The following is a 56,954-nucleotide window of genomic DNA, read 5'->3' on the forward strand; positions in this document are numbered from 1 at the left end:
GACTTACACAAATCCGGGATGAGCGGGTCCAAGGGAACTGGGTGGCAAGACACTTCCGAATCGCCGACACCTTCACCGACAGCCTCGCCCGCCTGACCGGCGACGAGCAAAAGGCCGTCAAGACGACGGCCTTCGATCTGCAGTTGAACCCTGCCAACCCTGGCATGAGCTTCCACAAGCTCGACAACGCGCGCGACAGCAACTTCTGGTCGGTGCGGGTGAGCGCGGACATACGGCTGATCGTGCACCGCTCGAACAGCAGCCTGCTGCTGTGCTACGTCGATCATCACGACCGCGCGTACCGCTGGGCGGAGCGTCGCAAGCTCGACGTGCACCCCAAGACGGGCGCGGCGCAGTTCGTCGAGATCCGCGAGCGTGTCGAAGAAGTGCGGGTGCCCCGATACGTCGATGCGCCGGTGGCGGTGGCGAAGCCGGCCCTGTTTGCGTCGACGCCGGAGCAACTGTTGCTCGGCTTTGGCGTACCCCCGGAGTGGATGGGGGATGTCAGGCAGGCCACCGAAGACTCGCTGCTTGATCTGGTTGACCATCTGCCGGCGGAAGCGGCGGAAGCCCTGCTGGAGCTGGCGACCGGCGGTGAACCCAAGGCCGCATCGCTCGCGGTGCCAAGCGCCAGCCCCTTCGAGCACCCGGACGCACAGCGCCGCTTCCGCGTGGTCTCCAGCGTCGAGGAACTGGAGCGTGCGCTGTCTTCGCCCTGGGACAAGTGGACGATCTTCCTGCACCCGGAGCAGCGGCAGCTGGTGGAGCGAGACTACGCCGGCCCTGCGCGGGTGTCGGGTTCGGCCGGTACGGGCAAGACCATCGTGGCCCTGCATCGTGCGGCGCATCTGGCCCGTAGCAACCCGGACGCACGCGTGCTGCTCACCACATTCTCGGTCAGCCTGGCCAATGCCCTGCGCGCCAAGCTGCGCCGCCTCATCAGCGCAGAGCCGCGCTTGGGCGAACGCATTGATGTGCTGGCCATGGATGCCGCCGGCATTCATCTGCACGAAACCCAGATCGGCCCCGTGCGGCTGCTCGCGCGAGAAGACCTGCGCGACCGACTGAGCAAGGCCGCTGCGCAGATTCCCGATCTGCGCTTCGGCCTGCCGTTTCTGTTCAACGAGTGGGAACAGGTGGTGGACGCCTGGCAGCTTTCCAGTTGGGAGGAATACCGCGACGTGAAGCGGTTGGGCCGCAAGACGCGGCTGTCGGACGCGCAGCGGCAAACGCTGTGGCAGGTGTTCGATACGACGCGCAGCGGTATCGCGGCGGATGGCATGACTTCGATGGCGGGCGTGTTCACTCGCTTGGCCGCGCTGTTCGCTACGCGACCGCACCCGCCGTTCGAGCATGTCGTGGTCGACGAAGCGCAGGACATTTCGATCGCGAAGCTGCGGTTTCTCGCGGCCATCGGCAAGGACCGACCGAACGCCCTGTTCCTCGCAGGCGATCTGGGCCAGCGCATCTTCCAGGTGCCCTTCTCATGGAAGGCCATGGGCGTGGACGTGCGCGGCCGTTCGCGCACGCTCTCGGTCAACTACCGCACCTCGCACCAGATCCGTGCCTGCGCTGACCGCCTGCTAGGCGAGTCGGTGTCGGATGTGGATGGGCTGGTCGAGGTGCGCAAGGGCACGGTGTCGGTGTTCAACGGGCCGGTGCCGCAGGTTCAAGAAGCAGCCTCGCCGGACGAAGAGATCGACATCGTCGCCAACTGGATTAAGACGCACATCGCCGGCGGCATGCAGCCGCATGAGATCGGTGTGATCGTGCGTTCAAGCGATGAGCTGGAGCGCGCGGGCAGGGCGCTGAGCCGCGCTGCAGTTCCGTTCGTGACGCTGGACGAGCGCATGCAGTCCACCGTCGGCAAAGCCTCGGCCTGCACCATGCATCTGGCCAAGGGCCTGGAGTTCCGCGCGGTCGCCGTGATGGCCTGCGACGACGAAGTCATCCCTTCGCAGGAGCGTATCGAACAGGTCACTGACGACAGCGATCTCGCCGAAGTCTATGCGACAGAGCGCCACCTGCTGTACGTGGCCTGCACCCGCGCCCGAGAGGAGCTGCTAGTGACTGGCGTCGCACCGATGTCAGAGTTTCTGGATGATCTCCGCGACGCATAGAGCGCGCTGCGAGCACGGCCTGCAGGAGGTGGCAAACGGGGCGCGCAGCCTTGCTTGAACTTGCGTCTGTGCCGGGATCAGTGCCATCCGATCACGACGCCCCATTCGAACCCCAGGTGCCACGCCTGCCCGCGCACGAAAAGATCAACTACGTCGAGTTCCCCTCTCAGGACCTGCCTGCGACCAAGCGCTTTTTCAGCGATGCCTTCGGCTGGACCTTCGAAGACTATGGCCCGGATTACTCGGCATTCACGGGCGAGTGCCTCGATGGCGGTTTCTTCCGCTCCAAGCTCGCGGGGCGTACGGAAAATGGCGGCGCGCTGCTCGTGTTCTACAGCGCCGACCTCGAAGACACCCTGGCCAAGGTGGTCGCTGCCGGCGCGGAGAATGCGAAACCCGTGTTCTCGTTTCCCGGCGGACGCAGGTTCCATTTCATCGAGCCCGGGGGCAACGCGTTCGCGGTCTGGTCGGATCCGGTCTGAAGTGTCGGTCGTAGGCCTGATCGCGCCGGGCCGGATGTGCAAATGCGGGTCGCATCCCAGTTCGCGACCGCCCTCTGCAACCGCTTTGCCAATGCCGCCGGGTCGAGAGGCGGCATTCGCATCTGCTCAGCAAAACGCCGCCGACAGCGCTGTCGGGTAAACATTTGCAACGGCGCCCGGCGTATCCTCGCCGCCAGTCCGATCCGTACCCGCCATGGCCACGCCCACGCCCACGCCGACCCCCGATCTGTCGCCCGACGAGCTCACCGAGCTGCTGACGGCCTACATGCCCGAAATTCCGGGCTACCGCGTGCTGCGGCGCCTGGGGCAGGGCGGCATGTCCTATGTCTACCTCGGCGTGCAGGAGTCGCTGGACCGGCAGGTCGCGATCAAGGTGATCGTGCCGACGGCCCTGAAGGACGAAGTCGGAAAGCTGCGCTTCGAGCGCGAGGCGCGCACCATCGCCAAGCTGCAGCACCCGGCCATCGTCAGCATCCACGACGTCGGCCGCACCGAGCTTGGCCTGCTCTACTTCGTCATGCCCTACCTGCCGCGCGGCCACCTGGGCCAGCGCGACCTGCGCGAGGACGAGCCGCGCCTGATCGCGATCCTGCGCGCGCTGCTGTGGGGGCTGGACTACGCCCACGAGCGCGGCATCGTGCATCGCGACATCAAGTCCGAGAACGTCCTGTTCGATACCGTCGACCGCCCGCTGCTGGCGGATTTCGGCATCGCCATGCACCGCGGCGACCGCAGTCGCGTCACCGACGGCGGCTTCGCGCTGGGTAGCGCCACCCACATGGCGCCCGAGCAGGCCCGCGGCGAACGCGTCGACGCGCGCGCCGATCTCTACAGCCTGGGTGTGGTCGCTTTCGAAAAGCTGACCGGAGAGCTGCCGTTCCAGGCCGAGGGTCCGCTGCAGCTGGCGGTGCGCCACTCGGTGGACCCGGTGCCGCGCCTGCCCGCGGCCAAGGCGCACTGGCAGGCCTTCATCGACCGCGCGCTGGCGAAGTCGCCGGACGAGCGCTACACCAGCGCGCAGCACATGATGGCCGCGCTCGACCAGATCGAGGCGGAGCGGCTCTCGCGTGCTGCGCCGGCTGTGGCGCCCCGCGCGGAGCCCGTCCCCGCGCCGGCCGCTGCGGCGCGGCGTCGCGGCGTCAATCCGCTGTTCGTCGCCGCTGCGGCCTGCATCGTCCTGGTGCTGGCGGTGGTGGTGGCGCTGCAGGCCTGGGGTCTGCGCCCGATGTCCGCGATCACGCCGGCGGTCACCGAGGCGGTTGCGCCCGTGGCGCAGCCGATGGCATCGCCGCGCGTTGCGGCGCAGCTGCCTGCGCCGCAGCTCGTCGCGCCGGCGGCGACTGCGATCTCCGCAGGCGACGCAATGCCGACGCCCGATGGCGCGATCGCGCTCACGGACGCGCCCTCAGACGCGGAGGCTGCCGCGGAGCAGGCCGAAGCCGAGGCGCTGGCTGCGGCGGAAGCCGCCCTGCCGCCCGAAGAGCGTGCCCTGCGCGCGGCGCAGCGCCAGATCCTGCGCCAGCGTCTGACCCAGCCGCCCGGCGACAACGCGCTGGAGTCACTGCAGCTCGCGCATGCGCTGGTGCCCGAAGCGCCGCGTCTGGCGCGTCTGGGCGAAGCCTGGCTGGCCGCAGCGCGACCGCATGTCGCCACCGCGTTCGAGCGCGGCGGTGATGCGCCGGAGCTGCGCCTGTATGCGGCGGCGGGCGAGCTGGCGAGTCTGCTCAGCTTGCGAGAGGGCGAGGCGTGGAAGGGCATCGAGGGCATCGCCCTCGACTGGCTGCGGGCGAAGCTGCGCAGCGCGCTGCAGGCGCGCGACGTGGAGGCCCTGCGCGCGGCCCGCGCCGCCGCGACGCCGCTGGGCCTGAGCCCCGCGCAGCTGGAACCCGAGTGGTCGCAGGGCATCGTGAGTGCCCGCGTCGGCGATCGCCTGCCGGGTGAAGCCGCATGGACCCTGCTGCGTCTGCCAGACGGCGCAAAGCCCGGCCTTGCGGCTGCGCTGTCGCCGGTCAGCCGCACCGAGTACGCCGCCTTCGCGCAGGCCTCGGGGCGGACGGCCGCCAGCTGTCGCGTGCGCTCGGCGGCGTTCAACCTGCGCAAGCGGCTGTGGAGCGCGCCGGGCTTCGAGCAGGCCGGCAGTGCGCCCGTGGTCTGCGTCAGCCTGGCCGACGCCCAGGCCTATGCGCAGTGGCTGGGAGCCCAGCAGGGGCGCAGCTATCGACTGCCGGCCGCTGCGGAATGGTCCGCCCTGCCAGCGGCAGCCGCTGCCGAAACCTGCCGCGCCCAGCCGACGGGCTGCGTGCGGCCCGAGCAGGTGCGCGAATGGAGCACGCCCTGCGTCGGCGGCTGCGAGCGCCAGCCGCTGCTGGGCTTTGGCCGCCGCGAAGCCGAGCAGCCTGATCGCGAGCGCGATGTGGCCGTCGATCCGGGCCATGGCTATGACGACGTCGGCTTCCGGCTGGTGCGTGAGGTTGCGCGAGCGGAGCTGGAGCAGCGCTGATCCTGTGCAGCGATCCTGGGCGGTGCGGACTCAGCCGACGCCAGTGAGCCAGAACTCCGGATCACTCCGGCTTGCGCTGGGCGCGTGCGGGTCTGATGCGCGCGCGGCCCCTCCTTGGCGCCCGGCAGGGAGGGTTGCCTGAGTCTCGCCCTAGGCGAGGGCCCAGGCCAGCGCGGCGTCGACATGCAGCGCTGCGGTATCGAACAGCGGTGCCGGAACATGCTCGGGCTGCAGCAGCAGGCCGATCTCGGTGCAGCCGAGAATGACGCCCTCGCAGCCGCGATCCAGCAGGCTGGCGCAGGCCTCGCGATACAGCGCGCGCGAGGCCTTCTCGATGCGGCCCCGGCACAGCTCGTCGAAGATCACCCGATCGATCTCCGCCTGCGTGGCCTCGTCCGGCACCTCGATCGTGAGCCCGAAGCGCTCGTGCAGGCGTGCCCGATAGAAGTCTTCGCGCATGGTGAAGCGGGTGCCCAGCAGCGCGACGCGCCTGAGGCCGGCGGCACGGATCGCAGCGCCGGTGGCATCGGCGATGTGCAGCAGGGGCAGGGCGCAGCGCGCTTCGATCATTGGCGCGACCTTGTGCATGGTGTTGGTACACAGCAGCAGGCCTTCGGCGCCGGCGCGCTGCAGGCCCAGTGCGGCGTCGGCCAGCACTTCGCCGGCGCGCGCCCAGTCGCCGGCCCGCTGCAGGGCCTCGATGTCGGCGAAGTCGACGCTGTGCAGCAGCAGTTCGGCCGAATGCAGGCCGCCCAGCCGCGCGCGTACGCCTTCGTTGAGCGCGCGGTAGTAGAGCGCGGTGGATTCCCAGCTCATGCCGCCGATCAGGCCGAGTCTGCGCATGCGGTGTGTCTCTGCGTGGCGTTGGCCGGGCAGTGTGCCGCAGTGATCCGGTCAGGGACGTGCCGCGCTTCGAACGGCCCCTCATCCGGCGCTGCGCGCCACCTTCTCCCGTGGGGAGAAGGGCTGCAATCGCCCGCACGGAGCAGCGGGGTGCTTTCGGCATCGCAAAGCCCAAAGCCCAAAGCCCAAGGCCCAATCCCGCAGTTCAGTTCGATTGCCGACACTTGGAGTGCCGACGCCATTTTCAACTCCCGCCTCGTCGCCCCCGCGCAGGCGGGGGCCCAGCCGCAAGGAGGCAGGGCCTTGGATCCAAGCGGGTGCGCATTGCCACCCACGTGCAAGCCAGAGTTGCCGGCGCCGCGCAGCGCCAGGTCGGCCAGTGCGGTGCTCCTCCTGCACCGCGCGTTAGCCTAGAGGCCCGCCTCACGCCGAGCCTTCCATGTGCGGTCGCTACACCAACGCCAGCACCTGGGCGGAAATCCATGCCGCGGCCTCACCGCTGCCGGTGCAGGCGCCTGGGGAGCCGCCCGGTATCGAGCTGAACATCGCGCCGACCGCGCTGGCCTGGGTGCTGCGACCCGATGAGGATGGCGTGCTGCGCGCCGCCCGCCTGCGCTGGGGCCTGCTGCCCGCCTGGTCGGAAATTCCCTCCACGAAGTTCTCGACCTTCAATGCGCGCGTCGAAAGCGTGGCGGAGAAGCCGGTGTTCCGCGGTGCTTTCCGCGCGCGTCGATGCCTGGTGCCGGCCTCGGGCTGGTACGAATGGCGCGACGAGGCCGGCCGCAAGATCCCGCATCTGTTCGAGCCCGCCGCCGGCGGTGCCCTGCTGTTTGCCGGCCTGTGGGAGCGCTGGCAGCGCGGCGACGAAGCCGTCGAGAGCTTCACGATTCTGACCACAGAAGCGCGCGGCCAGGTCGCCGAGGTGCACGACCGCATGCCCGTGCTGGTCGCACATGAAGACGCGCGGCAGTGGCTGGATCTGTCCCTGTTCGAAGCTGAAGCCTTTGCGGTGTCGCTGCAGCTGCCGGTGCTCAGGGTCGAGCGCGGTCGTGCACCACCGAAGCCCGCCAGGGGCCCGGCGCCCCTCCAGGACAGCCTGTTCTGAGGCATCTCAATCGGGCGTGCTGGCCTCGAATCCATCGACGAACAGATCGAGGCTGTCCAGCACGCCGAACACGTCGCCGGTGTCGCTGGCCTGGCCCGGCGTGAAGCCGCCGCCGGTAGCGTCTGTCGCGCTGTTGTCGATGAAGCGCACGCGCAGCGCGACGGCGTCCGCCGCGTCCATGATGAAGAGCGCGCCTGCCTTGCCCTGACCGGGGCCGCCGCTGCTGCCGTGGCTGCCACCGAGTCCGCGCTCGCTGCGGTTGCCGACGAATTCGACGTCTTCCATCAGCAGGCTGCCCGCGCGCATGAACACCGCGCCGCCCAGGCCTGCACCGCCGCCGCCGCCGCCCGCGACATTGCCGCCGGCGATGCTGGCCCCGCCACTGCCGCCGAACGCGCCGCCGAGGCCGCCGGGGCCATCGCTGGCGCTCAGGCGGCCGCCGCGTCCACCGCCGCCGCCGCCAAAGCCGCCATCGCCGCCGGTTGGCGAGACCCCGCCTGATACCAGGGCCCAGCCGCCGCCGCCGCCGCCGCCGCCGAACTGTGCGAAGCCTCCGAAGGCGGTCAGCGCCGAACAGGGGATTCCCGTCGTGCAGCCGCTGCCGCCACCCGCACCCGCGCCCTCGGACGAATTGCCGCCCGGCCGATTGGCGTCACCGCCGGCGCCCACGAAGCTGGCCAGCGGCGCACCGCTGCCGCCGCTGCCTCCGACCAGGCCTGAGCCGGTTTGCCCATCGCCGCCGATGCCGCCGCCGCCGCCCCCGCCTTCGTTTCCGGCCGGCAGGGTCTGGCTGCCGCCGTTGCCACCGCGCGCCGCAGAGTTACGTATGCGGCTGGACAGCAAGGCCAGAGCGCCGGACTCGACCAGGATCGCGCCGCCAACCCCCGCACCGCCCCCACCGCCGCCAGAGCGCTGCTGACCGCCGCCGCCGTGCCCGCCCTGGGCCAGGCCATTGCGAAGTTCCAGCCCTTCGATGGTCAATGTGCCCGGCTGGCGGACATGCAGCAGGCGTGTGCGCAGGCCGCCTTCGGCACCGCCGCTGATCGCCAGCACCTCGCGGCCGGGACCGAGCAGATGCATGGCGCGGTCGACACGCGGCAGCAGGCTCTGCAGCTCGATTTCGCCACTGAGCTCGCGCAGGTCGATGACGCTGGTGCCGACCGGGTTGTCGCCCAGATCGGTTGGCTGGCCGCTGCGGATGGCCTGCATGGCCTCGCGCAGGGTGACGATGCCATCGCCTGGCGGGCTGTTGTCCTCCAGGCTGTTGACGCGCAGCGCCAGGCCGGCGCTGGCGATCGGTGCGAGCAGGGCCAGCGCCATGCCGAACAGGGCCGCCTTCGGGGCGTTGCCGTGGATTGCGGATGTCATGTGCATGTCTGTCTATCCGGGAAGGCCGCGCGGCAGGCTGATCCCGCCGCGCTTCAACCCCTGAATCGGCGAAAGCGCGTCGATCTCGTCAGTCGATGATCCCACTGCCTGCGTGCTTGCCCCCGTGGGGCGCATGCCGGACCATGCGCGGCCGACACGATCCTGCGAGGCACCATGTTCCGCATCGGCACCGGCTATGACGTCCACGCCTTCGGCCCCGGCGATTTCGTGACTCTCGGCGGCGTACGCATCGCGCATGGCCGCGGCATCGTCGCCCACTCCGATGGCGACGTCCTGATCCACGCCTTGTGTGATGCCCTGCTCGGCGCCCTGGCGCTGGGCGATATCGGCAAGCATTTCCCGCCCTCGGACGACCGCTGGAAGGGCGCGGACAGCCGCGACCTGCTGCGCGCCGTGCTGGCGATGTTGAAAGCACGCGGCTGGGCGGTGGTGAATGTCGATACCGTCGTCGTCTGCGAGCGGCCCAAGCTGCTGCCGCACATCGAAGCCATGCGCGCGAATCTGGCGGCGGATCTTGAGATCGACAGCGACGCCGTCAGCGTCAAGGCCACCACCAGCGAGAAGCTGGGCTTCACCGGCCGTGAGGAAGGCATCGCCGCCCAGGCCGTGGCCCTGCTGCAGAAGCTGGGCGCATGAGCGCGGTGCCGGAGCGGCCGCGCGCGCTGGGTGAAGCGGTGCTGAGCGCGCGCATCCGCGAGCAGCCCGAGGATTTTCGCGTCGATGAAGTGCTGGGCTTCGCCCCGGGCGGCGGCGGCGAGCATCTGTTCGTCTGCATCGAGAAGCGCCAAGCCAACACCGCCTGGATCGCCAAGCAGCTCGCCAAGTGGGCGGGCATCGCGCCGATGGGCGTGGGCTATGCGGGGCTGAAGGATCGCCATGCGGTGACCCGCCAGTGGTTCAGCCTGCACCTGCCCAAGCGCATCGCGCCGGCGACCCCGTTTGAAGACGCGGAAGCCGTGCTGATCGAGCAGATCTGGCACAACCGCAAGCTGCCGCGCGGCGCACTCAAGGGCAACCGCTTCCATCTGCGCCTGCGCGGCGTGGACGGCGCGCGCGAGGCCATCGAGCAGCGCCTCGCCGAGATCGCCGCGCGCGGCGTGCCCAACTACTTCGGCGCCCAGCGTTTCGGCCGCGACGGCCGCAACCTGCAGGCCGCCGAAGCAATGTTCGCCGGCCGCCGCGTCGACCGCGAGGAGCGCTCGATCCTGCTCTCATCCGCACGTTCGGCGATCTTCAACGCGGTGCTGGGCGCACGCGTGCAGCGCGGTGACTGGGATCGGCTGGTCGAGGGCGAGGTCTGCATGCTCGACGGCAGCCACAGCGTGTTCGGGCCCGAGCCGATCACGCCTGAGCTCATCGAGCGCGCGCAGCGTATGGACATCCACCCGACCGGGCCGCTGTGGGGTGCCGGAGCGCTGCGCAGTGCGGACGGGCTCGCCGAGTTGGAGACGCGCGGCGCCGCGCTGTTCGAGGCTCTGCGCGCGGGGCTCGAGTCCGTCGATCTCAAGCAGGAGCGCCGCGCGTTGCGCCTGCCGGTGCGCGAGCTCAAGTGGCAGTTCGAGGATGCGCAGACCCTGCAGATCGAGTTCTTCCTGCCGGCCGGCGCGTTTGCGACCAGCGTGCTGGAAGCGCTGGGCGAGATCAGCGACGCTGCCGGGCGCGGCGGGGAGTAGATCCGTCAACACGGCGCGGTCGTAGGGTGCGCGTGTCGCGCACCTACAGTTGCGAAAGACGCCGTGCCCGCGCAGATCGCCGCGGACGTGGATCGCAATCGAGGCTACGGAACGCCGCTCAGGCCAAGGCACGCACCCGAGGTAGGGCGTCGCGTGACTCCGACGTGATGGGCCACAGGCGCACCCTAAGCGACCGAGCGCTACGGCTTCGTTCGAGCGATGGCGTCTCTGGAAATCGTAGGGTGCGCGTGTCGCGCACCTACAGCTGCGAATGACGCGATGCCCTCGCCGATCGCCGTGGACACGGATCGCAATCGAGGAAACGGAACGCCCGCCAGGCCACGACGCGTACCAGGGGCGGGAGCTGAGTGGCTCCGACGTGGTGCGCCACAGGCGCACCCTATGCGATCGAGTGCTGTGGCTTCATTCGAGCGAAGGCGTCTCTGGAAATCGTAGCGTGCGCGTGTCGCGCACCAACGACAATGAACGACGCCGTGCCTGTGAAGAACACCTCAGGCCCCGTTCGCCGCTTACAAGGGATCAGTACAAACCCGCTACCCACCCCAGGCCAGGAAGTTCATGAACTCGCGCCGCGTCTTCGGCCCGTAGGTGCGGAAAGCCGGGTCCGGCGCGTTGCGGTAGTTCTCGCGCGCAGCGGTGACTGCGTCGCCCTGGATGTGCTTGTCCAGCACGTCCTGCGGCACGCGGTAGATCTTCAGCGCATTGAGTCCGAACACCTGCGCGCGCATCTCCGGCGTGATTGCCGGGTAGCCGTAGCGTTGCTGGAACTCCTCGCTGATCTGGAAGCTGCGGAAAGCCTGGATCTGGTCCTGCGGGCTGCCGTACCAGATCGAATCCGTCCCCCACAGAACATTGCCTGCGCCGAGGTGCTTGAACAGCTTGCCCAGCGCATGCGCAGCCGAATCCGGATCGCGCATCAGGAAGCGCCAGGTCGAGCCCAGCTCCGCATACACATTGCTGCCCGGCCCCAGGCCCGCCTCCAGCACCGAGGTGATCAGCGCATCGATGCCGTCGGTGCGCTGCGGGTCGTAGGGGCCTTCGGCTTTGTCGGTGACGAAGCCCGAGTGGTAGATCAGGAAGTTGACGTCCGGATAGCGCTTGGCCACGCGGCCGATGTCGGCGCAGGTGCTGTGCTCGTAGCTGCGCGGGCCAAACGGCAGGCCCTTGTGGATGGCGATGGTGCGCACGTCCAGTCGACGCGCCTCCTCGATCATCGCGAGGCCCACTTCGTCGTCCATCCAGAAGCCGGCAGAGCCGTCCGGGCCCCACTGTGTATAGGTCTTCCAGGCGCTGATGCCGAACTCGCGCGCCAGCCGCTCCATGTCCTCGATGTCGTGCTTCTGGTTGGGGTTGACGCGGCCGTGCAGGAACAGTCGATGGGTGCCCTGCATCGTCTCGACGATGCGCGCGGTGGCAGCGGCTTCTTCGATCGTCAGCGGTTCGCCCTCGCGGGTGCTGGGCACAAAGCTCAGCACCATCAGGTCGGTGTCGGAGTCCATGAAGATGTCGCGCAGGAAGGCGTCCGGCCCGAAGCACTGCAGGCGGTCGAGATTGCCCGGCAGCGAGGCGGCGGCGCAGCTTTGCGCCTCGAAGCTCGCCAGCGGCCGCGCGCCCTCCGGCAGGCGCCGCGTCCAGGCCCCGGTCGGGTTCACGAAGTGCCCCTGCACATCGAAGATGAACTCTTTGCCGGCCAACACCGACTGCGCGGCGGCTTCGTCAAGCGCTGCCTCGGTCGGCAGCGCATAGTGGCCGCCGGTCTTGCCGGCGGCAGCGAAGGCCGAGTTCATCGCCAGCAGGGTGCTGGCCGCGCCGCAGGCCGAGATCATGAATTCGCGCCGCCGCAGACCCAGCCGCCGCGCATGCTGGGTGGCCTGCTCCAGCGCCAGGCGATTCGCGCGCAGGTGGTGCGGTGCCAGCGGCACCGGCACGAATTCGCCGTTGCTGGCGCTGTCCAGCTTGATCGGCAGGCGCAGGCCTTCCGGGTCCTGATTCGAGGGTGTGCGCTTCGACATGGCGATGACTCCGTCTGGCGTGGGCCCTATTGCCGCGCCGATCGCGCTGCAGCAGCCAGTGTCGATGGTCCCGGGTAGCGCGGTAGACGAGGCCAATAGGATGGGCCCTGGCCCACCGAACGCTAGACGCTTACCCCGGTGCATGCCACGCCTAGGTCCGTGTTGCCGCCGACAGCGATGTATCAGGCGCCCCCACTCTCTCGGTGGAAACAAGGCGATGCTCAAGTCGCGGTGGGCCAGGGCCCACCCTATTGCGCTGCGCGGGAATCACCTGTTCCGCTCGGCGTACGGCAGCGCTGAAGCACGAAGGCGCTTGCGCAGAGTCGCTGCCGGCTGGGTGAAGGCTGCTGGCGCTAGAACCGCACGCTCAACTCCGTCAACCAACTCGGCCCCACATCCAGCAACCAGGCCTCCAGCGCCTTGTCCAGGCCGCTCAGCACCAGCGCGCCCACCAACAGCAGGCTGGCGCCCATCACTGCCTTGCCGATGCCGCCCGCGCTGAGCGCGCGATCGCGCAGTCGGGTGAAGGCCTGGCGAGAGAGCAGGCCGGCGCCGATCAAGGGCAGCACCGCGCCGACGCTGAACATGGCCATCACCACGGCGGCCTGAGCGCTGCCTTCACCCGTGGCTGCGAGTGCGATCGCTGCGCCCAGAGTGGGGCCGACGCAGGGGCTCCAGGCCACGCCGAGCAGGGCACCGACGCCGAACTGTGCGGCCGGGTGTTCGCTGCGGATGCCGGCGGCGGCGTTACCGCCCAGCGAGCCGAGCTTCGACAGCAGCCCCGACAGTGCGGCCTGCAGGCGTGCGCTGAGCAGCACCACGCCCAGCACCAGCATCAGCAGGCCGGCGGCGGTGCGCAGGGTGCGCTCGTCGAGTCCGAGCAGATCGCCGCTGCGCGCCAGGGTAACGCCGATCAGGGTGAAGGCCAGCGCCAGCCCCGCCGCCAGCGCCGGCAGGCCCCAGCGGCTACGGCCAGTGGCCGACGCCGCCACCATCGGCAGGATCGGCAGTACGCAGGGCGACAGGGTGGTCAGCAGGCCGGCGATGCTGGCCAGGCCGAGTGTGGTCAGCGAGAGATCCATGTCGAATCCGGAGATTGAGAAGAGTCCGAACGCCCTGGCGAAGGCGGATCAAGCCGTTCGGACAAGGCGCGGCAGACGAACGCAAACACGTTCGGCGCGCCACCAGATCGCGCAGTTCGCAGGGGCGGCGCTGCTGCGGCCGCCCGAGCGCGTGCTCCCTTATTCGAGGCCCGTGCGGTACACCTCGCGCAGGCGGTCGAGATCGGTCTCGGCCACGCTCATCGCGCGCTGCTCGCTGCCCTTGAACACGAACACGGTGCTCTGTCGCGGTGCGCCGAGCTGCTTGGCGAGTTCGCGCTGATCGTCCCAATGCAGCTTCAGCCCCGCGAACTCCGCGAAGGCCGGCTCGGCCAACAGGGCCTCGAGCTTCGGCGCCTGGTTGCGGCAGGTCGGGCACCACGGCGCCCACACGTCGATGACGACGGTCCTGCCTTCGGCCTGCAGGACCTGGAAACGTTCAGCGGTGAACGCTTCGAAGCGGCTGTCGGCCTTGGCAAGGCCCGCGATCGAGATCAGCGCGAGCACGAGCAGCGCGCGGACGGCAGGCATGAGTGGGGACATGGCGGATCCTGATGAGTGGGGGGCATGCGTGCGACGCGGTAGCGCCGCACGGTGCAGGGAGGAGCGTGCCCCGGGGCGATCTGATTGCCTCGGGCGCGCGCGCTCAGGCAGCCTTTGAGTTCGGCAGGTCGAGGGCGACGACGGGGAAGTCGACGGCGGTGCCTGCGAGGTGGTTGACGTAGTTGGTCAGCGTGTTCTGTGCGACCAGGGCCACCACTTCGATGGCTTCGCCCGCGCCGAAGCCGGCGCCGATGAAGGCCTCGAACTCACGCTCGTCGACGTTGCCGCGGCTCTCGACCACCGTCCGGGCGAGGCGCGCCAGTGCGGCATCGCGCGGCTCCAGACCTCGGCCGGCCCGCGCTGCGGCGATGGCCTCGGCGTTCAGCCCGGCGCCGCGGCCGATCACGGTGTGCGCGGCCAGGCAGTAGCCGCAGCGGTTGGCCTGGCCCACGGCCAGCGCGACGATCTCGCGCTGGCGCGCGTCCAGCAGTCCCTGCGCCTGCGGGCTGCCGAAACCCAGATAGCCATGCAGGGCGGTCGGCGAATGCGCCAGGGTCAGAATGATGTTCGGAAGTCCGCCGAGCTTGGTCTTCACGCCGAACAGGGCTTCGGCAGTGGCGGGGCTGGCTTGGGTCGGGTCGAGCGGGGCGATGCGGGGCATTGCGGTCTCCTTGGAATTGGGTGCGTGACGCTGGGGCCACGGTGCACATCCTCCCGGGAACTTCGATACCCTTGGGATCGAAGCGTCTCGAATGCGATACTTGGAGTCTTGAATGGACCGTCTGGCCCATCTGCTGGAGCAGTTCGCCCTGCGCGCCCGCGTCTTCCATTCGGGCCTGATCTGCGGCAGCGAGCTGTTCGACAGCGCCGACGGCTCGGGGCATCTGCATGTGCTGCGAGCCGGCGTGATCGAGCTGCAGGACAGCCGTGGCGACTGCCTGCAGCGCTTGGATCGACCGAGCCTGGCTTTCTATCCGCGCCCGCTCGCGCATCGCCTGGCGACGCTGCCCGGCGAATCCGCCGAACTCGTCTGTGCGTCGGTGAGTTTCGGTCAGTCGGGGGCGGATCCACTGTCGGCGGCCCTGCCCAACCCGCTGGTGCTGGCGCTGGATGAAGCGCCGGCACTGGCGGGCCTGCTGCAGCTGCTGTTCGACGAAGCCTTCGCGCAGCGCTGCGGGCGATCGGCAGCGCTGGATCGCTTGAGCGAGCTGCTGGTGCTGCACCTGCTGCGCATCGCCATGAGCAGCGGCGGGCCACGCATGGGCGTCTTGGCGGGCTTGGCCGATCCGCGTCTGGCCAAGGCGCTGGTGGCGATGCACGCCCAGCCTGCGGAGGCCTGGACGCTGCAGCGGCTCGCCGAGCGCGCCGGCATGTCGCGCGCGCGATTTGCCCTGCATTTTCAGCAGGTCGTGGGCCAGACACCGATGGACTACCTCGCCGGCTGGCGAATGGGTTTGGCGATGGCCGAGCTTCGCCGCGGCCGCCCGGTGGGGCAGGTGGCGCAGCAGGTGGGCTATGGTTCGGCGTCCGCGCTGGCGCGGGTATTCAGTGCGCGGGTTGGGGTTTCGCCCTTGGCTTGGCTGCGAGCCGAGACGCTGGCGGCTGCGGATGCCTGAGTTGCTCCACTGCGCCGTCTGGCGATGTGTAGCCGGCACTCAGTGCCGAGGCTGCTGCCCTACCGCAGCACGTAGCTGGCCAGCACTGCCTGCACCTCGTAGATGCTGAGCTTCTTGTTGAAGCGCTTCTGGATCGGCGCGGCCGTCCCCGAGATCCAGATCTTGAGCTCCGCGTCCAGGTCGAAGGTACCGGCCGTCTCTATGCTGAAGTGGGTGATGCTGCGGTAGGGGATCGAGTGGTACTCGACCTTGCTGCCGGTCAGGCCCTGCTTGTCGACCAATACGAGGCGCTTGTCGGTGAAGACGAAGTAGTCGCGGATCAGCTGATAGGCGTGCTCGACGCGCTCGCCCGGCGCCAGAAGGCTGGCGAACTCCTGCTGGATCTTTGCCGCGTCAATTTTCGATGCATTGCCCAGCATGCTGTCGAGCAGTCCCATGGCGTCCTCCTGAGCTTGAGGCTCGCGAGTGTGCCGCGGTTGTCGAAGTCGGGCCAGCTGATAGCCCATCCGCTTGGCCGGGCACGTGTGATCAACGAGGCGCGACTGCGAGAGCATTCGGCAGCGGGTCCTGTCAGGGCCAGTTGCTGCGCTCCGTGGGCCGGGGCCCACCCTATACGCCTGTCGGTGTGCCAGAGGCCGCCCTGTCGACCTACTTCATGATTCTGCGCAGCGGCTTCGGCGGCTCAAGCGTGGCGACGAAGCCCTCGGGCTCGGCCTGTTCGTTCATCTGCAGCACCACCACCGGCAGCTTCTCGAAGCTCGCGCGCAGTTCCTGCGGCAGGGACAGCGGTGCGCCCAGTGCGGTGGCCACGATGTCGTCGGTGACGGGGTCGGTGGTGCGGCGGCGCTCGACGCCGGTGAAGCGCCAGCGGTTGAACTCTGCCCACAGCAGCAGCACGAGCACGCCGCTGCCGGCAAGGATGGGAAGCAACAGGCCGGGCATGCCCTCGCCGGTCAGCAGCGGCGCGGTCAGTTCAAGCCAGGCGTAGCGCAGGCCCAGCGCCCAGGCCACGGTGGTCAGCAGCGGTGCGATCAGCCAGAAGTACGCGGCCCAGGCCGCACCCGTGAGCAGGTGCGAGAGCGTGCGCTCGCGCCAGCCGACCTTCTCGGGCACCACGATCAAGGGGCCGCTGGGCTTGGCCTGGTGGGCCGAGGCCGCGATCTGCGCGGCGGGGTTCAGGGGCTGCATTTGCGAACTCATTGCACGCCTCGATCGGGGCTGACCCAGGTGGCGCGCTTGGGCTTGCCGCGAAACAGGGTCTTGGGCACCGCTACCACCGTCGTGAACAGGCTCAGCAGCCAGTAGGCGATCGGGTACCAGACCATCCAGAAGTAGTTGCGGCCGACGCCGGCCTCGTAGCGGCGGTCGATGATCATCGACACCGCGAACTGGCTCATGCAGATCAGCGCCAGCACCATGCCGTGCCAGCGCGGCAGGATGCTGTCGACGTACAGCGCCGGCGGCATCGGGAACACCAGGCCCAGCGCCCACAGGATCAGGATGCCGAGCATCACGTAGGCCCAGATCACGCTGAAGAAGTACTCGGCGAGCACGCCCCACATGCGCCGTTTCTTCCAGCTGAGCAGGTTGCCGGCGTGCTTCATCAGCACCTCGACGCCGCCCTGGGCCCAGCGCAGACGCTGCTTCCACAGCCCTTTGTAGGTTTCCGGCATCAGGATCCAGCACAGTGCGTTCGGCTCGTAACGGATGTCCCAGTGATCCAGCTGCAGGCGCCAGCTGATGTCGATGTCCTCGGTGATCATGGTTTCGTTCCAGAAACCGATGCGCTCCAGCGCCGTCTTGCGGAAACCGGCGATCACGCCCGAGAGGGTGAAGATGCGGCCGTAGACGCGCTGGGCGCGCTTGATCATGCCGATGATCGAGCTGAACTCGCCCACCTGCAGGCGCCCCAGCAGGGTGCTGCGGTTGCGGATGCGCGGGTTGCCGGTGACCGCGCCGACACGCGGACCCGAGGCCAGGTGCCAGACCATCCAGCGGGTCGCCCAGGGATCGAGCATGGCGTCGCCGTCGACGCAGATCAGGTACTCGCCGCGTGCGGCCAGCGTGCCCATGCGCAGGGCGTTGGCCTTGCCGAGGTTGCGGCTCAGATGGATCACGCGCAGACGCGGGAAGCGCGCGGTCAGGCGGTTCAGATGTTCCGCGGTGTCGTCGGTCGAGCCGTCGTTGATCGCGATGATCTCGAAGTCCGGATAGATCTGCGCGGCGAGCGCGGAGATCGTGTCCTCGCAGTTCGGGCCCTCGTTGTGGCAGGGCACCAGCAGGGTCGCGAAGGGGTACTCCTTCATCTCCGGCGGCTGGTGGCGCGGCGGCTCGTGGCGCTCGCGGCGCAGGAAGTAGTACAGCCCGCCGCACATCCAGACCACCGACATGGTGGCCGGATAGTAGAAAGCGAAGCCGAAGAACAGGCTCAGGAATTCGGGGTTCTGCAGCCAGCTCATGGCCTGCTCCCCTCGGCATCGCGCAGGTAGGGGAAGCGGCGCGCGCTCGCCGCCGCGCGGGCGGCGCGCAGGCTGGGCTGGCCGCCAATGAAGTCGTCCGGGTAGTAGGCGAGGTGGCGCACGCCGCGGGCGCGCAGCTGCCGCGCCTGGTCGATCAGCTCGGCCTCGCCGATCGCCTGATCCGCAGTCCAGTCGCGGGCCTGCAGCACGAACACGGTGCGCTCGAAGCCGGGGTCAGCGGCTTCGACGGCCGCTGCCAGATCGAGCAGCCAGGCGCGCGCGTCGGCGGCGCCTTCCATGCGCGGCATCGCCATCAGCGCAACGCGGTCGTAAGCGCCCAGCATCGAGGCGTGATCCTGGGCGAACCAGGCGCGGCTCGCGGGCTCAAGCAGCGGTCGCGCGTACAGGTTGCGGGCGGTTTCGAGACGCGGGCGCTCGGCCTCGGCGGCGGCTTCCAGGCCAAGGCTGAAGTCGATCAGCGCCCTCACCCGCTGGGTATCGTCGGGCAGCGCCTCGCGCAACTCGTCCTCGCGCAGGAAGGCGTCGTCGTGGAACAGCAGGCCGTCGATCGGCGCGCGCGCGGCGAGATCGGCGTAGAGCTCGCCGACGTACTGCAGCGCGCGCGGATCGGTCGGGTCGAGGCGCGGGATCTCGCCGGCATTCGAGGCCGCGATGCGGCGCGGCGCGTCGGCGCCTTCGGGCCAGCGCCAGCCCAGCACCGGCATCCACGCATGCACGGCCACGCCGGTCTTGCGACGCAGCAGCTCGGCGACGCGAGGAAACAGCTCGGCGCGCACCGGCAGATGACGGTTGCCGAAATACAGCGCATCGGCGGCGCCGTCGCCGTCGGGGTCGGCAAAGGCCTGCAGCCAGACGTGGCTGGGCGCGATCGCGTCGACGCGCGCGACCAGCGCGTCGAGATTGCGTTCGAGCTGGGCCGGGTCGGCGTCGTAGACGTAGTCCAGATCGACCTGCGCGGCGCGGAAGGCGCGCGGGCGGCGCGGCGCGAGCTCGGCGACGAAGTCGGCGAGGCTGGCCTCGCTGGCAACATCGAGGCGACCCAGCACCGGCAGGGCATCGACCTGTGCCCGCGGATGCGAGAGGTCGAAGCCGAGCGTCAGTCCCAAGGCTTCCGCCCGGCGCATGCCCTGCGGTGACCAGGCGCCCTGCGGCCAGGCGATGGCGCGCGGGGCGCTGCCCAGCTGCGCCTGCAGCGCGTCGATGCTGGCCTTGAGCTCGGCCTCGATACGCGCTGCGTACGCGTCCGTGGATTCCAGCGCACTGCCGTCGAAGCGGCGCCAGGCGCGCGCGGGCAGGGGCGCTGTGTCCTCAGCCTGCGGCCAGCGCGTGTCCAGTGCGTGACCGGCGCTGATGAATTCGATCGAGCCTTCCTCGGCGATGCGCGTCAGCGCGGCCCAGTCGAGACGATCGCTGTCGATGCCGATGCGGGACGTCGGCACCGCGGCCACGGCCGGCCAGCCGAAGGCGCGCAGCAGCGGCCAGACCTCGGTTTCCAGCGAGCGATGCGCGCCGTCGAAGCTGAGCAGCAGGGCGCGCTCAGGCAGGGGCGCACTGCCGCTGCGGGCGTCCAGCACCTGTTGCAGGCTGACCGGCCGATAGCCCTGATGGGCCAGCCAGTCCAGGCGCGCGGTCAGCTGCTCGCGCGACAGGCGCTCGTAGCCCGCATGGCGGGACTCGGCGACCACGTCGGCAAAGCGCAGCACCAGCAGCTCGGCGCCCGCCGGCGCCGACAGCATCAGCAGCAGAACGATCAGGAGCAGGCGGCTCATTCGCCACCCCCGATGCGCAGCACCAGCGCCCAGCGCTCCTCGCGGCGGCCGTCATAGACCGGTCGGCTCCAGCGCAGGCCCAGGCTGGCCTCGTGGCCGATGCGCCACTGCCAGCGCGGCATCACTTCGATGGCTGGTGTCCAGTGGCTGCCGTAGCCGTCCTGCCAGCCGCGGCTGACATCGACATCGATGCGCAGGCGCCAGGCCTCGCTGTACTCGCGGGTCAGCACGCGGTCGAGGGTGAGGCCGGCGTCGGCGCTGGCGTCGCGGCGCGGATTGAAGTACGGCGCGTCCTCGCGGCTGGCGCGGCCGGCACCGAGGCCCAGGCGCGTGTACCACTCGCCGCGCGGCTGCGCGCGCAGCTGCTGGCGGTGCGAGAGATACGCGCTGCTTCGCACATTGCCGTCCTCGTAGCGCAGCTGCTCCAGGCTCAAGCCGCTGCGGCTGCGCTCGTCGGGGCTACGGGACAGGCCGAGCTGGATGCCGTCGGCGCGGATGCCGGCGGCGCGCGCCTGCAGCGAGGCGAAGGGCGCGTGCCGCCACAGCGCGACCGAGCTGCGCCAGATATCGCTGTGGCGATAGCGCAGCCAGCCCCCCATGGTGGTCTCGCGTACGAAGTCGTCAAACGTGCGGCCGGCTTCCAGGCCGAATCCGAGCCGATCCTGCTGGCGGCTCAGGGTCAGTGCTGCGCGTTCGCGCTCGATGCGCTGTCCTTGGAAATCCGCCCAGTGCACCCCGGCCAGCGCGCCGATCCGCCAGGCGTCGTCCAGCAACGGGCCCTGCCAGTGCGCCAGCGCGCGGAACTCGGCGTTGCCGCCCGGGCCCAGCGGCCCGCCGCTGTTTTGGTCTACCAGGGTCGACCGCGCGCGCAGGGCCTCGATGTTCCACTGCGCGCCCTGTCGGCGCTGCCAGCGCTGCTGCACGCCCTGGGCCTGGCGATGTTCGCCGTGCGTGGCGATGAAGGCATCGAGCTTGGCGCGCGCCTCGCGTACGCGATGCAGATCCAGCAGGGCCTCGATTTCGGCGGCGCGCGGCAGCACCCAGTCGGGCGATTCGGTGATCGCCATGCGCGCGCTGAGCAGCGCCTGCTCGGCCCAGCCGCGACGGCGCTCGATGCCGGCGCGGGCTTCCAGCAGGCCGGCATCGAGTGGGGAGAGATCGCTGAGTTCGGCGATCCGCGCATGTGCGGCATGGATCTGTTCGCGGAAGTTCTCGATCAGCATGCTGTCGAGATCGACGCTGGCGTGCGCCCAGTTCGCTCGGCCTTCTCGATCGAAGGGCGGCTGCGCCTTGCGCCAGTCGGCGAGCAGGGTTCGCGCCTCGTCGTGCTTCTCCTGCTCCAGCAAGGCATAGGCCAGCAGCACATGGGCGGTGGGTTGGGCCGGCTCATCGGCCAGCACGGCTTCCAGCAGGGCCTGCGCGCGCGCGGGATCGCGCTGGGCCATCAGGGAATCGGCGACCGGCAGGCGCAGCCAGCCGGGCAGGGCGATGTCCTGCTCTTCGCGTCGCTCGAACTGGGCGATCACCTCGGCGTGGCGGCCGAGCAGCTGCAGCACCAGCAGGCGGTCATTGCGCAGGCGCTGCAGGGCGCCGGCATCCGCTGCAGCCAGCCCCGACTCCAGTGCGCCGTACTCTGCAAGCAGCGCCAGCAGCAGCGCCTCACGCCGCTGCGGGTCGGCCTCGAGCTGTGCCCAGTTCAGGCGGCGCGCGCGTGCGTCCAGCTCGAAGCCCAGGGCTTCGGCAGGGCTGAACAGCGCGGGATGCGCGCGGTACTGGCGCCAGGCTTCGAGCGCCGCGCCCTGCAGCTGCAGCGTGAGCGCGCGCTCGCGCAAGGCTTCCGCGTGCTCCGGCTGCGCGCGCAGGACCTCGGCGTACGCGACCAGCGCTCGCGGCAAGGCGCCGCGTCTGCGCGCTTCAGTCGCATTTTCCAATTGTTCAGTAACATTCGTTTGCGAGTGACGCTGGGTGTCAATCTCCGCCGCCTTCGCGGTCAGGCATGCACCGACAACTCCCAAGGCAAGCAGCAACCTCGCCTTGGGATGGAACCTGGGGGGTGACATCGCTTGCACGTAGCTCCAGAAAGGCAGGCCAGCGCGCGGCCGAACAGCTGCGCGCGGTTTCGGCCCTTCAAGCAGATTGCGTGCCAATCGTGACGAGAGTCACGCGAGTAGCGCGATCAGCGCGCTTTGAAACCCTGCAGGCCCCGGATCGGCAAAGCGAGTCCGGGCGCCACCGCGCCAATGAAAACATTTGCAACGCAGATTCAACTTGAGCTTTTCCACGCAAGTTGCTGATCAGTCGCGCCTGGGCATGGATGGACTTGCCGGATGCCTCGCGTTTCCACTCTTCGAGGCCGCACGCAAGCGGCATGCTGCAGGAGTGTGGGCGGCATCAAGTTCGGCGCGTGGGGTAGCCTTCACGCGCTGCGCTCGATCTGCGGGGAACACGGATCCGGAGCCGCAACAGGGGTGATTCGCAACTCATCAAGGGGTAATACGCATGAAGCGACTTCTCGCTGCGACTGCTTGCGCGGTCGTCATGTTCGCCGGTTCTGCCGGCAATGCGCTGGCTCAGACCGGCGCTCGGCAGGCCGCGTCGGCCGGACAGCTGGCAAGTGGCGGCAAGCCGGAATGGAGTATCGGTTTGAACCAGAGGCTGGGCGGCGGCACCGTGGTGTTGAGCGAGGACTTCGCCGACATCACCACGCTCACGGCGGCGGGCTGGGTGCAGAACAACCTGTCCGTACCGGTGGGCACGACCGGTTGGTTCCAGGGCAACAGTGCCGTGTTTCCCTCGCAGGCAGGTGCCCCGACGGCCTATATCGGAGCCAACTTCAACAACACCGCGGGTGTGGGAACGATCGACAACTGGCTGATCACGCCGGTGCTGCCGCTGGCGACGCTGGAGTCCTTCAGCTTCTTTGCGCGCTCGCCCGACGGCTCCACGTTCCCCGACCGCATCCAGGTGCGGATGAACGTGACCAACACCGGCAGTAATCCGGCGGACTTCACGGTGCAGCTCGCCGATCTGAATCCGGTATCGACCTCGGGCTGGGCGCAAACCACGATCACCAGCTTCCCCGGCGCACCGGCGCAGGGGCGTCTTGCCTTCCGCTACTTCGTCGCAAATGCCGGCCCGGATGGCAGCAATTCGGACTTCATCGGCATCGACTCGGTCGTTGCTGTCGAAGGCGGCCAGACGCTGGCGCTGGGGACGGTGAGCGCCGTCGATGCGTGCGCGTCCCTGCCGGGCAACGTGAACGGCATCATCGAACCCGGTGAGCAGATCACCCTGAGCCTGCCGCTGCAGGCCTCGGGCGGCGCCTTCACTGGCGTGGGTGGCGTGCTGAGCAGCAGCAGCCCCGGCGTCACCATCGTCAACGGCATCGGCAGCTACGGCAATATCGCTGCCGGCGCCAGCGCCAGTGCCAGCTACACGGTGCGCGTGGCCGAGTCGGTCGCCTGCAGCAGCACGCTGAACTTCTCGCTGGCCGTCACCAGCACCGAGGGCAATTTCAGCTTCCCGGTGACGCGTCCGGTGGGTCAGGCCGCTGCCATCGCCTATGCGGGCGTGCCGGGCGCGATCCCCGACAACAACGCCACCGGCATCAGCAGCACGGCGACGGTCAGCGGCGTTCCCGGTCCCATCAGCAGCGTGCGTGTGCGCGTGAACGCGGCCCACACCTGGGTGGGGGATGTGGCCATCCGGCTGACCAGCCCGGGCGGAACGACCCTGACCCTGCTGGACCGCCCCGGCGTCCCGGCGTCCGGAGCGGGCTGCAGCAACAACAACATCAATGTCCTGTTCGAAGACGGTGCTCCCGATCCTGAATCCGCTTGCGACGCGGCGGGCTCCGCCGCGGCGTGGCCTGTCGCCACCGCTGGGCCAGTTCAGGCCTTCTCCAGCCTCGCCGGCCAGAACGCCAACGGCGTATGGACCCTGACCGTCACAGATTCGGCGGCTCTTGATACCGGAACGCTCAACAGCTGGGAGCTGATCCTTGATCCGGCGCCGGTGGGGACCTGCACGGTGTGCCCGAGCCCGCCGGCCTTTGCGCTCAGCGCGAGCTCGCTGAATCTGGGTCAGGTCACCCTGGGTGGCAACTCGGCGCCGCAGTTCATCACGGTCACCAACAGTGGAGCCGGCCCGGGCACGCTGGACAGCATCAACTTCAGCGGTCCCTTCGTGCGTGCTGGTGGCACCTGCGGTGCGCTCCCGTTTGCGCTGGCTGCGGGGGCTTCGTGCACGATCGGCGTGAGCATGAGTGGCGCCGCCGCGGGTAGCCAGAGCGGCAGCATGACCGTGTCCGCCTCGGGTCAGACGCTGACGGCCTCGCTGACCGGCGTCGTCGCCTCGCCGCGGGCTGCCATCGTGCCGGTCGACAGCCCTTGGGCGCTGGGCCTGCTGCTGGCGGCGCTGAGCCTCTTCGGTGGCCTCGCATTGCTGCGTCGCCCGCATTGACCAACTGGCAGCAGGCGGACCCTTCGCTGAAGGGTCCGGCCTGACCGGCTCGTGATGCGCCCTGAACGCCCGCCTCTCTCACCGGAGGCGGGCGTTTCACTTTCGGTGAATGCCCTTCGCGCGTGCCCGGCAGGGCTTTGTGGCCCGGGCTTCCACGCGGCGTCGTGGTCATCGGGAAGCGCCGCGCCGGGCAGGTGGCTTGTCTGGTCTGTCGCGAGGCGCCAGTGCAGGAAACAAGTCGACAATGCGTACGTTCGCTGCCTGAGGCGCGTAGCATCGCCCCCCCTGCCCAAGCCCAGATCCAGGCCCGTGATCAACAACGACACCCTGCGCGCCGTCCGCTACATGCTCGACCTGAGTGACCCCAAGGTGGTCGAGATCATCCAGCGGGTCCGCGCCGACTTTCCGATCGACAAGACCGAAGTGCAGGCGCTCACCAAGAAGGAGGGCGAGCCCGGCTTCCGCGAATGCGGCGACAGCACGCTGGCGCACTTCCTCGATGGTCTGATCGTGCATCTGCGCGGCCGCGACGAAAGCAAGCCGCCACGGCCGGTCGAGAAGCACATGAACAACAACGTCGTGCTGAAGAAGCTGCGCGTCGCCTTCGAGCTGAAGGATGTCGACATGCACGCGATCTTCGAGTCGGTCGGAATCGAACTTGGCAAGCCCGAGCTCAACGCCCTGTTCCGCGATCGCAGCCACAAGAACTATCGCGTCTGCGGCGATCAGCTGCTGCGCAATTTCCTGCGCGGCCTGACCCAGCGGGTGCGGCCCGAAGGCGAAGGCGGCTGAGCGGCCGCTGCTGCGCGTCTGTCGAGGGCGGGTGGCGCGCGAGTGCGTGTGCGCGCGGAAAGTCGCACCTCTCGCGACTCAATCCATGCGCATCAGGCCCGGCGCATCGGCCTCGCGACTGCGGGTGAGCAGGCGGCAGCCGGTGTCGTGCTCGTAGCCCTCGATCAGCGGATTCAGCGTCAGCAGCTGACGCAGATAGGCCTCGTCCTCGCGCAGGGCGTTTTCCTCGCGCCCTGCGGCCGTCAGGATGCGCTCGCGCTGGCGCCTGTCGATGCGGATCTGCGGGCAGTGCGTCGCCGCCACGTCAAGCGTAGCCAGCACTTCGGCCGCACGCGTAACTGCGGTGCTGCCCTGCAGTTCTGGCGCGGGCGCCGAGACCTCGCGCGTCTGCCCCGCATCGAGGCGCGCACAGCCGCCGAGCAGGCCGAATAGAAGCAGACAGCAGGCGGTTCCGATGTGGGGGTGGCGGCGATGCATGTGGCGTCCATCGGCTAGGCAGGGGGCACGGCGGGAGCACCCGCCGCGCCCCTGCATCATCGCAAATCCCGCGCCGGTATCCGCCCTTGCTGTGCCGCCGTAGCGGGCAACGCTGCAAGGGCCGGCGCCTTGTTCAGGAGGCACCGCGTTCCACGGATGCGGCCTGTGCGCTTGCGCTTGCAGGGCTGCCCAGCCTGAAGCGGAAGCTCTGACGAACGGTCAGGGCGACAGGGTGGCCTTCGCGTTCGGCCGGCGCGAATTGCCAGCCGGCCATGGCGCGCAGCGCGCTGTCGCGCATCGACTGCGAGTTGGACCAGCGAACCCGGGGCTTGGACACGCTGCCATCCGTCAGCACCTCGAACTCCAGCACCACATGGCCCTGCGTGCGTCGCCACAGATCGGCAGTCGGGTACTGCGGCTCGGTGCCCGAAAGCAAGCGCGGAGCGGTGTCGCAGTCCTCGCTGGCGCAGATGTCGCGCTGCGCCAGCTCAGCGTTGAAGGCTGCGACGAAGCTGTTGCTTCCGGCCTCGCTTGCGCGAGAGCAACACAGGCCCAGCGCGAAAGCTGACAGGAAAATGGCGGTACGCACAGGAATGCCGGTCATGAACATGGTGTCGATCTCCTTGGATGCCTGAAGGCCGCGCGGGCGCGCGGTGCCGGTGAACCCGGCGGAGGCTGCTACGCAGCTGCATCCGAAAAGGGGTTGGAGGCGATGCGGCCGACGCGCGGCGAAGGTGAGCTTGTCCACACCGCCTGTGGAAAACCCTGTGCGCAGCCCTGTGGGCGCGCTGCGCAGCCCCTTTGCCGGCAGTCACTTGCCGAACGCTGGGCAGGAAGTAGCCAGCGCCGCCGGGTACTGCCAGTTGCGAAGTCCGGCTACTTGCGAAGGTAGTAGATCGACTGGCTGTAGAGCCGCGAGAGCTGTGTGGCGTCCAGCCAAGCGAAGCTTGGGCCCAGCGAGGCGCTGAAGGCCTCGATCGAGGGCAGAGCCAAGTCGTCCCGCTGATCACGCAGCAGGTCGAGCAACGCCTCCCTGCCTGCGCCAATCGTCTGCCGCGCGAGCACGTCCAGCGCATCGCGCTGGCTGGCGTCGAGATTGGGATGAGCGGCGGCCAGCCGGCCCTGGATCGGCTGCAGCCACTCCGGACCCCACGCCATGGCAAGCGCCAGGGCCTGGTTGCGCAGCGCCGTGTCAGCCCAGTCAAGGCGGTCGACAGCGCTGTGGGGCGGCGGCTCAGGCATACAGCTCGGCGAAGCCCTCGGCATCCACCGCCGACAGTCCGCGCGCCTCGAACTCCGCCCACATGCGCCGCCAGCGCGCGCTGTCGCGCACCAGGGGGGCGACCAGGCGCGGGCAGGTGTCGCGCAGGATCGCGTCCATCAGCGGCTCGGGCGTGCTGCCGCTGTAGGCGTACCAGCTGCGCGCGGCGAACGCCGGGTCGTCGATGCAGGCCTTCGCGCCGCGGCTGATGATCCCGCGCAGGCGCTCCAGCAGATCGGCGTGCTCACGCAGGAAGCCGGCGTGGGTGAACAGCTCCAGCGCGCTGAAGTTGGGGAAATCGCCCATTGCAGCGGTGACGAACTCATGGTCGAGGCCGGCGGCGCGTGCCTCCACGCCCTCGAAGTTGGCGAAGCACAGCCAGGCGCCGTCAAAGCCGGCCTGCAGGTTCTCAAGGTGCATGAAGCCGGCGCTCTCGATGGCGATACTTGCCGGGTCGAGGCTCACGCCCTGCTTCGCGGCCCAGCCCTTCAGGATCTCGCGGGCGATCGTGTCGGTGATGCCGCCGGCCACTGGCGATGCAAGACGGATGGGCTCACCGGCCAACAGCCTTCGCGCGCTCGAGGCATGCAGCAGGATGCCGCCCTCGGTCTCGAAGAAGCAGCCCAAGGCGCGCAGGCCGGGCCGGCGCGCATCGATCATGTGCAGGGGCTCGTTGCAGGCCAGCGCGACCTCGCCGGCAGCGACTGCGGCGAGGCCGTCGTAATGGTCGTCCGGCTGCAGCAGCTCGACCTCAAGGCCAGCCTCGCGATACCAGCCCTCGGTGATGCCGGCGATCAAAGGCAGATGGTCGGGGTTCAAGAACCATTCGAGGGCGAGCCGCAGCTTCATGCACGGATCCGGAGCGGTGACAGGGGGGCGATGATCGCCGATCCGCGCTGCCTGTCCAAACGCGTCGCGCGACATCGAGCCCCAGAAGCCCGTCGGCGAACTCTGGTGCAGCTCGTCGGGTTCAGCCGGTTGCCAGCTCCACGCGATTGCGTCCGCTGCGCTTGGCGCGGTAAAGCGCCTCGTCGGCGGCATTGAACAGCTGCTCCAAGGTCTGGTCGGGCCGAAGGGTGGCGACGCCAAAACTCGCGGTGACCGTGAGGTCGCACTCGAAGGGCTCGGCTTCGATCAGGCCACGCAGCTTCTCGGCGAGGCCGGCTGCCTGCCGCAGATCGCTGCCGCGGCAGAGCAGCACGAACTCCTCGCCGCCCCATCGAGCCAGCCGGTCGCTGTCGCGGATGCGTTCCTGCACGCGTTGGGCGAGCGCGCTCAGCACGCGGTCGCCTGCATTGTGGCCGCGCATGTCGTTGATGCGTTTGAAGTGGTCGATATCCAGCAGGATCAAGGAAAGCGGCCCTTGGCGATCCGAAAGCGCCTCTCGGATGCCTTGCTCCAGGCCGTTCCGGTTCAGTGCGCCCGTGAGCGGATCCGTCTGCGCCTTGGTCTCCAACTGGCGCCCGCGGGCATCCAGCAGGGCGTTGATCTGCAGCAGTTCCTCCTCTCGCCGCCTGCGCAGCCTGAGCTCGCGCTTGAGGCCCAGCAGGCGATGCACAATCCAGCCGACGATCAGGCTCAGCCATCCCAGCACGAGGCCGAGATACAGCTGCTCCGTGGAGACGCGCTGGCCCTCCAGTTCGATCGCCTGCAGTTGGAAGCGGTGCTCGCCCAGTGCCGGCACGGTGCCGGTCTGCAATTCGATGCTCACCACGTTGTCGAATTGCGGATGGCCCAGCTGAGGGGCTATGCCATAGGCGCTCATCCACCAGTTGGCGACGTAGAAGTCGCGCATGTCCACATCCAGCCGCGCTTCGCCGGCGCTGAACTCGACCTGGTTGAACTTGGTCGACAGCGGATCCTCGCTTCGGCTGTAACGGGGATCGAAGTTGCGCAGGAACAGACGCAAGGTGCGAGCCGGCCCTTCGTATCGAAGGTGCATGCGCAGACGGTCGTAGCGGCTCAGGTCGAGTCCGCCCGTTCGATCGCGACCGAGCAGGATCTCGAAGCCGCAGAAGGGGTAGGCCGTAACGCTACGCAGCTCGCAGCGCCAGCTGAAGTCGGGGGATGACAGCGGCTCGACCACGCTGTCGCCGCCGATCTCGGCATCATCGCGGACGGCTGTCACATAGCCGCCGCCGGGCTGGATCAGCAGTCGCGTGCGCAGCAGGCTGGGGCCCGCCGCGAGCAGGGCAAGCGACAGCAGCACCAGCAGGATAAGCAGCGACTCGATCTTCAACAGCAGCTTCATGGCCTCCTCGCGGGCGAGGCGTACCCGGTCGGGCCCCCGCGGGAAACTGCCGTGCAAACGGCATGCCGCAAACCGGTGTGGCCCCCACTCTTGTGGCGAAGGACTACGCTTGCAGGGGGGCAGCTGTTCAGTCGGCGCGCGCGGTTTCTTCGCCAACCCGGCACCGACTCAAGTCGGGTCGCCCCCGGCATACGCCAGCAACCGACTCTGCAGGCTGCCGCAATGCAGCTCCAGCAGGTTGTCGTCGTAGTCATGGAAGTACAGCGAGACGCCTTCGCCCTCGATGCGCGGGCGCGGCGCCTGCACTTCGGCGCCCAGTGCGCGCAGCCGTGACTCGAAGGCCGGCAGTTCGTCGGCGCCGACTTCGAAGGCAGCGTGGCGGTAGCTGCGCGAGCCGGGCTCGCCCTGCATCAGCGCGATCCACACGCCGCCCAGCAGAAAGTACTTCTCCGGCGAGCGCGAGTGGAACTGATCACCGCTGTCGTAGACCTGCTCGGCACCCAGACCCTCGACCCACAGCCGCGCGCTGCGTTCGAGATCGCGCACGACGAAGGTGAGGTGGCTGAGGCCGGTGATGGGCATGGCGCTAGCCCAGCAGCTCGCGCAGCCGATAGAGCGCGGCATGGGCTTCGCGTGGGCTCAGGCTGTCCGGATCGATCTCGCCCAGCGCGGCCTTCAGCGCTTCTGCCGCCTCATCGGAGACCGGCCCGGCGGACGACACCGGCGGCGCATCGAACAGCGACAGCTGCGGCTGCGGCGTGGTGCTGCCGCCGCGTTCGAGTTCGGCGAGGAACCTGCGCGCCTGCGCCACCACCGGCTTCGGCAAGCCTGCGAGTGCAGCGACCTGCAAGCCGAAACTGCGGTTGGCCGGGCCGTCCTTGACCGTGTGCATGAAGTACAGGCGTTCACCGTGCTCGACCGCATCAAGGTGCACGTTGGCGATGCCGGGCACTTCGCTGGGCAGGCTGGTCAGCTCGAAGTAGTGGGTCGCGAACAGCGTGTAGGCACGGTTGTTCTTCGCCAGCGCGATGGCGCAGGCGCGGGCGAGTGCGAGGCCGTCGAAGGTCGAGGTGCCGCGGCCGATCTCGTCCATCAGCACCAGGCTGTGGGATGTTGCGCTGTGCAGGATGCTGGCGGTCTCGGTCATCTCGACCATGAAGGTCGACTGGCCCTTGGCGAGGTCGTCGCCGGCGCCGATGCGGGTGAGGATGCGATCGATCGGTCCCAGCCGCGCGGCCTCCGCCGGAACGAAACTGCCGATATGGGCGAGCAGCACGATCAGCGCGGCCTGGCGCATGTAGGTGGACTTGCCGCCCATGTTGGGGCCGGTGATCACCAGCATGCGCCGATCCGGATGCAGGGCCAGATCGTTGGGCTCGAACGGCGACTCCAGCACCGACTCGACCACCGGATGGCGGCCGCGGGTGATCGTGATGCCCGGCTCGTCGACCAGCTCCGGCCGGTTCCAGTCGAGCGCGCGGGCGCGATCGGCGAAGCCGCAGAGCACATCGATCTCGCAGACCGCTTCGGCGAAGCGCTTCAGCGGCGCCAGCTCGGCGTTCAGCGAGTCCAGCAGCTCCTCCCACAGCGCGCGCTCGCGCTGCAGCGCGCGTTCGCGGGCGCTCAATACCTGGTCCTCGAAGGCCTTCAGTTCCTCGGTGATGTAGCGCTCGGCATTGCTCAGCGTCTGCCGGCGCGTGTAGTGCGTCGGCGCGCGCTCGGCCTGGGCCTTGCTGATCTCGATGTAGTAGCCGTGCACGCGGTTGTAGCCGACCTTGAGCGTGGCGATGCCGCTGGCCTCGCGCTCGCGGGCTTCCAGATCGAGCAGGAACTGGTCGGCATTCGTGCTGAGCTGGCGCAGGCGGTCGAGCTCGGCGTCGAAGCCATCGCAGAGCACGCCGCCGTCGCGCATCAGCACCGGCGGCTGCGGCAGGATCGCGCGCACCAGCAAGTCGGTCACGGCGCCGTGCTCGCCGAGTTCGGCGGCCAGCGCATTGAGCCGCGGCGCATCCAGCGGCGCCAGCAGGTCGCGCAGGGCAGGGGCCGCGCGCAGGGCGTCGCGCAGGGTCGACAGATCGCGCGGGCGCGCGGATCTCAGCGCGATGCGGGTGAGGATGCGCTCGACGTCGCCGAAGCCGCGCAGGGCCTCGCGCAGCGGCTCATGCGCGCCAGTGTCGATCAGCAGGCCGACCGCGTCGTGGCGTGCGCGCAGAATGCCGTGGTCGCGCAGCGGCCGATGCAGCCAGCGCCGCAGCAGGCGCCCACCCATCGGCGTGCAGGTCGAATCGAGCACGCCCAGCAGGGTGTGCTGCATCCGCCCTTCGGCGTGCTGGTCGAGCTCGAGATGCCGACGCGTGGCCGCGTTCATCGCGATGGTCTCGTCCGAGGATTCCGCTGCAAGGCTCTGCAGATGCGGCAGGCTCTGCTTCTGGGTTTCCTCGACATAGCCGAGCAGGGCGCCGGCGGCGGCGACGGCGGCGTGCATCGTCTGCACGCCGAAGCCTTCCAGATCCCTGGTGCCGAAGAAGCGGCACAGCGCGCGCTGTGCGGATTCGCCGTCGAACAGCCAGGGCGCGCGCCGGCGCGCGCCGGTGCGTGCGTTCAACGCCTCCGGCCAGCCGTCCTCGTCGGGGATCAAGAGTTCGGCCGGTTCCAGCCGCGCGATCTCACTGAGCAGGGCCTCTTCATCGGCGACTTCGGTGACCCTGAAGCGGCCGCCGGCGAGATCGGCCCAGGCCAGGCCGATGGCCTTGCGGCCGCGCGCCACCGCCATCAACAGGGTGTCGCGGCGCTCCTGCAGCAGGGCTTCATCGGTGACCGTGCCCGGCGTGACGATGCGCACCACCTTGCGTTCGACGAGGCCCTTGGCGAGTGCCGGATCACCGATCTGCTCGCAGATCGCCACCGATTCGCCGAGCGCCACCAGTCGCGCCAGATAGCCCTCGTAGGCGTGCACCGGCACGCCGGCCATCGGGATCGGTGCGCCGCCCGAGCTGCCGCGCTGGGTCAGCGTGATGTCGAGCAGGCGCGCGGCCTCGCGGGCGTCGTCGTAGAACAGCTCGTAGAAGTCGCCCATGCGGAAGAACAGCAGCACGTCCGGGTGCTCTGCCTTGGCAGCGAAGAACTGGCGCATCAGCGGGGTGTGCTGGGAGAGATCGACGTTCGACATCCGGAACCGGCGGGGCGCTGCGGGCCGCGAAGTCTAGCAAGGCGAGCGCGAGCCCCCCGCCGCGCAGCCAGGAGGTCGGCGCCTCGTCGGGGGGCAGCGCAACCGGCCACGTACCCAGCCCGCGGAGTCCGGACGCCCCCGGGAAGAAGTCGTTCGAACCTCCCTTAAGGGATTCGTCTTCGTTCTCCGCTTCCACATGCGACCACGTCCGCAAGCCGCGGTCGTGGCTGTCCCCTTCAGGAGGTTGTGCCGTGAAGCTCACTGCCCCCGCGGCCGGCGCGTGCGTGCCGTCGCTCATGTCCGTGTCCCGGCAACGCGCCGCGCGCGTCGGGCGGCGTCGGTTCCGCGCGGTCGTCATCGCCACCGCATTGCTCGCCACGATTCCGCCTGCGCCCGCATCCACGCCCGAGACCGGCGGCTACGTGATCGAGCGCCATGCCATCCACTCCGGCGGCACCTCGCGCGCCAGCGGCGGGGACTACGAGCTTTCCGGCACGGCCGGCCAGCCCGCCCCTGGGCCGTCCAGCGGCGGCGGCTACACGCTGGACGCCGGCTTCATCTGGCCCCTGCGCGATGTGCCCGGCGACGGGGTGTTTCGCGACGGCTTCGAAGGACCATGACGATGCGCCGCGTCTTCACCTTCGCGCTGCTCGTCGCTGCGTTCCATGTCGCGGCCCAAGCCCAGACGCCGCACTTCACCTACCAGGGCCAGCTGAGCCAGAACGGCCAACCGGTGAACGGCGCGCGCGATCTCTCGTTCCAGCTGGTCAGCGCCGCCAGCGGAGGGGTCTGGCTCGGCTCGCCGATCAACGCCCCAGCGTGGCCGGTGATCGATGGCCTGTTTACCATCGAGCTCAGGTTTTCCAACGCGCCTCGTCCGTCCCCCTGTGGATCGAAGTGCGCGTCGACGGCATACCCGTGCTGCCGCGGCAGCAGATCGTCGCGGCTCCCATCGCACAGTCCGCGCAGTGGGGCCTTGAAGGGCCGCCGGGCGAGCAAGGCCCCCAGGGCGGCTTCGGCCCGCCCGGTGAGCCCGGCCTGTTGCCCAACCGGAGCTGCGCGTCGAACCAGGTCATCGGCACCTTGTCCAACTTCTCGGCCGGCTGTCGCGACCGCGGCATCAGCGATTGGCGGCGCATGAGCACGGACTTCATGGTCGGCAACCTCGCCGTCGAGCAGCGCAGGGTGGCATGTCAGCCCGGCGAGGTCGTCCTCGGCGGGGGCATCGAACAACTGCAGCGCGGTAGCGACTTCGGTTTCGAGGTCCGCGTCATCGAGTCCTTCCCGACCTTCGTCGACGGGCTGTGGGCCTGGCAGCTCGCGGTCTACAACACCGGGACGCCCGCGTCCCTGCGTGGCTTCGCCACCTGCGCGCAACCGTGATCGGCGCGCGCCAAGGAACTTCGCCCATGAACCCGTGGTTGTTGCGCTTGCTGTTGTGCTGTACCGCCGTGGTTGTCCAGGATGCCTGGGCCCAGCCCCCCTTCAGATACCAGGGTGAATTGCGCTTGGACGAGGCTCCGGTGAACGGAACACGAAGCCTCGAGTTCGCCCTGTTTGATCGTGCCTCCGGAGGTGCACAGATCGGTGCGACCTTCCATGCGCCGGACTGGCCCATCGTGGACGGCCTTCTGGCCATCGACCTCAGCTTTCCCGACGCCCTGCAGGGACAGCAGCGCTGGCTGGAGGTGCGGGTTGACGGAACGGCCCTGCGGCCCCGGCAAGCCGTCCTCGGCGCGCCATTCGCCGCTCGTGCCCTGAGTGGAAATCGCGGTCCGGTGGGCCCGCGTGGGCCGACGGGGCCGCAGGGGCCACGCGGGCCCAGCGCCCAGGTGCAGGCGACTGACTGCGGTGCGGGGAACGCGGTGCGGGCGGTGGGCAACTACGGGAATGTCATCTGCGTGACCGATCTCCTCAACAACTGGCGTCGGGTGAGCACGGATTTCGAACTGGACAATCTGCGCGCCATCACAGCCCGGGTGACCTGTCGAGCGGACGAGGTGGTGCTGGGCGGCGGCATCGAGCAGCTGCAGCGCGACTCATCGGGCCGCCCGGCAAACCGGGAGCTGCAGATCCTTGAGTCGCTGCCAACCTTTCTCGACGGTCACTGGCGCTGGCAGGTCTCGATACTCAATCGCGGTCCTTACGCGCAACTGCGGCTGTTCGCGACGTGCTCGCGCATCTGAGACACCCACCTTGAGAGGAACCGCCATGCGCAATCTCACCTTCGCGATCTTCCTGCTCATGACCTGCATGGCTGCACGAGCGCAGGTGACGCAGACAGCGGCCTTCACCTACCAGGGGCAGCTGCGGCAGGCGGGCGCGCCCGTGGATGGGGCTCGTGACCTTGAGTTCGCGTTGTTCGATAGCGCCAGCGGTGGCAGCCAGATCGGAGCGACGGTGGATGCCCCGTCATGGCCCATTGTCGGCGGACTTTTCACCATCGACCTCAGCTTTCCCGGGGCCTTCTCCGGGCCGCAGCGTTGGCTGGAGGTGCGCGTCGACGGCGCACCGATGCTGCCGCGGCAGCCCATCACGCCGGTGCCGTTCGCGCAGTTCGCCCTGTCCGGCACGACCGGACCCGCAGGGCCCGAGGGGCCGGTCGGAGAGCCAGGGTTCCCGGGGTCGGTTCCAGCAGCGGGCTGCGCGCCAGGCGATGCGCTCCGCTCGATCAGCGAAGGTGGATTCCTTTTCTCCTGCCATACCGCCGGTCTGCACGACTGGACTCGGCCCAGCGCCGAGGTGTCCGTGCCTGGTGGCGCGGTCCGAACGCAGATCGTGCGCTGCCCCGATGGCGCCATCGTGATCTCGGGTGGCGTAGAGAGCCTCGAACGTTCCAGCGTTGGTACGCCAGGCCAGACGACGCTGCGCATCTCCGAGTCCTTCCCCACCTTCGACGGGGGCCGCTGGGGCTGGCAAGTCGCCCTCTACAACACCGGCGGGGTCGTGATGCCGCTGCGCGCGTTCGCGGTCTGCGCCGGCAACTGAGGCCCCGAGGGCGGGCAGCGGACGCGTCCTGTTCCGCGGCGATCGCCTACCAGGTCGTCGCCTCGAAGCCGTTGCGGAAGATCCGCTCCTCGCGCGGCGCGCGGCAGCGCTCCGCCTGGGCGCCATCGACGATCAGGTTGAAGGCAACGTTCGGCGGAAAGGTCGGCGTGCCGCTGCCCTCGGCGACGATGAACCAGCGGCCCGGCGCCCCGGCACCGCTGGCCGCGCGGTACTCCAGGCTGTAGCGCTGCGGATTGTTGACCGTCAGTCCGTCGAGCGGATCGTCGACGCGGCCGACCACCGGTGCCGCGCAGGCGTTGTCGTCCAGCAGCGGATGCTCGATGCGCAGCTCGCGCACGCTCTGGCCGCCGGGGCTCAGCTGCAGCGCATTCGGCGACAGCAGCGGCGCCACCATCAGATTGAAGCTGAGGTTGGCGGGCATGGCGCTGCCGTCCTCGTTGCGCAGCTGCCAGCGGCCGCCGCCTGCGCTGGTCCAGGCCAGCCCGATCGGCACATCGTGGTAGGCGCCTTCCCAGCGCTGCAGGGCGATCGCGATCGCAAAGCTGAGGCCGTTGAGGGAGGCGTGGTCGATGCGCGAGAGCGCGCCGCTGCTGTTGGCGGCGCTGGTCAGGTGGGCGAATCCGGTCTTGCTGGCGACCGGGGCGATCACGTGGAAGCGCTGGCCCGGATTCATGGTGCTGTTGATGTCCTGGTGGAAGATCGACCAGCCGCTCGCGCTCTGCGGGTTGCGATAGACGCCGAGGTGCTGGCCGCTGGCGGGCGTGGCTGGCAGCGTGCGCTGCGCGCTGACGGCAAGCCGATCCGCCTCAAGAAGCTGGATGGGAAAGGGCTGCACGTAGGCTTCGTTGAAGAACACGGTCTGCGCGGTGGTCGTGATCACCGCGGCGCCTTCGCCATTGGCCTCGAAGGCGCCGATGTCGACCACGCCCAAGGCGCTGCGACGCTCGCCGTCGGCGTCGAAGCCGAGGCCGGAGGCGTCGGCCGCGCTACCGGCATTGATCGCCGGTGAGCTCGCACGCAGGCGCGGATACTCCATCGACTCGACCTGCGGGTCGACGTTGAGGGTGCCGGGGCCGGGCGTCCAGCTGTCGCCGCCCGTGGCGAACAGCAGGTTGTTGGCATTGGTGGTGTTGGCGGCCTCCAGCAGCACGCCGCTCGCGCTCTGCCAGGCGATCAGGTTGTTGGCCGCGCGCAGGCTGGCGGGCTGCGTGCTGCCCAAGCCTCCGGCGGCGAGGCCGCGCTGCCCCTGCAGCAGGCTGTTGTTGACGATGACGCCGGTGCCGCCGGGCACGTTCATGACCAGGGCGAAGCTCTCCCCGCTGCCGCCGACGATCAGATTGCTCTCGGCGCGCAGGGTGCTGCCGGCGCCGCGGGTATGCAGGTACAGCGCAGTCTCCTCGCGTGGGCCGAACACGCGGTTGGCGCTGGCGCGCGCGCTGCTGCCCCCGACCAGATTGAAGGCGGTGATGCCGAAGCCGCTGCGCCCGCTGCCCGGCAGCACGCGGTTGCGGAAGAAGTTCACGTTCAGCGCGCCGCTGAAGTTCTGGGTCACGCAGATGCCGCCGAAGGCATCGCCGGCGCGCGCGCCGCCGCGCGCGACCACGCTGTCGCCGATGTTGATCTGGCGCGCCGCACTACCGCCGACGCTGACCTGCAGCCCACACGCGCCGGATAGCTGATCGGCAGCGCCCAGTTCCAGCACGCGCAGGCGCTGCAGGTCGATCAGGCTGCCGTCCACGGTGCTGAGGTCGTTCACCTCCACGCCGCCGCGACGGAAGCTGAGATCGGACAGGCGCACGGTATGGCTGCCGGCGCCGAGGTTCACCCGCAGGCTGCGCTCGGGCGCGAACACCGCGTCGATGCCGGGGGCGGCGCGCAGGTTCAGCGAGCGGGTGATCTCGATGTCCTCGTTGATCGGCGTGTAGCGGTCCGGGTTGTTCTGCTCGTCGCCGACGATGCGGATGGAGTCGCCGGCGCCGGCGTTGTCGATGCAGGCCTGCAGGCTGCCGGCGCAGGGCCCGCCGAAGACCGTGTCGGGCCACTGCCAATCGGCGGCCTGACTGGTCAGGGGAAGGGCACAGAGCAGGGCGAGCAGCGGCGCCAGGGCATGCGGCAGGGCAGGGCAGGGTCGTTTCATGGCGGGCTCCGGGGGGTGTCCTGGATGCCCATGCGTAGCGCGGCGGCGAATCCGTGCATCCACCCCTGCCGGGCGCCGGCGGCTGGCCCTATGGCAAGGCTGCAGAATTCAGCGTTGTCGCGCGCCATGGAGGGCGCGCCCGCGGATCGAGCGCGTAAGCGCCTGATGCAGCGCAAGCGAGTCCGAACCCGTGCCGGACGCGCGATCACTGATCCAGGCCAGGATGGACTTGACCAGTGTTGCCCTATAGTTCCGCCCCGGACACTGTCGCGGCCGGACCCCATGCCCCCATCGCCCGCTTTCGAGAGGCTTGCTGCGTCGGCTGCGCTCCGCCTGCGGGGGGCTTGCCCATGAGCGAGGGAATGGCCGAAGCCGAGGCGCTGTCGCGCGAGCTGGGCGAAAGCCTGAGCGCGGGCCTGACCGGCCTGCTGGCGCGGCTTGACACGGCCCAGCCGGGCGCGCTGGATCAGCTCATCGCCGCCGCCCAGAACGACCTTCGCCGGATTGCCCGGCGCGAGCGGCTGTCGATGGGAGCCGGCGAAACCCTGTCGACCACGGCGCTGGTCAATGAGGCCTATCTCAAGCTCGCCGGCGCGCGCCTGCCCGAGAATGTCGATCGCCGCCTGTTCTTCGGCATCGCCGCGCGCTGCATGCGCCAGGTGCTGGTCGATCATTTCCGCGCGGCGCGCGCCGACAAGCGCGGCGGCGGCGCCTTGGCGCTGTCCCTGTCCGCGGCCGAAGATCTGCCGGCCGAGGGCGTGCTCGATCTGGTCGAGCTCGATGCCGCGCTGGCCGCGCTGGAGAAGGTCAGCGCACGGGCCGCCGAAGTGGTGCAGCTGCGCTATTTCGCCGGGCTGACCGATCGCGAGATCGCCGAGCTGCTGCAGGTCAATGAGGTCACGGTCCGCCGCGACTGGCTGAAGGCGCGCGGCTGGCTGTTCGGCTTTCTTGGCGGCGCGCCGGCATGAGCGCCGGCGCCAGTGGCCCCGTCGGCGTGGATGCCGCGCGCTGGGCCGCGCTGTCCGAGCGCCTCGACGCGCTGCTCGATCTGCCGGTCGACGCGCGCGAGTCGCTGCTGGTCGATCTCGCGGCCGACGAAGCCGAAGCCCTGCGAGGCTGGCTGCGCGCGATCGAGCAGTCGGCGGGCCTGCTGGAGCGCGAGCCAGAGGCGGCAGCCCCGGATCGGGTCGGGCCCTGGCGATTGATCGCGCCAGTCGGGCGCGGCGGCATGGGCGAGGTCTGGCGCGGCGAGCGCGCCGACGGCGCCTTCCAGCGCGAAGTCGCGATCAAGTTCCTGCGCCTGGACCGCCCGCAGGCGGCGCGCAGCATCGCCCGCGAGCGCGCCCTGCTGGCGCGGCTGCGACATCCCGGCATCGCCCAGCTTCTGGACGGCGGCATGAGCGCCGACGGCCGGCCCTGGCTGGTCACCGAATGGGTCGAGGGGCGCGCCTTCGACGCCTGGCTGCGTGAGGTGAATCCGACCCTGCGACAGCGCGTGGATCTCGTGCTGGCGCTGGCGCGGGCAGTGGCCTACGCCCACGGCCAGCGCGTGCTGCATCGGGATCTGAAGCCCGCCAATGTGCGCGTCGAGGCGGACGGCAGCCCGCGCCTGCTCGACTTCGGCATCGGCGAGCTCCTCGAAGCCGAGCCCGGCAGCACCCGCGAGGCCGCGCTGACGCCGGAGTTCGCCGCACCCGAGCAGCTGCGCGGCGAGCCCGCGGATGTGCGCAGCGATGTGCATGCGCTGGGCACGCTGCTGTGGTTCGCGCTGTGCGAGCGGCCGCCGCACGGCAGCGATGCACGCGCCTTGGCCGAGCTGGTCGAGCGGGTCTGCCAGCGCGATGCGGAGCCGCCGAGCCGGCATGCGCGCATCAACGGTGTCGATGCCGATCTCGATGCGATCGCGCTGAGGGCGTTGGCGCGCGCGCCGCAGCAGCGCTACGCCAGCGCCGACGCGCTGGCGCTGGATCTGGAACGCTGGCTGGCAGGCGACAGCGTCGACGCGCGCCTGCCCGGACGCGCCGAGCGCCTGCTTCGGGCGGTTAGGCGACACCCGCTGGAGTCCGTACTCGCGCTTGCCCTGCTGCTCGCCCTTGGCGGTGGTTTCCTAGTCGCGCGCGAAGAGGCCCGCCGCGCCGACAGCGCGCGCCTGCAGGCGGAGCAGGACCGCGATGCCGCACTCGCCGAGGCCGACCGCGGCGAGCGCCTGGTCGACACCTTTGCCGGCCTGTTCGCCGAGGCCGGCGCCGAGCAGGCGCTGACCGCCAACGCCTGGCTGGATCGCGCCCGCGATGCCGCGCTGCGGCTGGTCGAGAGCGATGCGGCTGCGGGTCAGGCCCTGCTGGTGCGTCTGGCTGCGGTCGAGCAGGACCGCGGCGAGCATGCGCGCGCGCTGGCCCTGCTGGAGCGGGTTGCCAGCCGGTCGAACGATCTCGATCCCGAACTGCGTGCCCGCGCCGCCTGTCGCCGCGGCAGCGCGCTGGCCATGTTGGGCCGCGAGGCCGAGGCGATCGTCGTCTACGACGCTGCCATCCAAGAGGCCGACGCCTTGCAGGGCAGCGCCCGGCTGGTCCGCGTCGACTGCCTGCAGGGGCGCGCCAATCTCGCGCTGTTCCGCGGCGAGGCGCGCGCGGAGGAGCTTGCGCTGGGCGCGCAGGCGCTGGCCGAACTCGATGCACTGAGCGCCACGGGCGATCTGCGCTGGCGCCGCGCCAGCCTGCTGTACACGCTGGCCGCTCTGCTCGATCTCTCCGGCCGCGACGCCGAAGCGGCGCAGCGCTACGGCGAAGTCATGGCGCTCGATGAAGCCCTTGGCAATACCGAGAGTACCGACCACGCCACCCTGATCGCCTCGCGCGCCGGCGCCCTGCAGCGCGCCGGCGACTGGGCCGCCGCCGACGCCGACTACACGCGCGCCATCGCCTTGCATGCGCGGCTGGCGCCCGAGCATCCCAACCTAGGCTCACACCGCGCCAATCTCGCCGGGCTCAAGGCCCTGCGTGGCGACGCCGAAGGCGCGGCCGCGCAGGCCGAGGCGGCGCTGGCGATGCCCCACCTGCACGCAGTGGCGCGCGCCAATGCGCTGTACGCGCTGGGGCAGGCGCAGGCCTTGGCGGGTGAACACGGCACTGCCCTCGCCACGCTCGACGCCGCCGCGCAGGCCTACGGCGAAGCCGGCCAGCCGGCACGGGCGCTGCGTCCACGTATCAAACAGGTGCGCGTCCACGTGCTGGCCCAGCAGTGGGCGGCCGCGCAGGCGCTGTACGACGCGCTCGATGCCGAAACACGAGAGGCCCGGCCCGCCCAGCGCGCCGAGCTGCTGCGCGAGGGCGTGGCCCTGCAGCGCGCACGCGGCGACCTCGATGCGGCGCGCGCTCTCGCCGAGGCTCTGGACGCCCTCGTCGTGGCGACGCCGTCGGGCCATCCGCTCCGGCAACTCGTCGCACTGGAACAGCTGCAGCTGCGCGCCGACGCCCGCGAGCCGGTGGCCGCGGAGATCGAGGGTCTGCAGGTGGAGCTGTCGAAGCAGCTGGCGCCGACGCATCCGGCCTTGAAGGCGCGGCCCTGAGGTCGCAATAGAAGTGGCTCGCGCTGCGCTCGGCGAGCGTGGATTGAGGTCAGCGCGGGCCGGGTCTCAGCCGGTTTCCATCGCCTGCGCCGCACGCTGCCGGATCACCCCCAGCAGTGCCGCCAGCCCGTTGCTGCGGGTCGGCGACAGGTGCTTGGCCAAGCCGATGTCGGCGACGTAGGTCGGCTCGGTAGCGGCGATCTCGGCGGCGCTGCGGCCGGAGTAGACGCGCAGGGCCAGGTAGATCAGGCCGGAAACAATCGTCGAGTCGCTGGTGGCGTGGAAGACGAGCTTGTCGGCATCGCCCTCGGACACCACCCAGACCATCGACTGGCAGGCCGTGAGCCGGTTGGCCTCGGTCTTCCATTCCTCCGGAAAGGCCGGCAGCTTCTTGCCGAGGTCGATCAGGTACTGGTAGCGCTCGGACCAGTCGCCGAAGAAGGCGAACTCTGCGGCGATCTCGGACTGCGCTTCGGCGGCGCTGGGCTCCAGCGGGAAGGGGCTGTCGCGGGTGATGGCAGTCATCGGATCGCGCTCACCCGGCCCGCTTCCAGCGGCAGCCCTGCGGCGTGTCTTCGAGCGCGATGCCTTCGTCGGCGAGCTGTTTGCGGATGGCGTCGGCGCGGGCGAAGTCGCGGGCGGCCTTGGCGGCGACGCGCTCTTCGACCAGCGCCTGGATGCGGGCATCGTCATCGGCGCTGACGCCGCGCGCGAACCAGGCCTCGGGCGCCTGCTGCAGCAGGCCCAGCGCTCGGCCTGCGGCCAGCAATTGCGACTTGAGCGCGTTGCGCGCTTCGCCTTCGGCCTTGCGTGCTTCGCCGGCGATCTGCTGCAGGGCGGCCAGCGCCAGCGGCGTGTTCAGATCATCGGCCAGCGCTTGCTCGACCGCGTCAGGAATCGCGACTTCGTTGGCCTCCACTTCGCCCAGATCTCGAAGCGTGCCGTACAGGCGATCCAAGGTGCGCACGCTCTGCTCGATCAGGCCCTCGGACCAGTCCAGCGGTTGCCGGTAGTGGGCCGACATCAGGGCCAGACGCAGGGCCTCGGGCGGGTGTTCGCCGATCAGGTCGCGCACGCGGCGGATGTTGCCGACCGACTTCGACATCTTGCTGCCGTCGAAGGTCAGCATGCCGTTGTGCAGCCAGTAGCGGGCAAAGGTCTTGCCGCCGTGGGCGCAGACGCTCTGCGCGATCTCGTTCTCGTGATGGGGGAACTGCAGGTCGACGCCGCCGGCGTGGATGTCGATGGTTTCGCCCAGATGCGCTTCGCTCATGGCCGAGCACTCGATGTGCCAGCCCGGGCGGCCGCGGCCCCAGGGGCTGTCCCAGCCGGGCAGGTCGGGGGTCGAGGGCTTCCACAGCACGAAGTCGCCGGGCGCGCGCTTGTAGGGCGCGACCTCGACGCGGGCGCCGGCCAGCATCTCGTCGGTGCTGCGGCGAGACAGCTCGCCGTACTTCGCGTAGCTGTCGACCGCGAACAGGGCGTGGCCCTCGGCGGCGTAGGCATGACCTTGCGCGATCAGCGCCTCGATCATGCGGATCATCTGCGGGATGTGCGCAGTCGCGGCCGGCTCGATGTCCGGCGGCGCCACGCCAAGCGCACCCATGTCCTCGCGATAGGCCTGGGCGAAGCGGTCGGTGATCGCGGTGATCGGCACGCCCTGCTCGGTGGCGGCGGCGTTGATCTTGTCGTCGACGTCGGTGATGTTGCGGGCGTAGACGACCTCGCCGTAGTGCCGGCGCAGCAGGTCGGCGAGGATGCCGAACACCACCGGGCCGCGCGCGTTGCCGATGTGCACGAAGTTGTAGACGGTCGGTCCGCAGACGTAGAAGGTCACCCGCTTCGGGTCCTGCGGGCGGAAGGGCTCGAGCGCGCGGCTGAGGCTGTTGTAGAGGCGGATATCCATAGGCCGCGGAGTTTAGCGGCTAAGGCCCGATCGGCCAGCATGCCCGGCTTCAGACTCGCGAATCCGTTCTATGGCTTGGCCTGGGGGTGATGTGGGCGGGCCGCGACGGCTCGGGGCTGCTGCCTTAACGAATTTCTACAGCGCCGATTCAGCGCCGGGCTGCTTGAATCCGGCCCACGCTGCGCGATGGAACGCGCGACCCTGGCACCGACCCGGCACTGAAGACCGAAGGCGGCGCCGACCGATACCGAACTCGCCCCAGCCTGCCGTGCACGCAGGCGCGAAGCCGTACCGCGCTAAGACCCGCTGGATGGCGGCGTCGGCGAGGGTCGGATTCGCACCGACCAGGAGTCCGTAATGACGCAGCCCCGCCGCATCCTCCTCGCCTCGTGCGCCCTGCTGGCCGCCGCCACTGCGGGCGCCCAGCCCGGGCCGAGCACCGAGAACGTGCGCTTCACCTATGCGACCGTGCTGAGCGCCACTCCGGTCTACGAGACGATCCGCTTCTCCGAGCCCCGCGAGGAATGCGCCGAGGAGCGCGTGGTCTATCGCGAGCGCGACTCCGGCACCGCCGGCACCGTGATCGGCGCGATCGTCGGCGCCGCGGTCGGCAACCAAGTCGGCGATGGCAGCGGCCGCCGCGCAGCGACCGTGGCCGGCGCGGTGGCGGGTGGCGCCATCGGCCGCAACGTCGACCGCAACAACAGCCCCGAGCGTCGCTACGAGGGCACCGAAACGCGCTGCCAGATGGTCGAAGTGACCCGCGAGGAGCGTCGCCTGTCCGGCTACGACGTCGAGTACCGCCTGAAGGACGAGGTCTTCTTCGCGCGCCTGCCCTATGACCCGGGCAACAACCTGCGCGTGCGCGTCAGCGTGACGCCGGTCGAATAAGCGCGGCCTCAGTCGAAAGTCTCATGCGGGCCGGCTTGCTGGCCCCCGCCCCCTGTGCCATTCTCCGCCCCCATGTTCACCAAGCCCGCCGACGCCGATGTCCTGACCAGCGCCTACATGGCGGCTGGCATGACGTCGCGCGCGCGCCGACTGGAATCCCACATCGCTGGGTAATTCCGCGCGTACTCCACGCAGCTGTTACGGAAAGCCCGGCCTGTGCGCCGGGCTTTTGCGTTTCTGGGCCACGAAATCCACATCACGACGAGAACTGACGGATGAATGCACCGCTGATGAGCCACTTCCTGAACACGCAGGACTGGAGCCGCGAGGGCCTGGATGCGCTGCTGCAGCAGGCGGCTGCGTTCAAGCGCAGCAAGCTGGGCGAGCAGATGCGCGGGCGCTCGATCGCGCTCGTGTTCTTCAATCCGTCGATGCGCACGCGCACCAGCTTCGAACTGGGCGCTTTCCAGATGGGCGGCCACGCCATCGTGCTGCAGCCCGGCAAGGACGCCTGGCCGATCGAGTTCGACCTCGGCACGGTGATGGACGGCGACACCGAGGAGCATATCGCCGAGGTGGCGCGCGTGCTGGCGCGCTATGTCGACCTGATCGGCGTGCGTGCGTTTCCGAAGTTCCAGGACTGGTCGGTGGACCGCGAGGACAAGGTGCTGCGCGCCTTCGCCAAGTACTCGACCGTGCCGGTGATCAATATGGAGACGATCACCCACCCCTGCCAGGAGCTGGCGCATGCGCTGGCCCTGCGCGAGCACTTCGGCACCGACGACCTGCGCGGCAAGAAGTACGTGCTGACCTGGACCTACCACCCCAAGCCGCTGAACACCGCGGTCGCCAACTCGGCGCTGACCATCGCCACGCGGCTGGGCATGGACGTGACCCTGCTGTGCCCTACGCCCGAATACGTGCTCGACGAGCGCTACATGCGCTGGGCCGCCGACAACGTCGAGGAAGCCAAGGGCAGCTTCCGCGTCAGCCACGATCCCGATGAGGCCTATGCCGGCGCGCATGTGGTGTACGCCAAGAGCTGGGGCGCGATTCCCTACTTCGGCCGCTGGGACGAAGAGAAGCCCATCCGCGACGCCCACAAGCACTTCATCGTCGACGAACGCAAGATGGCGCTGACCGACAACGGCGTGTTCAGCCACTGCCTGCCCCTGCGCCGCAACGTCAAAGCCACCGACGCCGTCATGGACAGCCCCGCCTGCATCGCCATCAACGAAGCCGAGAACAGGCTGCATGTGCAGAAGGCCATCATGGCCACGCTGCTGCGCTGAGCGCAGCAGCGACGGGATTCGGGATTGGGGATTCGGGATTCGTTAGAGCAACTTCGCTTTGGCGCCCTGAACTGTCCGAGCCCGCATGACTTGATCGCTCTTCAACATCCGCTTTGTTTGCCCGCCCTCTCCCCAAGGACCGCCGCATGCCCGCTTCAGCGAATCCCGAATCCCCAATCCCGAATCCCGGCACGAGAATCGTGCTCGCCTTCTCCGGCGGCCTCGACACCAGCTTCTGCATTCCCTGGCTGCGCGAGCGCGGCTATGAGGTGCATACCGTGTTCGCCGACACTGGCGGCGTGGATGCCGAGGAGCGCGCCTACATCGAGGCCCGCGCGGTCGAACTGGGCGCGGCCAGCCACGTCACCGTCGACGGTGGCCCGGCGATCTGGGAGGGCTTCGTCAAGCCCTTCGTCTGGGCCGGCGAGGCCTACCAAGGCCAGTACCCGCTGCTGGTGTCGGACCGCTACCTGATCGTCGATGCCGCGCTCAAGCGCTGCGATGAGCTGGGTACCAAGCTGATCGCGCACGGCTGCACCGGCATGGGCAATGACCAGGTGCGCTTCGATCTGGCGGTGAAGGCGCAGGGCGACTACGTGATCGTGGCGCCGATCCGCGAGATCCAGAAGGAGCACACCCAGACCCGCGCCTACGAGCAGGCGTATCTGGAGGCGCGTGGCTTCGAAGTCCGCGCCAAGCAGAAGAGCTACACGATCAACGAGAACCTGCTGGGCGTGACCATGTCCGGCGGTGAGATCGATCGTTGGGAAGCCCCGGGCGAGGGCGCCCGCGGGCTCTGCGCCAAGCGCGCCGACTGGCCGGCCGCACCGCTGCAGCTGCGGATCGGTTTCGAGCGCGGCGAGGCGGTGTCGATCAACGGCGAGCGCATGGCCGGTGCGGCGCTGTTGGCGCGGCTCAACGCCGAGTTCGCGAAGTACGGCGTGGGCCGCGGCCTGTACACCGGCGACACCACGATCGGCCTGAAGGGCCGGATCATCTTTGAAGCACCGGGCCTGATCGCCCTGCTCACCGCCCATCGCGCGCTGGAAGAAACGGTGCTGACCAAGCAGCAGAACCGCTTCAAGCCCGAGGTCGCGCGCAAATGGGTGGAGCTGGTCTACGAGGGCTTCTACCACGACCCGCTGAAGTACGACCTGGAGGCCTTCCTCGCCAGCTCGCAGGCCAAGGTCAATGGCGAAGTCACGCTGGAAACGCACGGTGCCCGGGTCGACGCGGTGGCGGTGAGCTCGCCGCACATCCTGAACGCCAAGGGCGCGGTCTACGCGCAGTCGGCAGACTGGGGCGTGGAAGAGGCCGAGGGCTTCATCAAGCTGTTCGGCATGAGCAGCACGCTGTGGGCGGAAGTGAACAAGTAATCCCGTCTTGAGCCCCTCTCCCCCGGGGAGAGGGGTTGGGGAGAGGGTCCGGGCGAAGCCGAGCCTTCAATCCACGACCCCGTATGGCCACGGCAGACCCAATCCATGCTCGACCGCATCCTCCATCACCTTGAAAAGCTGGTCGCCTTCGACACCCGCAATCCACCGCGTGAGATCGGGCGCTCGATGTTCGACTACCTGCAGCAGGCGCTGCCGGGTTTCCGCTTCCAGCTCACCGACTTCGGTGCCGGCGCGATCGCTCTGCTGGCGGTGCGCGGCAACCCGAAGCGCGTGTTCAACGTGCACATGGACACCGTGCCCGACTCGCCGCACTGGAGCGCCGATCCGCACCTGCTGCGCGTCACTGCGGACCGGGCGATCGGCCTCGGCGCCTGCGACATCAAGGGCGCTGCCGCCTGCCTGATCACTGCCGCGGAACAGACGCAGGGCGATGCGGCCTTCCTGTTCACCACCGATGAAGAAGCCAACGACGCGCGCTGCATCGCCGGCTTCCTCGCCCAGGGCCACGCCTTCGTCGAAGCCATCGTCGCCGAGCCCACGCAGGCGCGGGCGGTGCTGGCGCATCGCGGCATCAGCTCGGTGCTGATGAAGTTCAAGGGCACGGCCGGCCATGCTTCGGGTGCGCAGGCGATGGAGCAGAGCGCCCTGCACCAGGCGATCCGCTTCGGCGGGCGCGCGCTGGACTTCGTGCAGACCCAGGCCGGCGAGAGCTTCGGTGGCCTGCAGGGCCTGCGCTTCAACATCGGTCGCGTCGAGGGCGGCATCAAGGCCAACATGATCGCGCCGGCCGCCGAGCTGCGCTTCGGCTTCCGCCCGCTGCCCTCGCACTCGATCGACGGCCTGCACGACACCTTCCGCGGCTTCGCCGCAGCCGAAGCCTTGGCCCACTACGAGGAGACTTTCCGCGGCCCTTCGCTGCCCTCGGGCGGCGACACCGCGGAGAAGTTCGCCCGCGCTGAGGCGCTGGTGGCCGAGCTCGGGCTGCCGGTCGGCCCGGCCGTGGACTTCTGGACCGAGGCCTCGCTGTTCTCCGCGGCCGGGCTCACCGCGATCGTGTACGGCCCAGGCGACATCGCCCAGGCGCATACGGCCGATGAGTGGGTGGCGCTGGAGCAGCTGGAGGCGGTGGGGAGGACGTACTTGCGGCTGTTTGGTGGCGCATGAAGATGACCGACGGCCAGGCGGCCCCAGAGGCCTTGGCGGCATTCTGCGATGAGGTAGCTCAACTGCTTAGTACAGGAGATTTCCATGCCTTGGCATCGAAGTTTGGCTACGCGCTGGCCTTCGAGCGGGACCCTGCTACAGCCATCCGCGATGACCTGTCAGCCATCCTCACAGAGCTGGGCGCAGCTTCCTTCGCGCCACCATCCTCTCTTCCTTCTGTGAGTTGCTTCGAGCCGAATGACACCGCTCTGATCGCCTCAGTTGAGCAGCGCATTCCTACGAACAATGGGCGCCACGTGCTGATTGAACTCGTTGTCTCCGAACACGCGGCCGAAAGGCACCTTGTACTGGAGCAGATCAGCGCGGCGGACTAGGTGGTCCAGCGAATGCTGCCGGGCGGTGAGACTCGGTTCGGTTGTTCCATGTGCTTACTGAATCAGACTGCCGTTGACCTTGCGACGGCTTCAAGCGAAGCGAGCAAGCCCCTCTCCCCTGGAGGGAGAGGGTTGGGGAGAGGGGGTAAACCTCGCGACAAGCGTCATCCCCCTCTCCCCCGACCCCTCCCCCTCCAGGGGGGAGGGGAGAAACAGCGGCTCGACTTCAAGGAGATCGCGAGTCTTCCGGCTGATGCCCAATCCAATGCACTGAAACAGAACGTAGAGCCCCTCTCCCCTGGAGGGAGAGGGGTTGGGGAGAGGGGGCAAACCTCGCGACAAGCGTCATCCCCCTCTCCCCCGACCCCGCCCCCTCCAGGGGGGAGGGGAGACACGCGGCTCCGTCCGAGCGCAACGTCGCTTGGGTCGGCCTCGCTCTCATTGCCAACCTGCAGACCCCATCCAAGCCCCATGGCCAAAGAACTCCGCCCCACTATCGTCCGCCTGCTCTCCAACATGGCCTCGGCTAAGGAGATCCAGCAGTACCTGAAACGTTTCTCGCAGGTCGACGCCGAGCGCTTCGCCCTGGTCAAGGTCGGCGGCGCGATCCTGCGCGACGAGATGGAGGCGCTGGTCAGTTCGCTGGCCTTCCTGCAGCAGGTCGGCCTGACGCCGATCGTGCTGCATGGCGCCGGCCCGCAGCTCGACGAAGAGATGAAGGCCGCCGGCATCACCAAGCAAACCGTCGACGGTCTGCGGGTGACCACGCCCGAGGTGCTGCGCATCGTCCGTCGCGTGTTCATGAGCGAGAACCTGCGCCTGGTCGAAGCCCTGCAGCGGGCCGGCGTGCGCGCGACTTCGATCCCCGGCGGCGTGTTCGAGGCCGACTTCCTCAACAAGCGCAAGTACGGCCTGGTCGGCAAGGTCACCACCGTCCACACCGAGGGCATCCAGGCGGCGATCAAGGCCGGTTCGATCCCTGTCATTACCAGCCTCGGCGAAACTGCCGGCGGTCAGATGGTGAACTTGAACGCCGACTGGGCGGCCAATGACCTGGTCAAGCAGCTGCAGCCCTACAAGATCGTGTTCCTGACCGGCACCGGCGGGCTGCTCGACGGCGAGGGCCGGGTGATCGACTCGATCAACCTGTCGACCGAGTACGAACACCTGATGCAGCAGGACTGGCTGCACTCGGGCATGAAGGTCAAGATCGAGCAGATCCACGACCTGCTGATGCAGCTGCCGCCGTCTTCGTCGGTGTCGATCACCAAGCCGGACGAGCTCGCGAAAGAGCTGTTCACCCACCGTGGCTCGGGCACCCTGGTCCGGCGCGGCGAGAAGATCCATTCGAAAAAGAACTTCAAGGGCCTCGACATGAAGCGCCTGCAGGCGCTGATCGAATCGAGCTTCGGCCGCAAGCTGGTCAAGGGCTATTTCGATTCGGTCAAGCCGCACCGCGTCTATGTCAGCGAGCACTACCGCGCGGCGCTGATCCTCACCCTTGAGAACGGCATCCCGCATCTCGACAAGTTCGCGGTCAGCGACGATGCGCAGGGCGAGGGCCTGGGGCGCGCCGCCTGGCAGGTGATGCGTGCCGAGAACCCGAAGCTGTTCTGGCGCTCGCGCCGCGAGAACGCGATCAACGACTTCTATTTCGGCGAAAGCGACGGCTGCATCAAGGGCGAGCGCTGGAACGTGTTCTGGTACGGGCTCGACGCCTTCGAGGACATCCGCTTCGCGGTCGAGCACTGCCGCGCGCGCCCGGCCACGCTGAAGGGCTGAGCGTGGACCCGATCACCACGCCGCCGGCGCTGATCGGCGAGCACGTGCAGCTGCTGCCGCTGACGACTGCGCACGCGAGCGATCTCGTGCGCGCGGCCAGCGACGGCGAGCTTTGGAACCTGCGCGTGACATCGGTGCCGAGCGTCGACACCGTCGAGGCCTATATCGCGCGCGCGCTTGAGGATCAGGCGCAGGGCAGGGCACTGGCCTATGCGGTGCTCGATGCGCACGGCGAAGTCGTCGGCAGTACGCGCTACTGCCATATCGACTGGAGCCTGCCGCGCCTTGAGATCGGCTACACCTGGTACGCCCAGCGCGTACAGCGCACGGCCCTCAACACCGAGGCCAAGCTGATGCTGCTGCAGCAGGCCTTCGAGTGCTTCGGCTGCGTCGCCGTAGAGCTGCGCACCCACCTGCAGAACCTGCGCTCGCAAGCGGCCATTGAACGGCTGGGTGCGAAGCGGGACGGTGTCCTGCGCCGGCACATGCGGATGCCGGACGGGCATCTGCGCGACACCGTGGTGTATTCGATCCTGGATGCCGAGTGGCCGGAGGTGCGAAGGAATTTGCAGCGGCGGCTGGGGCGGGAGGGTGGGGAATGAACCCTCCCGGTTCCAGCGTGCATGGCGCCCTCGCGCGCTCGGCGCTTCCGCATCCGGTGCCGTTGCGAGACCTGGCGGGGTCGAGGCCACGGTGGGCCAGGGCCCACCCTATGCGTAGCGGGCGTGAGGCAGGCTTCCTCCTAGGCATCTTCTGCAGGCTCACGATCATCAGCCCTCACCGCACCGGCGCAACCCGCTCCGCTCCCCTCTCCCCTTGTGGGAGAGGGGTCGGGGGAGAGGGGGGCAGGACTCGCGGCGAGGATTCTCACCCCTCTCCCCAACTGCCTTCGCTTCGCTCGGGCTTTGGCGGGCGTCGGCTGCCACCGGCAGCCGACAGGCGCCCACCTTCGCTTCCCTCGAGGGGGGAGGGGCTCAAGAGCGGCACGTCTAGAACTGATTTTGCCGGCGCACTGACCGCGTCGCTGACCCTGTTCCGCCCCCGCGCCCCAATGCCCGGAGTCCGCACCCCATGAGTTCCAAGATCCGCATCGGCCTGATCGGCGCCCGCGGCTACGTCGGCAGCGAACTGATCCGCCTGCTGAAGAACCACCCGGCTTTCGAGCTCGCCTTCGTCAGCTCGCGCGAGCGTGAGGGGCAGCGCGTCGCTGACTTCGAGCCCGGCGTCGATCCCGCGCTGCTCTACGTCAACCACGGTCCGGAAGCCGCCGCCAAGGCCAAGGCCAAGGCCGACGCGCTGGTGCTGGCGCTGCCCAACGGCAAGGCAGCTGAGTTCGTGGCTGCCGTCGATGCGGCGGGGGTCGATCCGGTCATTCTCGATCTCTCGGCTGACTACCGCTTCGACGCCCGCTGGTACTACGGCCTGCCCGAGCTGACCCGCGCGCGCGCGCCGGGCGAGCGCCGCATCAGCAATCCCGGCTGCTACGCGACCGCGATGCAGCTGGCGATCGCGCCGCTGGCCGGGCGCATCCACGGCCCGGTGCAGTGCTTCGGGGTCAGCGGCTACAGCGGCGCCGGCACCAGCCCCTCCGACAAGAACAACATCGAGCTGCTGCGCGACAACCTGATGCCCTACAGCCTCGCCGGACACATCCACGAGCGCGAGGTCAGCGTGCAGCTCGCCGAGGACATCGAGTTCATGCCGCACGTGGCGCCGCAGTTCCGCGGCATCACGATGACGGTGAACCTGCATCTGCAAGCGCCCACCACCGTCGCCGAGCTGCTGGATCTCTATGGCGCGCGCTACGCCAAAGAGCCACTGGTCCGAGTCACGGAAGCGGCGCCCTGGGTCAGCCGCATCGCCGGCAAGACCGGCGTCGAGATCGGTGGCTTCACGGTTTCGGCCGACGGCCACCGCGTGGTGATCGTTTCGACCTTGGACAATCTGCTCAAGGGCGCTGCCAGCCAGGCCCTGCAGAACCTGAACCTCGCCTTCGGCCTCGATGAATTCGCCGGCCTCAACGCACAGGAGCGCCTGCCGTGAGTGGACTGCTGTGGCAGAAGCCGGGCGTCAAGGTCGACGCCCGCATCCAGGACTTCCTGGCCGGCGAGGACGTGATCCTCGACCGGGAATTCATTCGCTTCGACATCATCGCCAGCCGCGCGCACGCGCAGGGCCTGCAGCGCATCGGCATCCTCAGCGCCGATGAACTCGCCGGCATCGAGCGCGAGCTGAGTGCGCTGGACGCGGCGATCGTATCGGGCGCCTTTGTGCTGGATGCGCGCTACGAGGACATGCACAGCGCCATCGAGGCCTGGCTGACCGAGAAACTCGGCGACGCCGGCAAGCGCATCCACACCGGCCGCAGCCGCAATGACCAGGTGCTTGTCGCTACACGCCTGTGGCTGAAGGACCGCTTGAGCCGCCTGCACGCGCTCTGCGTCGAGACCGCGCAGGTGGCGCTGGCGCGCGCCGAGGCCGAGGCCATGCTGCCGCTGCCCGGCTACACCCATCTGCAGCGCGCCATGGTGTCGAGCTGCGGGATGTGGTGGGCGGCCTGGGCAGAAGCCTTCATCGACAACGCCCAGCGCGCCCGCGACACGCTCGCCTTGATCGACGCGAACCCGCTGGGCAGTGCGGCCGGCTACGGCATCAACCTGCCGCTGGACCGCGACCACACCACCGTCGCGCTGGGCTTCGGTCGCATTCAGCTGGCGGCGACCTATGCCCAGCTCTCACGCGGCAAGTTCGAGCTGGCCGCAGTCGAGGCCCTGGGCTCGGCCACGCTGGACCTGCGCCGTCTGGCCTGGGATCTCTCGCTGTTCACCGCCGCGGAGTTCGGCTTCGTCAAGCTGCCCGCCGAATACACCACCGGCAGCTCCATCATGCCCAACAAGCGCAACCCCGACGTGGTCGAGCTGATGCGCGCCGTGCACGCCTCGATCTCGGCCGCGCGCACCGAGCTGGACCAGCTGCTGAGCCTGCCGTCCGGCTACCACCGCGACCTGCAGTTCAGCAAAGGCGCGATCGTGCACGCCTTCGGCCGCGGCCTCTCAGCCCTGGCCCTGCTGCCCGACCTGCTGCGCAACCTCGAATGGGTGCCCGAACGCATGCAGGCTGCGCTGGAGCCCTCGATGTACGCCACCGACCTCGCCGTCGAACTCGCCCGCGCCGGCCTGCCCTTCCGCGAGGCCTATGTCCAGGCCGCCGACCCCGCACGCTGGGCGCAGCGCGATCCGCAGGCGAGCATTGCTGAGCGCGTCTCGCCTGGGGCTTCGGGCCAGCTGCGCTTGGACGAGTTGAGGGAGCGGCTGGCAGCGCTGTGACCGCCCGCCTCCACGTGCGGTGGGCCTGAGGCGCTGCGGTGAGGCGGCCGCGAAGCCAGACGGGCCCTCACTGCCCGGGCGCCGCTGAAGCCTCAGGCGCGGCGTCGCTTTCCGGCTCAGCGCCTCCAAAGCGGGCGCGCTCTTCGAGAAAGACCTCACCGCGCTGGAACAGGGCCAGCTTGTTGCGGAAATAGCTGAGTCCCGCCTCTGGTGCCCCCTCGGCCTGCAGTTCATCCAGGATGCTCTGCTGCAGCTCGATGGCCCGGGCGAAGTCGCCATTGGCCGCGAAGCAGGTCGCCACCGTGTCGCGATAGGCCGTCGGCAGGGCGGCCGGGTCACCCATGCGCTGCGCTTCCGCCAGGCCTTCCTCGACGTTGCGGAAGCGCGGATCGGCGGATACACACTGCGTCCACGCGAGATTGTTCCGCGCGCCCGGAGACTCCGCCTCGATCGCCTTGCGCCACCAGCGCCATGCATCCGCGGGGCCGCCATCCAGGTGACCGGTGTAGATCATCTGAGCCAAGGCGGCCATTGCAGCGGCGTGACCCTTGTCCGCGAGCGTCTCCAGCACTTCGCGGGGGCGATCGTCGGCCTCTGCTTCAAGTCGGCCCATCGCGAGGTTGGCGGCCAGCATGCGCGAGCCCTCGTCATGGCCCTTGGCATGCAGCGCGCGCAGCATCCGCGCAGCGCGCGGTCGATCGGCCTCAACGCCACCCACACCCTGGATCAGCAGGTCCGCCAGCAGCACTTCCGCCTCGGCGCTGGGGCCCAGCTTCAACAGGCCTTCCAGCAGCTGGGCGGCGATGCCGAGCGACTGGTCGCCGTTCCACTGGTCAACCAGCATCTCGGCGGCCTCGTACATCGCCTGCTTGTCGCCCAGATTGGCGGCACCCAGCATCCACAGCCGGCCGCGCTTGGGGTCGCTGGTTTCGTAGTGGCGCCCCAGCCAGAGTGCTGAAGGTGCCCAGCCGCCGTAGCCCGCGCGCTCGTGCAGGCGCACCAGCTCCGCGTGCTCCAGGGGCTGGAGCGATGACTTGTCCGCCGCGTCGAGGAACATCATCACCTGCATGACGCCACCCATGCGGGCGCCATAGGCCAGATGTGCCAGGGCCTGCTCGCTTTCGGCCTCCAGCATCAGGGTCCCGAGGCCCGTACGCACCCAGGGCGAGGTGGAATCGGCCGCTGCCAGCAGCTTGCGCGGAACGCGCTTCGGCGGGCCCTTGTCCAGGGCCTCGGCGATATCGCTCAGGATCAGCAGGTCGCTGGCTTCGGTGATGCCGTCTGCGGCTGCCTGCTCGAGTCGCTTGCGCAGCGGCTTCGGCACGCCGCCCCAGATGGGGGGCTGCAGCCACTGGCGGCTGCCGGCGAGGCTGGCTTCGTAACCACCCATCCGTTCGTCGGCGCGGGCATAGAGCTCGGCCGCCGCGCGCGCATCGCGGCGCACGCCGATGCCGTTCGCGTACAGGGAGCCCAGCATCGACAGCGCCTCGGCGAGGCCCTGCTCGGCGAAGGGCAGGAGGGCATCGACGGCCTGCGTCGTGCAGCGGCTGCGCTCGGGAGTACGGCACAGGTCGAAGAGTCTGGAGGCCGCGTGGAAATCGCCCTCGGCGGCCAGCGCGGACAGTCGCGGCAGCTGGTCGGAACCGGGGCCGCGCGCCACCTCGGCGAATCGCAGCACGCGTGCTGCCGGCATATCCGCCCCGAACTCGGAGAAGGCGCGCAGGAAGGTGCGCACCAGATACAGTCGATTGAACAGGGTGCGAGGTTCCCCGCTGCGCTCCACCATGTCCATGTAGACATCGAGGAAATCGAGCGCCAGCAGATGCTCGCGCTTCTCGACAGGGTCCCAGAGCGACAGGTGGTAGGCGGCATGCGGGCCGTGCGCGAAGGCATCCAGGTAGACGTAGCCGGGCTCCAGCTCCAGACCGCGGATCAGCATCCACAGGTCGAACTCGTGCAGGATCGGCGTGGGCGTGCCGTTGCCGTGCCTGCGCGGCGCCTTCTCCAGCGCATGCCGTGCGAGCGCGGCGAACGCCTGCAGGCTGTGCTCCAGTTCGGCTTCGTCAGCCTGCAGTTCGGCGCACTCCACGCGGAACCACCAGTAGGCGATGCTCACCGTCAGGTGGGGCTCCATCTCCGCCAGCGACGTCGAGGCGCAGGCGTCGGCACGCACATCGCCGTTGTCGTCGACCAGACCGCCCAGCTGCTCGAAGTAGGTGCCCAGTTCTTCGCTGTGCGGACGTTCTCTGAAGGCCTGCCAGGCCGCTTCCGCGCCCACGTCCTGTGGCAGCGGCGGTGGAGCCAGCTGGGCGGGCAGTTCGGTCGGAAGCAGGCCGGAGACCAGGGCCAGCGAAAGCAATGCGCGGCGATACGACATGGACGGGCACCATCAGAAAAGTAGGGAAAGAACGGCGTGCGGAGGCCATCGCACGCCCGTGTTCCGGCCGGCGGAGTCAGTTCGCGGGCTTGCCCAGCAGGGCACGCAGACGCTGGTTGCGCTCACTGTTGGCCGAGGCCGTTGGCAGGCTGAACTGCAGGCGAGCGCCGACCGCTTCGATGGCGCGCCTGCGCAGTTCGAAGTGGCGTGGCGCGTCGGCCGCGGCTACCTGTTCCGCCAGCGAGTCGAAGCCGTGGTCCACGACGAGGCGATCGGCCTCGCGACGGATGCGACGGGCGTAGCGGAAGCTCGCGTCTTCGGCGTCAACCGAGTCGGGTGTGGTGAGCATGGACCATCCCTCCGGCAGCACGACCTCGGTGGTCTGGCGCAGCTCGATGGGGTGTGGCCGCCACAGCGGATGGCGCCGCTGCTGCGGTCCGGACAGGCTGAGGTAGGGCGACATCAGGTCGGCGTAGATCTCCAGCACGCGGCTGCCCGAGCCGCTGGACAGCCACGGGCGCTGCAGCTGGTAGGCCTCGAACACGCGGATCTCGCCGCTTTCAGGGTCGTCCTCGAAGCGGATCGCTTCGGCGCTCGCGAGTTCGCCGTGCAGACGGCTGTAGTAGTCGACGTAGCTGCGCGAGATCTCCGACAGCTCGCGGCTGCGGAAGTCGTGGCGACGGCGCTCGGCCTCGGTGCCGCGCACGGTGGTTTCGATCTCCAGGCGGACCGAGGTGCCGTCGGCCGAAGGCAGGAAGCGCTCGACCACATGCTGCATGGCGCGCTGCTCACGCAGCGAGGCCATGTCGACCAGGCCTTCGGCGGTCGAGTGCACGGGCAGGGCGAAGCCGAAGTCGCTGGACTGGCGTATCGCCAGGGGGCCGCGCTGCAGGCTGCGCGTGGCATCCAGCCAGAACACCTGCCCCTCGACCTTGGCGCGCACGATCACATGGTCGAACTGGCTGGCCGCCGGCAGCGCGCGGTCCAAGGCCCGGCCCTGCGAGGTCGACACCAGGGCCGGCTCGGCATCCATGCCCATGCGCGTCAGCAGCATCGACAGCAGCCAGGCCTTGTCCTTGCAGTCGCCGTAGCGGCGCTCCCAGGTCTGCGCGGGTGGCGAGGGACGATGGCTGCTCTCGCCCATCAGCACGCTGAAATAGCGCACGTCCTCCTGCACTGCGCGCAGGGCCGCGGCCGCGCGGCTCTGCGCATCCGGCAGCCGCTGCCACTCCGTGATCAGCGCCTCGAGCTCCGCCGGCAGGTCCTGGTCCATCGGGTACAGCGCGCTCGCCCAGCGCGATACGGCTGGCCAGTCACGGTGCATCGCCACCTCCAGCACCGGCTGCTGCTCGTGCCAGCTGGGCGCGTCCACTTCCATCGGATTGGCAGCCAGCGCGTGGCCCACCCAACTCACCACCTTGCCCTGCGCCGAACCGCGGATCTGGGGTGCTGCTGCCTCGCCAGACTGGCGGTGCTCCAGTTCGGCGTCGGCCGGGAACAGCAGGCGTACCTGCCGATGCAGGATGGGGTCGATCCAGGACAGATTGGCCGCACGATGGATGAGTCCACCCAGCACCGGATTCTGGCCGCTCACGCTGTAGGCGTAGCGGATCTGATCGCCCAGCCGCACGTCCGAGACGAGGATC

Annotated in this window: 47 protein-coding genes (1 of these 47 running past the window's edge); 24 read left to right on the plus strand and 23 right to left on the minus strand. The window is 69.3% G+C overall.

Annotated elements, in window-relative coordinates; all coding sequences use genetic code 11:
• The first annotated feature begins 41 nt into the window (after window positions 1-41).
• From Q0654_RS20630 to Q0654_RS20640, 3 genes are all read left to right on the plus strand, one after another.
• Window positions 42-2,120, plus strand: a complete 2,079-nt coding sequence (locus Q0654_RS20630) for a 3'-5' exonuclease (protein ID WP_298857310.1) — start codon at window positions 42-44, stop codon at window positions 2,118-2,120.
• Window positions 2,121-2,236: 116 nt separating this feature from the next.
• Window positions 2,237-2,602, plus strand: coding sequence for a VOC family protein (locus Q0654_RS20635; protein ID WP_298856918.1), 366 nt, complete (start codon window positions 2,237-2,239; stop codon window positions 2,600-2,602).
• A gap of 214 nt (window positions 2,603-2,816) precedes the next feature.
• Complete coding sequence (locus Q0654_RS20640) at window positions 2,817-5,123, plus strand: bifunctional serine/threonine-protein kinase/formylglycine-generating enzyme family protein (RefSeq protein ID WP_298856920.1); 2,307 nt, start codon at window positions 2,817-2,819, stop codon at window positions 5,121-5,123.
• 150 nt (window positions 5,124-5,273) lie between these two features.
• On the opposite strand, the gene Q0654_RS20645 is transcribed toward Q0654_RS20640, so the two are convergent.
• Window positions 5,274-5,966 (minus strand): amino acid racemase, encoded by a 693-nt coding sequence (locus tag Q0654_RS20645; RefSeq protein ID WP_298856922.1) that lies wholly within the window; start codon window positions 5,964-5,966, stop codon window positions 5,274-5,276.
• Between the two features lie 439 nt (window positions 5,967-6,405).
• Between Q0654_RS20645 and Q0654_RS20650 the strand changes: the two genes are divergently transcribed.
• Window positions 6,406-7,071, plus strand: a complete 666-nt coding sequence (locus tag Q0654_RS20650; protein ID WP_298856924.1) for an SOS response-associated peptidase — start codon at window positions 6,406-6,408, stop codon at window positions 7,069-7,071.
• Window positions 7,072-7,077: 6 nt separating this feature from the next.
• Here the strand turns inward: Q0654_RS20650 and Q0654_RS20655 are convergent, their stop codons facing one another.
• Window positions 7,078-8,445: a hypothetical protein gene (locus tag Q0654_RS20655; protein WP_298856926.1), complete on the minus strand. Its 1,368-nt coding sequence runs from the start codon at window positions 8,443-8,445 to the stop codon at window positions 7,078-7,080.
• A gap of 168 nt (window positions 8,446-8,613) precedes the next feature.
• On the opposite strand from Q0654_RS20655, the gene ispF reads away from it, so the two are divergent.
• Window positions 8,614-9,096 carry a 2-C-methyl-D-erythritol 2,4-cyclodiphosphate synthase gene (ispF, locus tag Q0654_RS20660; protein WP_298856928.1) on the plus strand — a complete coding sequence of 161 codons (483 nt, stop codon included), beginning with the start codon at window positions 8,614-8,616 and terminating at the stop codon, window positions 9,094-9,096.
• Window positions 9,093-10,133: a tRNA pseudouridine(13) synthase TruD gene (truD, locus tag Q0654_RS20665; RefSeq protein WP_298856930.1), complete on the plus strand. Its 1,041-nt coding sequence runs from the start codon at window positions 9,093-9,095 to the stop codon at window positions 10,131-10,133. Before ispF ends, truD begins: the two co-directional genes overlap by 4 nt.
• Window positions 10,134-10,687: 554 nt before the next feature.
• On the opposite strand, the gene Q0654_RS20670 is transcribed toward truD, so the two are convergent.
• The 4 genes from Q0654_RS20670 to Q0654_RS20685 form a co-directional block, all read right to left on the minus strand.
• The gene (locus Q0654_RS20670; protein WP_298856932.1) at window positions 10,688-12,166 is read right to left on the minus strand and encodes an amidohydrolase family protein; all 1,479 of its coding nucleotides are present in this window, start codon (window positions 12,164-12,166) and stop codon (window positions 10,688-10,690) included.
• Between the two features lie 353 nt (window positions 12,167-12,519).
• Window positions 12,520-13,248, minus strand: coding sequence for a cytochrome c biogenesis CcdA family protein (locus tag Q0654_RS20675; RefSeq protein ID WP_298856934.1), 729 nt, complete (start codon window positions 13,246-13,248; stop codon window positions 12,520-12,522).
• Window positions 13,249-13,407: 159 nt separating this feature from the next.
• Window positions 13,408-13,809, minus strand: a complete 402-nt coding sequence (locus Q0654_RS20680) for a thioredoxin family protein (RefSeq protein WP_298856936.1) — start codon at window positions 13,807-13,809, stop codon at window positions 13,408-13,410.
• A 103-nt stretch (window positions 13,810-13,912) separates the two neighbouring features.
• Complete coding sequence (locus tag Q0654_RS20685; protein ID WP_298856938.1) at window positions 13,913-14,470, minus strand: carboxymuconolactone decarboxylase family protein; 558 nt, start codon at window positions 14,468-14,470, stop codon at window positions 13,913-13,915.
• 112 nt (window positions 14,471-14,582) lie between these two features.
• Here Q0654_RS20685 and Q0654_RS20690 point away from each other — a divergent pair, with 112 nt between their 5' ends.
• Window positions 14,583-15,425, plus strand: a complete 843-nt coding sequence (locus tag Q0654_RS20690; protein ID WP_298856940.1) for an AraC family transcriptional regulator — start codon at window positions 14,583-14,585, stop codon at window positions 15,423-15,425.
• A 59-nt stretch (window positions 15,426-15,484) separates the two neighbouring features.
• Here the strand turns inward: Q0654_RS20690 and Q0654_RS20695 are convergent, their stop codons facing one another.
• The 5 genes from Q0654_RS20695 to Q0654_RS20715 form a co-directional block, all read right to left on the minus strand.
• Window positions 15,485-15,862, minus strand: coding sequence for a PH domain-containing protein (locus Q0654_RS20695; protein ID WP_298856943.1), 378 nt, complete (start codon window positions 15,860-15,862; stop codon window positions 15,485-15,487).
• A gap of 211 nt (window positions 15,863-16,073) precedes the next feature.
• Window positions 16,074-16,625: a poly-beta-1,6-N-acetyl-D-glucosamine biosynthesis protein PgaD gene (pgaD, locus tag Q0654_RS20700; RefSeq protein WP_298856946.1), complete on the minus strand. Its 552-nt coding sequence runs from the start codon at window positions 16,623-16,625 to the stop codon at window positions 16,074-16,076.
• Window positions 16,622-17,884 carry a poly-beta-1,6-N-acetyl-D-glucosamine synthase gene (gene pgaC, locus Q0654_RS20705; protein WP_298856948.1) on the minus strand — a complete coding sequence of 421 codons (1,263 nt, stop codon included), beginning with the start codon at window positions 17,882-17,884 and terminating at the stop codon, window positions 16,622-16,624. The genes pgaD and pgaC overlap by 4 nt, the downstream gene beginning before the upstream one ends.
• The gene (gene pgaB, locus Q0654_RS20710; RefSeq protein ID WP_298856950.1) at window positions 17,881-19,674 is read right to left on the minus strand and encodes a poly-beta-1,6-N-acetyl-D-glucosamine N-deacetylase PgaB; all 1,794 of its coding nucleotides are present in this window, start codon (window positions 19,672-19,674) and stop codon (window positions 17,881-17,883) included. Before pgaB ends, pgaC begins: the two co-directional genes overlap by 4 nt.
• Window positions 19,671-21,569 (minus strand): tetratricopeptide repeat protein, encoded by a 1,899-nt coding sequence (locus tag Q0654_RS20715; RefSeq protein ID WP_298856952.1) that lies wholly within the window; start codon window positions 21,567-21,569, stop codon window positions 19,671-19,673. Before Q0654_RS20715 ends, pgaB begins: the two co-directional genes overlap by 4 nt.
• A 604-nt stretch (window positions 21,570-22,173) precedes the next feature.
• Here Q0654_RS20715 and Q0654_RS20720 point away from each other — a divergent pair.
• On the plus strand, window positions 22,174-24,135 hold the full coding sequence (locus tag Q0654_RS20720; protein ID WP_298856954.1) for a choice-of-anchor J domain-containing protein: 1,962 nt from the start codon (window positions 22,174-22,176) through the stop codon (window positions 24,133-24,135).
• A 309-nt stretch (window positions 24,136-24,444) separates the two neighbouring features.
• Entirely contained in the window at window positions 24,445-24,927 is a 483-nt protein-coding gene (locus Q0654_RS20725; RefSeq protein ID WP_298856956.1) for a DUF1456 family protein, read from the plus strand.
• 78 nt (window positions 24,928-25,005) lie between these two features.
• Here the strand turns inward: Q0654_RS20725 and Q0654_RS20730 are convergent, their stop codons facing one another.
• The 7 genes from Q0654_RS20730 to mutS form a co-directional block, all read right to left on the minus strand.
• Window positions 25,006-25,404, minus strand: coding sequence for a hypothetical protein (locus Q0654_RS20730; RefSeq protein WP_298856958.1), 399 nt, complete (start codon window positions 25,402-25,404; stop codon window positions 25,006-25,008).
• A gap of 133 nt (window positions 25,405-25,537) precedes the next feature.
• A complete protein-coding gene (locus Q0654_RS20735; RefSeq protein ID WP_298856960.1) occupies window positions 25,538-26,014 on the minus strand; it encodes an energy transducer TonB in 477 nt (158 codons plus the stop codon).
• 266 nt (window positions 26,015-26,280) lie between these two features.
• Complete coding sequence (locus Q0654_RS20740) at window positions 26,281-26,562, minus strand: hypothetical protein (protein WP_298856962.1); 282 nt, start codon at window positions 26,560-26,562, stop codon at window positions 26,281-26,283.
• 76 nt (window positions 26,563-26,638) lie between these two features.
• Window positions 26,639-27,514, minus strand: coding sequence for an ABC transporter substrate-binding protein (locus tag Q0654_RS20745; RefSeq protein WP_298856964.1), 876 nt, complete (start codon window positions 27,512-27,514; stop codon window positions 26,639-26,641).
• Window positions 27,515-27,635: 121 nt separating this feature from the next.
• A complete protein-coding gene (locus tag Q0654_RS20750) occupies window positions 27,636-28,916 on the minus strand; it encodes a GGDEF domain-containing protein (RefSeq protein WP_298856966.1) in 1,281 nt (426 codons plus the stop codon).
• Window positions 28,917-29,084: 168 nt separating this feature from the next.
• Entirely contained in the window at window positions 29,085-29,498 is a 414-nt protein-coding gene (locus Q0654_RS20755) for a VOC family protein (protein WP_298856967.1), read from the minus strand.
• Between the two features lie 4 nt (window positions 29,499-29,502).
• Entirely contained in the window at window positions 29,503-32,085 is a 2,583-nt protein-coding gene (gene mutS, locus Q0654_RS20760; protein ID WP_298856970.1) for a DNA mismatch repair protein MutS, read from the minus strand.
• 251 nt (window positions 32,086-32,336) lie between these two features.
• On the opposite strand from mutS, the gene Q0654_RS20765 reads away from it, so the two are divergent.
• The 4 genes from Q0654_RS20765 to Q0654_RS20780 all read left to right on the plus strand — a co-directional run bounded on the left by Q0654_RS20765 (window position 32,337) and on the right by Q0654_RS20780 (window position 35,073).
• On the plus strand, window positions 32,337-32,705 hold the full coding sequence (locus tag Q0654_RS20765; protein WP_298856972.1) for a hypothetical protein: 369 nt from the start codon (window positions 32,337-32,339) through the stop codon (window positions 32,703-32,705).
• Window positions 32,706-32,982: 277 nt separating this feature from the next.
• A complete protein-coding gene (locus Q0654_RS20770; RefSeq protein WP_298856974.1) occupies window positions 32,983-33,468 on the plus strand; it encodes a hypothetical protein in 486 nt (161 codons plus the stop codon).
• 26 nt (window positions 33,469-33,494) lie between these two features.
• Window positions 33,495-34,271 (plus strand): hypothetical protein, encoded by a 777-nt coding sequence (locus Q0654_RS20775; RefSeq protein WP_298856978.1) that lies wholly within the window; start codon window positions 33,495-33,497, stop codon window positions 34,269-34,271.
• Between the two features lie 25 nt (window positions 34,272-34,296).
• Window positions 34,297-35,073: a hypothetical protein gene (locus Q0654_RS20780; RefSeq protein ID WP_298856980.1), complete on the plus strand. Its 777-nt coding sequence runs from the start codon at window positions 34,297-34,299 to the stop codon at window positions 35,071-35,073.
• 46 nt (window positions 35,074-35,119) lie between these two features.
• Here Q0654_RS20780 and Q0654_RS20785 read toward each other — a convergent pair whose 3' ends face one another.
• Window positions 35,120-37,231, minus strand: coding sequence for a choice-of-anchor Q domain-containing protein (locus Q0654_RS20785; protein ID WP_298856982.1), 2,112 nt, complete (start codon window positions 37,229-37,231; stop codon window positions 35,120-35,122).
• Between the two features lie 350 nt (window positions 37,232-37,581).
• Here Q0654_RS20785 and Q0654_RS20790 point away from each other — a divergent pair, with 350 nt between their 5' ends.
• A complete protein-coding gene (locus Q0654_RS20790) occupies window positions 37,582-38,199 on the plus strand; it encodes an ECF-type sigma factor (RefSeq protein ID WP_298856983.1) in 618 nt (205 codons plus the stop codon).
• Entirely contained in the window at window positions 38,196-40,799 is a 2,604-nt protein-coding gene (locus tag Q0654_RS20795; RefSeq protein ID WP_298856985.1) for a protein kinase, read from the plus strand. Before Q0654_RS20790 ends, Q0654_RS20795 begins: the two co-directional genes overlap by 4 nt.
• 66 nt (window positions 40,800-40,865) lie before the next feature.
• Here Q0654_RS20795 and Q0654_RS20800 read toward each other — a convergent pair whose 3' ends face one another.
• Together Q0654_RS20800 and cysS are read right to left on the minus strand one after the other, a co-directional pair.
• Window positions 40,866-41,324, minus strand: a complete 459-nt coding sequence (locus Q0654_RS20800; RefSeq protein WP_298856987.1) for a SufE family protein — start codon at window positions 41,322-41,324, stop codon at window positions 40,866-40,868.
• A gap of 10 nt (window positions 41,325-41,334) precedes the next feature.
• The gene (cysS, locus tag Q0654_RS20805; RefSeq protein ID WP_298856989.1) at window positions 41,335-42,705 is read right to left on the minus strand and encodes a cysteine--tRNA ligase; all 1,371 of its coding nucleotides are present in this window, start codon (window positions 42,703-42,705) and stop codon (window positions 41,335-41,337) included.
• Window positions 42,706-43,062: 357 nt separating this feature from the next.
• Between cysS and Q0654_RS20810 the strand changes: the two genes are divergently transcribed.
• The 9 genes from Q0654_RS20810 (at window position 43,063) to argH (ending at window position 52,931) form a co-directional block, all read left to right on the plus strand.
• Entirely contained in the window at window positions 43,063-43,596 is a 534-nt protein-coding gene (locus tag Q0654_RS20810) for a glycine zipper 2TM domain-containing protein (protein WP_298856991.1), read from the plus strand.
• A 290-nt stretch (window positions 43,597-43,886) separates the two neighbouring features.
• A complete protein-coding gene (locus tag Q0654_RS20815) occupies window positions 43,887-44,888 on the plus strand; it encodes an N-acetylornithine carbamoyltransferase (RefSeq protein ID WP_298856993.1) in 1,002 nt (333 codons plus the stop codon).
• A gap of 146 nt (window positions 44,889-45,034) precedes the next feature.
• A complete protein-coding gene (locus tag Q0654_RS20820; protein WP_298856994.1) occupies window positions 45,035-46,264 on the plus strand; it encodes an argininosuccinate synthase in 1,230 nt (409 codons plus the stop codon).
• Between the two features lie 105 nt (window positions 46,265-46,369).
• The gene (locus tag Q0654_RS20825) at window positions 46,370-47,449 is read left to right on the plus strand and encodes an acetylornithine deacetylase (RefSeq protein ID WP_298856995.1); all 1,080 of its coding nucleotides are present in this window, start codon (window positions 46,370-46,372) and stop codon (window positions 47,447-47,449) included.
• A complete protein-coding gene (locus Q0654_RS20830; protein WP_298856996.1) occupies window positions 47,446-47,823 on the plus strand; it encodes a hypothetical protein in 378 nt (125 codons plus the stop codon). Before Q0654_RS20825 ends, Q0654_RS20830 begins: the two co-directional genes overlap by 4 nt.
• Before the next feature lie 471 nt (window positions 47,824-48,294).
• Window positions 48,295-49,605 (plus strand): acetylglutamate kinase, encoded by a 1,311-nt coding sequence (locus Q0654_RS20835; RefSeq protein ID WP_298856997.1) that lies wholly within the window; start codon window positions 48,295-48,297, stop codon window positions 49,603-49,605.
• Between the two features lie 2 nt (window positions 49,606-49,607).
• Window positions 49,608-50,207 carry a GNAT family protein gene (locus Q0654_RS20840; RefSeq protein ID WP_298856998.1) on the plus strand — a complete coding sequence of 200 codons (600 nt, stop codon included), beginning with the start codon at window positions 49,608-49,610 and terminating at the stop codon, window positions 50,205-50,207.
• Between the two features lie 469 nt (window positions 50,208-50,676).
• Window positions 50,677-51,648, plus strand: a complete 972-nt coding sequence (argC, locus tag Q0654_RS20845) for an N-acetyl-gamma-glutamyl-phosphate reductase (protein WP_298857001.1) — start codon at window positions 50,677-50,679, stop codon at window positions 51,646-51,648.
• Window positions 51,645-52,931 (plus strand): argininosuccinate lyase, encoded by a 1,287-nt coding sequence (argH, locus tag Q0654_RS20850; RefSeq protein WP_298857003.1) that lies wholly within the window; start codon window positions 51,645-51,647, stop codon window positions 52,929-52,931. Before argC ends, argH begins: the two co-directional genes overlap by 4 nt.
• Window positions 52,932-52,998: 67 nt before the next feature.
• Here the strand turns inward: argH and Q0654_RS20855 are convergent, their stop codons facing one another.
• The gene (locus Q0654_RS20855) at window positions 52,999-55,308 is read right to left on the minus strand and encodes a hypothetical protein (RefSeq protein WP_298857005.1); all 2,310 of its coding nucleotides are present in this window, start codon (window positions 55,306-55,308) and stop codon (window positions 52,999-53,001) included.
• A gap of 76 nt (window positions 55,309-55,384) precedes the next feature.
• Window positions 55,385-56,954, minus strand: the 3' portion of a protein-coding gene (locus Q0654_RS20860) for a DUF3857 domain-containing protein (protein WP_298857007.1). It continues 476 nt past the right edge of the window; only the last 1,570 of its 2,046 coding nucleotides appear in the window; its start codon lies beyond the right edge, outside the window; the stop codon is at window positions 55,385-55,387.

Source organism: uncultured Aquimonas sp. (assembly GCF_937888285.1).
In the GTDB taxonomy this organism is placed as follows: Bacteria; Pseudomonadota; Gammaproteobacteria; order Xanthomonadales; family Xanthomonadaceae; genus Aquimonas.

Coding starts and splice junctions, on each gene's coding strand:
- argC (WP_298857001.1), top strand. CDS start 50,677: ATGAGTTCCAAGATCCGCATCGGCCTGATCGGCGCCCGCGGCTACGTC.
- Q0654_RS20740 (WP_298856962.1), bottom strand. CDS start 26,562: ATGGCGTGGGGTCCGGAGTGGCTGCAGCCGATCCAGGGCCGGCTGGCC.
- Q0654_RS20825 (WP_298856995.1), top strand. CDS start 46,370: ATGCTCGACCGCATCCTCCATCACCTTGAAAAGCTGGTCGCCTTCGAC.
- Q0654_RS20675 (WP_298856934.1), bottom strand. CDS start 13,248: ATGGATCTCTCGCTGACCACACTCGGCCTGGCCAGCATCGCCGGCCTG.
- pgaD (WP_298856946.1), bottom strand. CDS start 16,625: ATGAGTTCGCAAATGCAGCCCCTGAACCCCGCCGCGCAGATCGCGGCC.
- Q0654_RS20730 (WP_298856958.1), bottom strand. CDS start 25,404: ATGCATCGCCGCCACCCCCACATCGGAACCGCCTGCTGTCTGCTTCTA.
- Q0654_RS20680 (WP_298856936.1), bottom strand. CDS start 13,809: ATGTCCCCACTCATGCCTGCCGTCCGCGCGCTGCTCGTGCTCGCGCTG.
- Q0654_RS20830 (WP_298856996.1), top strand. CDS start 47,446: ATGAAGATGACCGACGGCCAGGCGGCCCCAGAGGCCTTGGCGGCATTC.
- Q0654_RS20655 (WP_298856926.1), bottom strand. CDS start 8,445: ATGCACATGACATCCGCAATCCACGGCAACGCCCCGAAGGCGGCCCTG.
- truD (WP_298856930.1), top strand. CDS start 9,093: ATGAGCGCGGTGCCGGAGCGGCCGCGCGCGCTGGGTGAAGCGGTGCTG.
- Q0654_RS20795 (WP_298856985.1), top strand. CDS start 38,196: ATGAGCGCCGGCGCCAGTGGCCCCGTCGGCGTGGATGCCGCGCGCTGG.
- Q0654_RS20835 (WP_298856997.1), top strand. CDS start 48,295: ATGGCCAAAGAACTCCGCCCCACTATCGTCCGCCTGCTCTCCAACATG.
- Q0654_RS20685 (WP_298856938.1), bottom strand. CDS start 14,470: ATGCCCCGCATCGCCCCGCTCGACCCGACCCAAGCCAGCCCCGCCACT.
- pgaC (WP_298856948.1), bottom strand. CDS start 17,884: ATGAGCTGGCTGCAGAACCCCGAATTCCTGAGCCTGTTCTTCGGCTTC.
- Q0654_RS20815 (WP_298856993.1), top strand. CDS start 43,887: ATGAGCCACTTCCTGAACACGCAGGACTGGAGCCGCGAGGGCCTGGAT.
- Q0654_RS20695 (WP_298856943.1), bottom strand. CDS start 15,862: ATGGGACTGCTCGACAGCATGCTGGGCAATGCATCGAAAATTGACGCG.
- ispF (WP_298856928.1), top strand. CDS start 8,614: ATGTTCCGCATCGGCACCGGCTATGACGTCCACGCCTTCGGCCCCGGC.
- Q0654_RS20820 (WP_298856994.1), top strand. CDS start 45,035: ATGCCCGCTTCAGCGAATCCCGAATCCCCAATCCCGAATCCCGGCACG.
- Q0654_RS20650 (WP_298856924.1), top strand. CDS start 6,406: ATGTGCGGTCGCTACACCAACGCCAGCACCTGGGCGGAAATCCATGCC.
- Q0654_RS20790 (WP_298856983.1), top strand. CDS start 37,582: ATGAGCGAGGGAATGGCCGAAGCCGAGGCGCTGTCGCGCGAGCTGGGC.
- Q0654_RS20855 (WP_298857005.1), bottom strand. CDS start 55,308: ATGTCGTATCGCCGCGCATTGCTTTCGCTGGCCCTGGTCTCCGGCCTG.
- Q0654_RS20810 (WP_298856991.1), top strand. CDS start 43,063: ATGACGCAGCCCCGCCGCATCCTCCTCGCCTCGTGCGCCCTGCTGGCC.
- Q0654_RS20775 (WP_298856978.1), top strand. CDS start 33,495: ATGAACCCGTGGTTGTTGCGCTTGCTGTTGTGCTGTACCGCCGTGGTT.
- Q0654_RS20735 (WP_298856960.1), bottom strand. CDS start 26,014: ATGTTCATGACCGGCATTCCTGTGCGTACCGCCATTTTCCTGTCAGCT.
- Q0654_RS20800 (WP_298856987.1), bottom strand. CDS start 41,324: ATGACTGCCATCACCCGCGACAGCCCCTTCCCGCTGGAGCCCAGCGCC.
- Q0654_RS20750 (WP_298856966.1), bottom strand. CDS start 28,916: ATGAAGCTGCTGTTGAAGATCGAGTCGCTGCTTATCCTGCTGGTGCTG.
- Q0654_RS20745 (WP_298856964.1), bottom strand. CDS start 27,514: ATGAAGCTGCGGCTCGCCCTCGAATGGTTCTTGAACCCCGACCATCTG.
- Q0654_RS20670 (WP_298856932.1), bottom strand. CDS start 12,166: ATGTCGAAGCGCACACCCTCGAATCAGGACCCGGAAGGCCTGCGCCTG.
- Q0654_RS20780 (WP_298856980.1), top strand. CDS start 34,297: ATGCGCAATCTCACCTTCGCGATCTTCCTGCTCATGACCTGCATGGCT.
- cysS (WP_298856989.1), bottom strand. CDS start 42,705: ATGGATATCCGCCTCTACAACAGCCTCAGCCGCGCGCTCGAGCCCTTC.
- mutS (WP_298856970.1), bottom strand. CDS start 32,085: ATGTCGAACGTCGATCTCTCCCAGCACACCCCGCTGATGCGCCAGTTC.
- Q0654_RS20690 (WP_298856940.1), top strand. CDS start 14,583: ATGGACCGTCTGGCCCATCTGCTGGAGCAGTTCGCCCTGCGCGCCCGC.
- pgaB (WP_298856950.1), bottom strand. CDS start 19,674: ATGAGCCGCCTGCTCCTGATCGTTCTGCTGCTGATGCTGTCGGCGCCG.
- Q0654_RS20785 (WP_298856982.1), bottom strand. CDS start 37,231: ATGAAACGACCCTGCCCTGCCCTGCCGCATGCCCTGGCGCCGCTGCTC.
- Q0654_RS20755 (WP_298856967.1), bottom strand. CDS start 29,498: ATGCCCATCACCGGCCTCAGCCACCTCACCTTCGTCGTGCGCGATCTC.
- Q0654_RS20640 (WP_298856920.1), top strand. CDS start 2,817: ATGGCCACGCCCACGCCCACGCCGACCCCCGATCTGTCGCCCGACGAG.
- Q0654_RS20720 (WP_298856954.1), top strand. CDS start 22,174: ATGAAGCGACTTCTCGCTGCGACTGCTTGCGCGGTCGTCATGTTCGCC.
- Q0654_RS20645 (WP_298856922.1), bottom strand. CDS start 5,966: ATGCGCAGACTCGGCCTGATCGGCGGCATGAGCTGGGAATCCACCGCG.